General features: G+C 72.3%; 52 protein-coding genes and 1 tRNA gene (2 of these 53 cut by a window edge). 24 read left to right on the top strand and 29 right to left on the bottom strand.

Annotated elements, in window-relative coordinates; all coding sequences use genetic code 11:
- Window positions 1–2314 carry the 3' portion of an ATP-dependent RecD-like DNA helicase gene (locus A3Q37_RS14350; RefSeq protein WP_079137792.1) on the top strand. 98 nt of this gene lie to the left of the window's left edge, so the window shows 2314 of its 2412 coding nt (coding positions 99–2412); the start codon falls outside the window, past its left edge; the stop codon is at window positions 2312–2314.
- A 122-nt stretch (window positions 2315–2436) separates the two neighbouring features.
- Here A3Q37_RS14350 and A3Q37_RS14345 read toward each other — a convergent pair whose 3' ends face one another.
- The gene (locus A3Q37_RS14345; RefSeq protein ID WP_065483711.1) at window positions 2437–3099 is read right to left on the bottom strand and encodes a hypothetical protein; all 663 of its coding nucleotides are present in this window, start codon (window positions 3097–3099) and stop codon (window positions 2437–2439) included.
- Between the two features lie 47 nt (window positions 3100–3146).
- On the opposite strand from A3Q37_RS14345, the gene A3Q37_RS14340 reads away from it, so the two are divergent.
- Window positions 3147–3335, top strand: a complete 189-nt coding sequence (locus A3Q37_RS14340) for a DUF5703 family protein (RefSeq protein WP_006123409.1) — start codon at window positions 3147–3149, stop codon at window positions 3333–3335.
- A 70-nt stretch (window positions 3336–3405) separates the two neighbouring features.
- Here the strand turns inward: A3Q37_RS14340 and A3Q37_RS38220 are convergent, their stop codons facing one another.
- The 3 genes from A3Q37_RS38220 to A3Q37_RS14325 all read right to left on the bottom strand — a co-directional run bounded on the left by A3Q37_RS38220 (window position 3406) and on the right by A3Q37_RS14325 (window position 6121).
- Complete coding sequence (locus tag A3Q37_RS38220) at window positions 3406–4251, bottom strand: chaplin (RefSeq protein ID WP_065483708.1); 846 nt, start codon at window positions 4249–4251, stop codon at window positions 3406–3408.
- Window positions 4252–4391: 140 nt separating this feature from the next.
- Window positions 4392–4625, bottom strand: coding sequence for a chaplin ChpH (gene chpH, locus A3Q37_RS14330; protein WP_006123411.1), 234 nt, complete (start codon window positions 4623–4625; stop codon window positions 4392–4394).
- A gap of 164 nt (window positions 4626–4789) precedes the next feature.
- A complete protein-coding gene (locus A3Q37_RS14325; RefSeq protein WP_065484137.1) occupies window positions 4790–6121 on the bottom strand; it encodes a M20/M25/M40 family metallo-hydrolase in 1332 nt (443 codons plus the stop codon).
- Window positions 6122–6304: 183 nt separating this feature from the next.
- Between A3Q37_RS14325 and A3Q37_RS14320 the strand changes: the two genes are divergently transcribed.
- Both A3Q37_RS14320 and A3Q37_RS14315 read left to right on the top strand, forming a co-directional pair.
- Window positions 6305–6392 (top strand) — tRNA-Leu (locus tag A3Q37_RS14320).
- A 63-nt stretch (window positions 6393–6455) separates the two neighbouring features.
- On the top strand, window positions 6456–7394 hold the full coding sequence (locus tag A3Q37_RS14315) for a pseudouridine synthase (protein WP_065483705.1): 939 nt from the start codon (window positions 6456–6458) through the stop codon (window positions 7392–7394).
- Window positions 7395–7406: 12 nt separating this feature from the next.
- Here the strand turns inward: A3Q37_RS14315 and A3Q37_RS14310 are convergent, their stop codons facing one another.
- From A3Q37_RS14310 to A3Q37_RS14300, 3 genes are all read right to left on the bottom strand, one after another.
- A complete protein-coding gene (locus A3Q37_RS14310) occupies window positions 7407–8036 on the bottom strand; it encodes an MBL fold metallo-hydrolase (protein ID WP_065483702.1) in 630 nt (209 codons plus the stop codon).
- Window positions 8036–9121, bottom strand: coding sequence for an S-(hydroxymethyl)mycothiol dehydrogenase (locus A3Q37_RS14305; RefSeq protein ID WP_065483686.1), 1086 nt, complete (start codon window positions 9119–9121; stop codon window positions 8036–8038). Before A3Q37_RS14305 ends, A3Q37_RS14310 begins: the two co-directional genes overlap by 1 nt.
- Before the next feature lie 70 nt (window positions 9122–9191).
- The gene (locus A3Q37_RS14300; RefSeq protein WP_010057081.1) at window positions 9192–9893 is read right to left on the bottom strand and encodes a FadR/GntR family transcriptional regulator; all 702 of its coding nucleotides are present in this window, start codon (window positions 9891–9893) and stop codon (window positions 9192–9194) included.
- A 150-nt stretch (window positions 9894–10043) separates the two neighbouring features.
- Here A3Q37_RS14300 and A3Q37_RS14295 point away from each other — a divergent pair, with 150 nt between their 5' ends.
- Window positions 10044–10553, top strand: coding sequence for a gluconokinase (locus A3Q37_RS14295; RefSeq protein WP_065484134.1), 510 nt, complete (start codon window positions 10044–10046; stop codon window positions 10551–10553).
- A gap of 11 nt (window positions 10554–10564) precedes the next feature.
- Window positions 10565–11962: a GntP family permease gene (locus A3Q37_RS14290; RefSeq protein WP_065483683.1), complete on the top strand. Its 1398-nt coding sequence runs from the start codon at window positions 10565–10567 to the stop codon at window positions 11960–11962.
- A 109-nt stretch (window positions 11963–12071) separates the two neighbouring features.
- On the opposite strand, the gene A3Q37_RS14285 is transcribed toward A3Q37_RS14290, so the two are convergent.
- Together A3Q37_RS14285 and A3Q37_RS14280 are read right to left on the bottom strand one after the other, a co-directional pair.
- Window positions 12072–13643: an APC family permease gene (locus tag A3Q37_RS14285; RefSeq protein ID WP_065483680.1), complete on the bottom strand. Its 1572-nt coding sequence runs from the start codon at window positions 13641–13643 to the stop codon at window positions 12072–12074.
- A gap of 56 nt (window positions 13644–13699) precedes the next feature.
- Entirely contained in the window at window positions 13700–14671 is a 972-nt protein-coding gene (locus A3Q37_RS14280) for a hypothetical protein (protein WP_065483678.1), read from the bottom strand.
- A 204-nt stretch (window positions 14672–14875) separates the two neighbouring features.
- On the opposite strand from A3Q37_RS14280, the gene A3Q37_RS14275 reads away from it, so the two are divergent.
- Window positions 14876–15301 (top strand): ASCH domain-containing protein, encoded by a 426-nt coding sequence (locus A3Q37_RS14275; RefSeq protein WP_065483674.1) that lies wholly within the window; start codon window positions 14876–14878, stop codon window positions 15299–15301.
- A 187-nt stretch (window positions 15302–15488) separates the two neighbouring features.
- On the opposite strand, the gene A3Q37_RS14270 is transcribed toward A3Q37_RS14275, so the two are convergent.
- Window positions 15489–17150: an FAD-binding dehydrogenase gene (locus tag A3Q37_RS14270; protein ID WP_065483665.1), complete on the bottom strand. Its 1662-nt coding sequence runs from the start codon at window positions 17148–17150 to the stop codon at window positions 15489–15491.
- 111 nt (window positions 17151–17261) lie between these two features.
- Here A3Q37_RS14270 and A3Q37_RS14265 point away from each other — a divergent pair, with 111 nt between their 5' ends.
- From A3Q37_RS14265 to A3Q37_RS14255, 3 genes are read left to right on the top strand one after another with little or no spacing between them, the layout of a single operon-like run.
- A complete protein-coding gene (locus A3Q37_RS14265; RefSeq protein WP_065483661.1) occupies window positions 17262–17777 on the top strand; it encodes an NUDIX domain-containing protein in 516 nt (171 codons plus the stop codon).
- A gap of 9 nt (window positions 17778–17786) precedes the next feature.
- Window positions 17787–18182 carry a YidH family protein gene (locus tag A3Q37_RS14260; RefSeq protein WP_065483658.1) on the top strand — a complete coding sequence of 132 codons (396 nt, stop codon included), beginning with the start codon at window positions 17787–17789 and terminating at the stop codon, window positions 18180–18182.
- Window positions 18179–18493 (top strand): DUF202 domain-containing protein, encoded by a 315-nt coding sequence (locus A3Q37_RS14255; RefSeq protein ID WP_065483655.1) that lies wholly within the window; start codon window positions 18179–18181, stop codon window positions 18491–18493. The genes A3Q37_RS14260 and A3Q37_RS14255 overlap by 4 nt, the downstream gene beginning before the upstream one ends.
- 19 nt (window positions 18494–18512) lie before the next feature.
- Here A3Q37_RS14255 and A3Q37_RS14250 read toward each other — a convergent pair whose 3' ends face one another.
- A complete protein-coding gene (locus A3Q37_RS14250) occupies window positions 18513–19451 on the bottom strand; it encodes an NADP-dependent oxidoreductase (protein ID WP_065483651.1) in 939 nt (312 codons plus the stop codon).
- Between the two features lie 65 nt (window positions 19452–19516).
- Window positions 19517–20809 carry a glucarate dehydratase family protein gene (locus tag A3Q37_RS14245; protein ID WP_065483647.1) on the bottom strand — a complete coding sequence of 431 codons (1293 nt, stop codon included), beginning with the start codon at window positions 20807–20809 and terminating at the stop codon, window positions 19517–19519.
- A gap of 143 nt (window positions 20810–20952) precedes the next feature.
- On the opposite strand from A3Q37_RS14245, the gene A3Q37_RS14240 reads away from it, so the two are divergent.
- Together A3Q37_RS14240 and A3Q37_RS14235 are read left to right on the top strand one after the other, a co-directional pair.
- A complete protein-coding gene (locus tag A3Q37_RS14240) occupies window positions 20953–21975 on the top strand; it encodes a phosphotransferase family protein (RefSeq protein ID WP_065483644.1) in 1023 nt (340 codons plus the stop codon).
- 6 nt (window positions 21976–21981) lie between these two features.
- Entirely contained in the window at window positions 21982–23196 is a 1215-nt protein-coding gene (locus tag A3Q37_RS14235) for an acyl-CoA dehydrogenase family protein (RefSeq protein ID WP_065483639.1), read from the top strand.
- A 67-nt stretch (window positions 23197–23263) separates the two neighbouring features.
- On the opposite strand, the gene A3Q37_RS14230 is transcribed toward A3Q37_RS14235, so the two are convergent.
- The 4 genes from A3Q37_RS14230 to A3Q37_RS14215 form a co-directional block, all read right to left on the bottom strand.
- Complete coding sequence (locus tag A3Q37_RS14230; RefSeq protein WP_065483636.1) at window positions 23264–24598, bottom strand: M28 family metallopeptidase; 1335 nt, start codon at window positions 24596–24598, stop codon at window positions 23264–23266.
- A gap of 480 nt (window positions 24599–25078) precedes the next feature.
- Window positions 25079–25672: a TetR/AcrR family transcriptional regulator gene (locus A3Q37_RS14225; RefSeq protein WP_010057064.1), complete on the bottom strand. Its 594-nt coding sequence runs from the start codon at window positions 25670–25672 to the stop codon at window positions 25079–25081.
- Between the two features lie 49 nt (window positions 25673–25721).
- Window positions 25722–27485 carry a class I adenylate-forming enzyme family protein gene (locus tag A3Q37_RS14220; RefSeq protein WP_176711416.1) on the bottom strand — a complete coding sequence of 588 codons (1764 nt, stop codon included), beginning with the start codon at window positions 27483–27485 and terminating at the stop codon, window positions 25722–25724.
- On the bottom strand, window positions 27482–28255 hold the full coding sequence (locus tag A3Q37_RS14215) for an SDR family oxidoreductase (protein ID WP_176711415.1): 774 nt from the start codon (window positions 28253–28255) through the stop codon (window positions 27482–27484). The genes A3Q37_RS14220 and A3Q37_RS14215 overlap by 4 nt, the downstream gene beginning before the upstream one ends.
- Before the next feature lie 179 nt (window positions 28256–28434).
- Here A3Q37_RS14215 and A3Q37_RS14210 point away from each other — a divergent pair, with 179 nt between their 5' ends.
- Complete coding sequence (locus tag A3Q37_RS14210; RefSeq protein ID WP_065483632.1) at window positions 28435–29718, top strand: exo-beta-N-acetylmuramidase NamZ domain-containing protein; 1284 nt, start codon at window positions 28435–28437, stop codon at window positions 29716–29718.
- A 13-nt stretch (window positions 29719–29731) separates the two neighbouring features.
- Here A3Q37_RS14210 and A3Q37_RS14205 read toward each other — a convergent pair whose 3' ends face one another.
- Window positions 29732–30214, bottom strand: a complete 483-nt coding sequence (locus A3Q37_RS14205) for a GNAT family N-acetyltransferase (RefSeq protein ID WP_065483628.1) — start codon at window positions 30212–30214, stop codon at window positions 29732–29734.
- Between the two features lie 234 nt (window positions 30215–30448).
- Between A3Q37_RS14205 and A3Q37_RS14200 the strand changes: the two genes are divergently transcribed.
- Window positions 30449–31066, top strand: coding sequence for a hypothetical protein (locus A3Q37_RS14200; protein WP_065483625.1), 618 nt, complete (start codon window positions 30449–30451; stop codon window positions 31064–31066).
- Between the two features lie 29 nt (window positions 31067–31095).
- Here A3Q37_RS14200 and soxR read toward each other — a convergent pair whose 3' ends face one another.
- Complete coding sequence (gene soxR, locus A3Q37_RS14195; RefSeq protein WP_065483620.1) at window positions 31096–31575, bottom strand: redox-sensitive transcriptional activator SoxR; 480 nt, start codon at window positions 31573–31575, stop codon at window positions 31096–31098.
- A 113-nt stretch (window positions 31576–31688) separates the two neighbouring features.
- Between soxR and A3Q37_RS14190 the strand changes: the two genes are divergently transcribed.
- Complete coding sequence (locus tag A3Q37_RS14190) at window positions 31689–32150, top strand: MaoC family dehydratase (protein ID WP_065483617.1); 462 nt, start codon at window positions 31689–31691, stop codon at window positions 32148–32150.
- A gap of 10 nt (window positions 32151–32160) precedes the next feature.
- Here A3Q37_RS14190 and A3Q37_RS14185 read toward each other — a convergent pair whose 3' ends face one another.
- The 3 genes from A3Q37_RS14185 to A3Q37_RS14175 all read right to left on the bottom strand — a co-directional run bounded on the left by A3Q37_RS14185 (window position 32161) and on the right by A3Q37_RS14175 (window position 34440).
- The gene (locus A3Q37_RS14185; RefSeq protein WP_065483613.1) at window positions 32161–32799 is read right to left on the bottom strand and encodes a TetR/AcrR family transcriptional regulator; all 639 of its coding nucleotides are present in this window, start codon (window positions 32797–32799) and stop codon (window positions 32161–32163) included.
- An 87-nt stretch (window positions 32800–32886) separates the two neighbouring features.
- Window positions 32887–33177 carry a YiaA/YiaB family inner membrane protein gene (locus A3Q37_RS14180; protein ID WP_065483610.1) on the bottom strand — a complete coding sequence of 97 codons (291 nt, stop codon included), beginning with the start codon at window positions 33175–33177 and terminating at the stop codon, window positions 32887–32889.
- A 111-nt stretch (window positions 33178–33288) separates the two neighbouring features.
- Complete coding sequence (locus A3Q37_RS14175; RefSeq protein WP_065483607.1) at window positions 33289–34440, bottom strand: acyl-CoA dehydrogenase family protein; 1152 nt, start codon at window positions 34438–34440, stop codon at window positions 33289–33291.
- 76 nt (window positions 34441–34516) lie between these two features.
- Here A3Q37_RS14175 and A3Q37_RS14170 point away from each other — a divergent pair, with 76 nt between their 5' ends.
- The 4 genes from A3Q37_RS14170 to ppk2 all read left to right on the top strand — a co-directional run bounded on the left by A3Q37_RS14170 (window position 34517) and on the right by ppk2 (window position 38427).
- Window positions 34517–35206 (top strand): TetR/AcrR family transcriptional regulator, encoded by a 690-nt coding sequence (locus tag A3Q37_RS14170; protein WP_065483604.1) that lies wholly within the window; start codon window positions 34517–34519, stop codon window positions 35204–35206.
- Window positions 35207–35220: 14 nt separating this feature from the next.
- A complete protein-coding gene (locus A3Q37_RS14165) occupies window positions 35221–35952 on the top strand; it encodes a helix-turn-helix transcriptional regulator (protein WP_065483601.1) in 732 nt (243 codons plus the stop codon).
- Window positions 35953–36452: 500 nt separating this feature from the next.
- Window positions 36453–37406, top strand: a complete 954-nt coding sequence (locus A3Q37_RS14160; RefSeq protein WP_065483599.1) for a DMT family transporter — start codon at window positions 36453–36455, stop codon at window positions 37404–37406.
- Window positions 37375–38427, top strand: a complete 1053-nt coding sequence (ppk2, locus tag A3Q37_RS14155) for a polyphosphate kinase 2 (RefSeq protein ID WP_065483595.1) — start codon at window positions 37375–37377, stop codon at window positions 38425–38427. Before A3Q37_RS14160 ends, ppk2 begins: the two co-directional genes overlap by 32 nt.
- A 4-nt stretch (window positions 38428–38431) precedes the next feature.
- Here ppk2 and A3Q37_RS14150 read toward each other — a convergent pair whose 3' ends face one another.
- From A3Q37_RS14150 to A3Q37_RS14125, 6 genes are all read right to left on the bottom strand, one after another.
- Window positions 38432–39514: a Zn-dependent alcohol dehydrogenase gene (locus A3Q37_RS14150; RefSeq protein ID WP_065483592.1), complete on the bottom strand. Its 1083-nt coding sequence runs from the start codon at window positions 39512–39514 to the stop codon at window positions 38432–38434.
- A gap of 43 nt (window positions 39515–39557) precedes the next feature.
- Window positions 39558–40952: an aldehyde dehydrogenase family protein gene (locus A3Q37_RS14145; RefSeq protein ID WP_065483589.1), complete on the bottom strand. Its 1395-nt coding sequence runs from the start codon at window positions 40950–40952 to the stop codon at window positions 39558–39560.
- Window positions 40953–41087: 135 nt separating this feature from the next.
- Window positions 41088–42344 (bottom strand): MFS transporter, encoded by a 1257-nt coding sequence (locus tag A3Q37_RS14140; RefSeq protein ID WP_255311812.1) that lies wholly within the window; start codon window positions 42342–42344, stop codon window positions 41088–41090.
- Window positions 42344–43783: a CitMHS family transporter gene (locus A3Q37_RS14135; protein ID WP_065483584.1), complete on the bottom strand. Its 1440-nt coding sequence runs from the start codon at window positions 43781–43783 to the stop codon at window positions 42344–42346. The genes A3Q37_RS14140 and A3Q37_RS14135 overlap by 1 nt, the downstream gene beginning before the upstream one ends.
- Before the next feature lie 139 nt (window positions 43784–43922).
- Window positions 43923–46127, bottom strand: a complete 2205-nt coding sequence (locus tag A3Q37_RS14130) for a molybdopterin oxidoreductase family protein (protein WP_065483581.1) — start codon at window positions 46125–46127, stop codon at window positions 43923–43925.
- Between the two features lie 154 nt (window positions 46128–46281).
- A complete protein-coding gene (locus A3Q37_RS14125; protein ID WP_176711414.1) occupies window positions 46282–46902 on the bottom strand; it encodes a TetR/AcrR family transcriptional regulator in 621 nt (206 codons plus the stop codon).
- A gap of 375 nt (window positions 46903–47277) precedes the next feature.
- Between A3Q37_RS14125 and hmgA the strand changes: the two genes are divergently transcribed.
- From hmgA to A3Q37_RS14105, 4 genes are all read left to right on the top strand, one after another.
- Window positions 47278–48597, top strand: a complete 1320-nt coding sequence (hmgA, locus tag A3Q37_RS14120; RefSeq protein ID WP_065483575.1) for a homogentisate 1,2-dioxygenase — start codon at window positions 47278–47280, stop codon at window positions 48595–48597.
- 58 nt (window positions 48598–48655) lie between these two features.
- Window positions 48656–49462, top strand: coding sequence for a GntR family transcriptional regulator (locus A3Q37_RS14115; RefSeq protein ID WP_065484116.1), 807 nt, complete (start codon window positions 48656–48658; stop codon window positions 49460–49462).
- Window positions 49463–49561: 99 nt separating this feature from the next.
- Window positions 49562–50860 (top strand): type ISP restriction/modification enzyme, encoded by a 1299-nt coding sequence (locus A3Q37_RS14110; RefSeq protein ID WP_065483573.1) that lies wholly within the window; start codon window positions 49562–49564, stop codon window positions 50858–50860.
- Between the two features lie 68 nt (window positions 50861–50928).
- Window positions 50929–52125 (top strand): CaiB/BaiF CoA-transferase family protein, encoded by a 1197-nt coding sequence (locus A3Q37_RS14105; RefSeq protein WP_065484111.1) that lies wholly within the window; start codon window positions 50929–50931, stop codon window positions 52123–52125.
- 54 nt (window positions 52126–52179) lie between these two features.
- Here A3Q37_RS14105 and A3Q37_RS14100 read toward each other — a convergent pair whose 3' ends face one another.
- Both A3Q37_RS14100 and A3Q37_RS14095 read right to left on the bottom strand, forming a co-directional pair.
- A complete protein-coding gene (locus tag A3Q37_RS14100; protein WP_003970092.1) occupies window positions 52180–52443 on the bottom strand; it encodes a hypothetical protein in 264 nt (87 codons plus the stop codon).
- A 270-nt stretch (window positions 52444–52713) separates the two neighbouring features.
- The gene (locus A3Q37_RS14095) at window positions 52714–53517 is read right to left on the bottom strand and encodes an SGNH/GDSL hydrolase family protein (RefSeq protein WP_065483569.1); all 804 of its coding nucleotides are present in this window, start codon (window positions 53515–53517) and stop codon (window positions 52714–52716) included.
- Between the two features lie 245 nt (window positions 53518–53762).
- Between A3Q37_RS14095 and A3Q37_RS14090 the strand changes: the two genes are divergently transcribed.
- A protein-coding gene (locus tag A3Q37_RS14090) for a DUF5925 domain-containing protein (protein WP_065484108.1) crosses the window boundary here: on the top strand, window positions 53763–54831 show its 5' portion. 26 nt of this gene lie beyond the right edge of the window; only the first 1069 of its 1095 coding nucleotides appear in the window; the start codon lies at window positions 53763–53765; its stop codon lies off the right edge, out of view.

Raw genomic sequence — 54831 nt, 5'->3', positions numbered from 1 at the left:
CGAAGCCCCCGGGGCGGCTGAAACGCCTGAGGGCGCCGAGGCGCCGGACGAGGCCGGGGCCGTCGACGCGTCGTCGGCTGAAGCCGGGGCTGCGAGCGAGGGGGCCGGGGCCGCCGGCCCTGCGAGCGCCGGGGCCGCCGATGAGGCCGAGGCCGGGGCTGCTGGCTCCCCGAGCGCTGGGGCCGAGGCAGCCGAGGCCGACGCCGGGGCTGAGGCCACCGAGGCAAGCGACCCCGCAAGCACCGAGGCTGACGCCGACGCCGCCTCGCCCGCCCCCGAGCTCTCCGAGGCGCAGGCCGAGCTGGCCGCCCAGCGTGAGCTGCGGGAGCGTATCGAGCAGCGCAAGGCGGCCAAGGCCGCGCCCATCGCCGCCGGTGCGGGGCTGAGCGGCACGGCCGCCGATCTACTCGCGGCCGTCCGGGCCGTGGAGAGCGGCGAGAAGGCGGGCTCCGCCTTCTTCGCGTCGTCCGCCACCGCCCAGGCCCCCCGCCGTCCCGCCCCGACACCGCCCCGGGCCCCCGCGCCCGAGGCCATCGCCGCCCCCGCCCCGCAGGCCGCCTCGCCCGAGGCCCTCGACGCGGTGCGCGCGGTGCTCGTGGCGGGCGGCGCCCCCGAGACGCTGACCCGCCCGGCCGTCGGCGCGCTGGGCGAGCAGGCGGCCGAGTTCCTGCGCACCGACCCCTGGCAGCTGCTGGCCCTGCCCGGCGTGCGGCCCGAACAGGCCGACGGCTTCGCCCGGGCCCTGCTGGGCGCCGACTGCGGCCCCGACGACAGCCGTCGGACGGCGGCCCTGGTCGGCTGGGTGCTGGAGCGCGCCGCCCTCCAGGGCCACACGGCTCTGGACGCCGAGACCGTGCGGGCGGCGCTCGCCGAGCGGGCGGTGAGCGACCCGGACGCGGCGGTGCGCGAGGCCGTCGAGGAAGGCGTCGCCCTGCTCTTCCAGGAGGGGGAGGACGAGGAGCCGGCCGAGGAGCTGGAAGAGGCCGAAGCGGATGAGGGCGGCCCCGCGCCGGACGCCGATACGGCCCGCGAGCCCGTCCAGGTCCTGCTGGGCCTCGACCGCTACGCCCTGGCCGAGGAGAGTCTCGCCGACGGCCTGGCCCGGCTGGTCAACGCCTGCGAGAAGGCCGCCGACTGGGCGGAGGCCGCGGCCGCCGCCCCGAGCCCGTCGGCCGCCGAGCTGATCCGTACGACCGCCGCCGCCGGACTGGTCGCGCACAGCGGCGGCGAGGCGGCCCGGACCGAGCCCGCCGCGCTGATCGCCGCGGCACGGGGCCTGGGCCTGCGGGCCGTCGGCGCGACCCACAGCGAGGACGGGCGGCGGCGGCTCGCGGCGGCCACCGGCGATCCGGACACGGCGGTCACGCTGGCCGGCCTGCTGTCCGGCGCCCAGGGCCCCGGCCGGGACGAGGACGGGGCGCTCGCCCTGGACCTGCTGGTCGTGCTGGACGCCCCGCAGCTGGACGTGGAGAGCGCGGCGGTCCTGGTCGAGGCGCTGGCCGACGGCGCCCGGCTGGTGCTGAGCGGTGACCCGGGCGTGCTGGGCTCGGCGGGCGCCGGGCGGGTGTTCGCCGATGTGCTGGCCGCCCGCACCTGCCCGCAGGTCGTCTCCCGCACCCCGGACCCCGGCCCGATCGGCGAGCTGGTCTCCGGCATCGGCATCGGCGAGCTGAACCAGGTCGACGCCCCGGGCAAGGAGGTGGTGATCGTCCCCGTCCGGGACGCGGGCGAGGCCGTCCACCGCACCGTGCAGCTGGTCGCCGACTCGGTGCCCCGGGCGTTCTCCATCCCCGCCGACGAGACCCAGGTGATCACGGTGGGCCACGGCGGGGCCGCCGGTACCAGGGCGCTGAACGAGGCGCTGAAGCAGCGGCTCAACCCGGGACCGGGCCGGTTCGGCGGGTTCGACCCGGGTGACCGCGTGATCCATGTGCCCGCGCCCGGCCGTGCGGTGCCCGGAGCGGTGCGCTCGGCCGACGCCGAGGGCCTGCATCTGGACTGCGGGGGCGTCCCCGTCGTCGTACCGCAGGAGCGGGTGGAGTCGTCGGTGCGGCACGGCTGGGCCCTCAGCGCCCACCAGGCGGCCGGGATGCGCTGGCCCGCCGCGGTGGTCGTGCTGCCGGGCGACGCGGCGCAGGGGCTGAGCCGGCCGTGGGTGTACACCGCGTTCGGCCGGGGCGAGCGGCATCTGTCCGTGGTGCACGGGGTGGACCAGGCGCTCCCCCACGCGGTGGCGCAGGTCCCGGCCCAGGAGCGGACGACCCGGCTGCGCACGCTCCTGGAGGCGCTCCCGACCCCGGACGCGGCTTCTTAAAAAAAGCCCACGGGCCGGACAGCGGTGGGCCCCGGCGCGATGTGCGCCGGGGCCCACCGTCACGTCCGGTGCGGAAAGCAGTCGAGGAAAAGGGAAAGGGCTCAGAGGTCAGGGCTCAGGGGTCAGGCGCCGCCCACCACCGGCCCGGCGAAGTCCTCGTCCGACTCGTCCTCCTCGTCGAAGACCGCGCTGACGTCGAAGCGGCAGACCACCAGTTCCGGGTCGGCGTCCTCGAACGGGGCGCCCAGCCACTCCCCCGGCTCCGGTGCCGCTTCCCCGGCCGAGACCCAGAGGGTGGAGTCGCCCTCCTCCAGGCCGAACTCCTTGTGCCGGGAGGCGATCTCGTCCGGTTCGTACTCGCCGAAGAGCACGCCGAGCGCGGCATGGACGCTGGTGCCGACCACCGGGGTCGTGTCCTCGGCGCCCGGCCCCGCGTCGACGTCGGCGAGGCGCTGGGCCTGCGCGAGAAGACGCTCGGGCTCGGCGACCACGTAGTCGCGCCGGATCAGGACACTGAGCGCGCTGGGCTCCGCGGGACCGGCGTAGGGAGGCAGGGAGTCGTCCGCGCCGGGGATCTCGAAGGGGGTGACTTCGTCGTAGCGTTCGTAGAGGAGTTCGTCGTAGACCTCGGCCGCAGCGGCCAGGGCGTTGAACGCGTCGTATACGGCGGGGTCGTCGTCCCCGGTACGGCGTTCGACCGCGTCGAGGTGACGGTCGATCGCGGCTTTGACCACTTCGGCGGCGGCACGTACCTCGGCAGCGGTGGGCTGCGCAGCATCAGACATAGTGCAGACGCTATCCGTAGCGGGGCTCTGCCCGCACAATAGATGCGATGCCGGAATACGAATTCATCGACGTGTACGTGCCGCGCGGGGTCTCCCGCAAGGATGCGGCCCGACTCCTGACCGACCACGCCGAGTACGGACACTGGGAGCTGGACCGCCTGACGCTCCGCAGGGACGGCAGCCGCAGAGTGCGGCTGCGCCGACGGATCATCCGTCAGCTGCGGGCGACCTGGTGACATGGAGCGGGCCCCGCGGTGGCGGGGCCCGCTCTCTTTCGTGGGTCGTGCCGTGCTGTGCGCGCCCGGATCAGGCGGCGCTGCGCGAGCGGCGGTAGAGCACCGATCCGGCACCGGCGAACAGCAGTCCGGCGCCGGCCGGGATGAGCAGTCCGAGCCCGTCACCACCGGTCTGCGCGAGCTGCTCCCGGGGAACGTTCCGGGTCTCGGGGACGTTCGGCTCGGGCGGCTGGACGACCGGCGGTTCGACCGGGGTCTCCGGCGTGACCGGGGGCTTCTCCGGCTCCTCGGGCGGCGGGGGCGGAACCTCGGCGTCATTGGAGCAGCTGTTGCCGAAGACGGGGTTCAGCAGTCCGCCGATGGTGACGCTGTTCCCGCAGAGGTTCACGGGGATGTCGATCGGTGCCTGGACCGAGTTGCCGGAGAGGATGCCGGGCGAGCCCTTGGCGACCCCTTCGGCCGTGGCGCCGCCGCCGTCCGGGGCCCGGTGACGGCCCGTACCGGGCTCGGAGGTGCGGTCCGAGGCCGTGGTGTCGCCGGCCTGGGCGCCGTTCCCGGAGCCGCCGGGGACGGAGCGGTCCTGGGCGCCGCCGGACCGGTCGGACGCCGATCGGTCGGACGCGGATCGGTCGGACGCGGATCGGTCGGACTGCGCGGACCGGTCGGATCCCGCTGATCCGTTTCCGCAGTCGTTCCCACTGGCGGGGTTGAGCAGTCCGCCGACGCTGACGGAGTTTCCGCAGACGTTGACCGGGATGTCGATCGGGACCTGGACCGAGTTGCCGGACAGCACGCCCGGCGAGCCGGACGCGGTGCTCGCCGCCCCGGAGTCGGCGTGGGCGTATCCACCGCTCAGCGCGAGCACTCCGCCCGCAGCCGCCATGGTGATCAGGCCTTTACGAGTGACCTGTCGCATAGGTTCGTTTCCTGCCTTCTGGCTTCCGAAAAACCCCCGGACATGACCGTGCGGGAGCCGAATGCCGAACGGTCCCGGAGTGCATGGAGTGCACTCCGGGACCGGTCGAGCTCAAACCCTTACGGGTTGACGTTCAACGATCAGGCGTTGACGCAGGTGTTGCCGAAGGCGGGGTTCAGCAGACCGATCACGGAGACCGTGTTGCCGCACACGTTGACCGGCACGTGGACCGGAACCTGGACGACGTTGCCGGAGAGCACGCCGGGGCTGCCGATGGCCGCACCCTGGGCGCCCGCGTCGGCGGAAGCCATGCCCGCACCTGCGAGAACGAGGCCACCGGTGGCAGCCGCAACTGCGACGACCTTCTTGATCATGATTCCTCCTAGTTGGAAAACGCGGTCCCAGCCGCGGACCGCAAACCTTGTAACGAGGAGGAATTCGCGGGGCTACGTGTGAACGGCTCGTTTCACCCGTTCGGACATGTCCGCACAGGTGGCCGAATCAGCGGTGATCCGACGGCGAATCGGTCATGGACCGGTCAGGAATGGTCGATGAACCGGTCGAGCACCCGCACGCCGAACTGGAGCCCGTCGACCGGGACCCGCTCGTCGACGCCGTGGAACATCCCGGCGAAGTCCAGCTCCGGCGGCAGCTTCAGCGGGGCGAAGCCGAAGCCCCGGATGCCCAGGTCGTCGAAGGACTTGGCGTCGGTGCCGGCCGAGAGCATGTACGGCACGGCCCGGGCGATCGGGTCCTCGGCGACCAGCGCGGTCTGCATGGCGTCGACCAGCGCCCCGTCGAACGTGGTCTCCAGCGCCTTGTCCGCGTGCACGTCCTCGCGCCGGACGTTGGGGCCGAGGATCCGGTCCAGGTCGGCGAGGAACTCCTCCTCGTACCCCGGCAGATAGCGGCCGTCGACGTGGGCGGTCGCCTGGCCCGGAATGACGTTGACCTTGTAGCCGGCGCCGAGCTGGGTGGGGTTGGCGGTGTTCTGGAGGGAGGCGCCGATGAGCTTGGCGATGCCGCCGAGCTTGGCGAGCGTCTCGTCCATGTTCTCCGGGTCCAGCTCGGTGCCCAGCGCGTCGGAGAGCTCGTCCAGGAAGTGCCGCAGCGTCTTGGTGACCCGCACCGGGAACTTGTGCCGGCCCAGCCGCCCGACCGCCTCGGACAGCTCGGTGATGGCGTTGTCCTTGTGGATCATCGAGCCGTGTCCGGCGGTGCCGTCCACGGTCAGCTTCATCCAGTGCATGCCCTTCTGGGCCGTCTCCACCAGATACAGCCGCAGGTTCTCGTTGACGGTGAAGGAGAAGCCGCCGACCTCGCTGATCGCCTCGGTGACGCCCTCGAAGAGCCCCGGGTGGTTGTCCACGAGATAGCGGGCCCCGTACGTGCCGCCCGCCTCCTCGTCGGCGAGGAAGGCGAGCACGATGTCGCGCGGGGGCTTGCGGCCGGTGCGCATCCGCTCCCGTACGACCGCGAGGGTCATCGCGTCCATGTCCTTCATGTCGACCGCGCCCCGGCCCCAGACACAGCCGTCCGCGATCTCCCCGGAGAACGGGTCGTGCGTCCAGTCCGCCGCGTTGGCCGGGACGACGTCGGTGTGCCCGTGGATGAGGAGCGCCGGGCGTGAGGGGTCCTCGCCCTCGATCCGGGCGACGGTGGAGGCGCGCCCCTTGTGCGACTCGAAGATCTGCGGCTCCAGGCCGACCTCCGCGAGCTTCTCCGCGACGTACTCGGCGGCGAGCCGCTCGCCGGGGCCCGAGTGGTCGCCGTAGTTGCTGGTGTCGATCCGGATCAGGTCACGACAGAGGTCGACGACCTCCTGCTCGGCCCTGCCGGTGCCGGCCTTGCCCGTGCTGCTCTCGCTCACGCTGGTTCCCTCCACTGTCGCTGTGCTGCTCCTTCTCATCCTCCCGCGCCCACGGCGTACGCCCAAGGCCGCACACCCCCCGTCACGCACCGTTCACAGCCATCGGGGCGTGATCGAGCACCCTCAAATGTTTGCTATGGTTTTCCACGTCGGAACGGGCACGGCCCGCGAGACAGACACCTTGTCCGGGTGGCGGAATGGCAGACGCGCTAGCTTGAGGTGCTAGTGCCCTTTATCGGGCGTGGGGGTTCAAGTCCCCCCTCGGACACCAGCAGGAGCCCCACTTCGGTGGGGCTCTTTTGCGTCACCGGGCGATCACGGAGAGGGGGCGAGGATGCGAGGTCGCAGGAAGCCGCCCGCCGCCCCTCTTCCCCAGCGGGACGGGATCGATGCCGTACGGGTGCGGCTTCCGGAGGATCCCGAAGGGCGCTGGGCCACCGTCGGGGAACATCTGGCCGAGCGGTTCGGCGGGGCGATCGGGACGGACCGGGTGGCCGGGATGCTGGATGCCGGGCGGTTCGTGGGGGCCGACGGGGTCGCCGTGCGGGGCTCGGAGCCGTACGCCGCCGGGCGGTATCTCTGGTTCCACCGGGACTTCGCGGCCGAGGAGCCGGTGCCCTTCCCGGTCGGGGTGGTGTACCGGGACGAGCGGATCGTGGTGGCGGACAAGCCGCACTTCCTGGCGACGATGCCCCGGGGGCGGCACATCACCGAGACCGCGGTGGCCCGGCTGCGGCGGGAGCTGGAGCTGCCCGCCCTCCAGCCCGCGCACCGGCTGGACCGGCTGACGGCGGGGCTGGTGCTGTTCGTGGTGCGGCCGGAGGACCGGGGGGCGTACCAGACGCTGTTCCGGGACCGGCGGGTACGGAAGGAGTACGAGGCTCTGGCCCCGTACGACCCCGGCGTGGCCCTTCCCCGGACCGTACGCAGCCGGATCGTCAAGGAGCGCGGGGTGCTGGCCGCCCGGGAGGAGCCGGGCGAGGCGAACAGTGAGAGTTACGTGGAGCTGGTGGAGCACCGGGGTGCGCTGGGGCGCTATCGGCTGCTGCCCGCCACCGGGCGGACGCATCAGCTGCGGGTCCATATGAACGCCCTGGGGCTGCCGATCGTCCACGATCCGCTGTATCCGGTGGTGCAGTCGGAAGGGGCGGCGGAGGACTGGGGCCGGCCCCTGCAACTGCTGGCGCGGGTGCTGGAGTTCACCGATCCGGTCGGCGGGGAGCCGCGTCGCTTCGCGAGCGGGCTGCGGCTCTCCGCCTGGCCGGAGGGGTGACGTAGGCGGTTCTCAGTGGCCGCGCTTGATCCACTCGTCGAGCTGCGGGGCCTCCGCGCCGATGGTGGTGGGGTCGCCGTGGCCGGTGTGGACGGCGGTGTCGCCGGGGAGGGTGAGCAGCCGGTCCCGGATCGAGTCGATGATCGTGGGGAACGACGAGAAGGACCGGCCGGTGGCGCCGGGGCCGCCCTGGAAGAGGGTGTCGCCGGTGAAGACGGCTCCCAGCTCGGGGGCGTACAGGCAGACCGCGCCGGGGGCGTGGCCCGGGGTGTGCAGGACCGTGAGCGTGGTGCCCGCCACGGTGAGTTCCTGGCCGTCGGCGAGGGTGCCGTCGGGGGCGCGGTCCGGGTGGGTCTGCTGCCAGAGCGGCAGGTCGTCCGGGTGGAGCAGGACCGGGGCGCCGGTGGCGTCCGCGAGGGCAGGGGCGGCGTCGATGTGGTCGTTGTGCGCGTGGGTGCAGACGATGGCGCGCAGCGTACGGCCGGCGAGCGCGGTCTCGATGCCGGCGGCGTCGTGAGCGGCGTCGATGACGATCGCCTCGGTGTCGTCGCCGACGATCCAGACGTTGTTGTCGACGTCCCACTCGCCGCCGTCGAGGGCGAAGGTGCCGGAGGTGACCAGGTGGTCGATGCGGGCGGTCATCAGAAGACCACCACCGAGCGGAGGACGTCGCCGTCGTGCATGCGGGCGAAGGCCTGCTCGATGTCGCCGAGTCCGATGGTCTCGGTGACGAAGGCGGCGAGGTCGAGGCGGCCCTGCTGGTGGAGGTCGACGAGCATCGGGAAGTCGCGGGAGGGCAGGCAGTCGCCGTACCAGGAGGACTTGAGGGAGCCGCCGCGGCCGAAGACGTCCAGGAGCGGCAGTTCGAGCTTCATGTCCGGGGTGGGGACGCCGACGAGGACGACCGTTCCGGCCAGATCGCGGGCGTAGAAGGCCTGTTCGTAGGTCTCCGGGCGGCCGACGGCCTCGATGACGACGTCGGCGCCGTTGCCGTCGGTGAGGGCGCGGATCGCCTCGACGGGGTCGGTGGTGCGGGAGTTGACGGTGTGGGTGGCGCCCATCTTCTTCGCCGTCTCCAGCTTGCGGTCGTCGATGTCGACCGCGATGATCTTCGCCGCTCCGGCCAGCCGGGAGCCCGCGATGGCCGCGTCTCCGACGCCGCCGCAGCCGATGACGGCGACCGAGTCGCCGCGGCCGACCTGGCCGGTGTTGATGGCGGCGCCGATGCCCGCCATGACGCCGCAGCCGAGGAGTCCGGCGACCTCCGGGGCGACCTCGGGGTCGACCTTGGTGCACTGGCCGGAGGCGACAAGGGTCTTTTCGGCGAAGGCGCCGATGCCGAGGGCGGGCGACAGCTCGGTGCCGTCGAGGAGCGTCATCTTCTGCTTGGCGTTGTGGGTGTCGAAGCAGTACCAGGGGCGGCCGCGCAGACAGGCGCGGCACTGACCGCACACGGCACGCCAGTTGAGGATGACGAAGTCGCCGGGGGCGACGTCCGTGACGCCCTCGCCAACCGACTCCACGACTCCGGCGGCCTCGTGGCCGAGGAGGAAGGGGAACTCGTCGTTGATGCCGCCCTGCTTGTAGTGCAGGTCGGTGTGGCAGACGCCGCACGCCTGGATCTTCACGACGGCCTCTCCGGGACCGGGGTCGGGGATGACGATCGTCTCGACCCGCACCGGCTCGTTCTTCCCGGGTGCGATGACCGCTTGCACCTGCTGTGGCATAACCCTGCTCTCCCTGCTCCCGCGCTTCGCGAAGATCGATCGCGGACCACCGTACGCCGTGGGAGACCTCCTACGGAGCGAGCACGTCCAGTTCGTGCAGGGCGCCGACCGCGATCTCCTTGGTGATCCGCTCGGCGGCCTCCGGGTCGCCCTCGCGGACCGCTTCGGCAAGCCGGACGTGCAGGGTGACGGCGGCCGGGTCGGGGTCCTCGAACATCACCTGGTGGTGGGTGCGGCCCGCGAGGACCTCGGCGACGACGTCCCCGAGGCGGGCGAACATCTCGTTGCCGGAGGCGTTGAGGACGATGCGGTGGAAGGCGATGTCGTGTTCGAGGTAGCCCTCCAGCTGCTGGCCGCGCGAGGTGGCGACCATGCCGAGGGCGCGTTCGGTGAGCTCGGCGCACTGCTCGGCGGTGGCGTGGCGGGCGGCGAGTCCTGCGGCGACGGGTTCGATCGCGGAGCGCAGGACCGTGAGGGAGCGCAGCTGGCGGGGGCGGTCGGCGCCGGCCAGCCGCCAGCGGATGACCTGGGGGTCGTACACGTTCCACGTCTCGGTGGGGCGGACCGTCACGCCGACGCGGCGGCGGGACTCGACCAGGTGCATCGACTCCAGGACCCGGATCACTTCGCGGATCACCGTACGGGAGACGTCGAAGCGCTGGGCGAGCTCGTCGGTGCGCAGCACGCTGCCGGGCGGGCACTGGCCGGAGGAGATCTCCAGACCCAGGGTGTCCAGCACATGTGTATGCAGTCCCTGGCTCTGTGTGGTCATGGGTCAAGCCTACGAGGCGGGCCACAGGAATAATAAGTACGACTTTTACGTCACAGCCTCTTGAATAAGTCGTACCTAATAGGTTTCAGTAGCGCGACGGACCGATGTCGAAGAAGACAGCGAGACACCCCCATGAACACCGCACCCCGCATGAGCACCCCCCACGTCGTCGTGGTGATGGGCGTGGCAGGAACCGGCAAGACCACGATCGGTCCCCTGCTCGCCGCCGAACTCGGCGTTCCGTACGCCGAGGGCGACGATTTCCATCCCCCGGCGAACATCGCCAAGATGTCGGCCGGCACCCCCCTGGACGACGACGACCGGTGGCCCTGGCTGGACGCCATCGGCGCGTGGGCGCACGGGCGGGCGGGGGTCGGCGGGGTCGTCTCCAGCTCGGCGCTCAAGCGGGTTTACCGGGACCGGCTGCGGGACGGGGCGCCGGACGCCCTCTTCCTGCATCTGACCGGTGACCGCGCGCTGATCGAGGAGCGGATGGCGGACCGCAAGGGCCACTTCATGCCCACCGCGCTGCTCGACTCGCAGTTCGCGACGCTGCAACCGCTCCAGGCCGACGAGGCCGGGGTGAGCGTCGACGTGTCCGGCACCCCCGAGGAAATCACCCAGCGAGCCGTCGCCGCGCTGCGCCGGCTCGACAGTTAAGGACCATCACCGTGACCAGTCTCAGCGTCGAGATGCTGGCAGCGGACGCCGCCGAAACGATCACCTCGGCAGGCAACGCTCAGTTGGGCATCGCCGTCCTGGCGGGTATCGCCGTCATCGTTCTCCTCATCACCAAGCTCAAGATGCACGCGTTCCTGGCGCTGACCATCGGTTCGCTGGCGCTCGGCTCCTTCGCCGGGGCCGCCCCGGCCGACACGATCGCCAGCTTCACCGCGGGCCTCGGCTCCACCGTCGCGGGCGTGGGCGTCCTGATCGCGCTCGGCGCGATCCTCGGCAAGCTGCTCGCCGACTCCGGCGGGGCCGACCAGGTCGTCGACACCATCCTGGCGAAGGCGAGCGGCCGGGCCATGCCCTGGGCGATGGTCCTCATCGCCTCGATCATCGGGCTGCCGCTCTTCTTCGAGGTCGGGATCGTGCTGATGATCCCGGTCGTGCTGCTCGTCGCCAAGCGCGGCAACTACTCCCTGATGCGGATCGGTATCCCCGCGCTCGCCGGGCTCTCGGTGATGCACGGGCTGATCCCGCCGCACCCCGGCCCGCTGGTCGCGATCGACGCCCTGGACGCCAACCTCGGTGTGACGCTGGCGCTCGGTGTGCTGGTCGCCATCCCGACGGTGATCATCGCCGGTCCGGTCTTCTCCCGTTACGCCGCGCGCTGGGTGGACATCAAGCCGCCGGAGAACATGATCCCGCAGCGTCCCTCCGAGGAGCTGGACCGCCGTCCGAGCTTCGGCGCCACCCTGGCGACGATCCTGCTGCCGGTCGTCCTGATGCTGCTGAACGCGCTCGTCGAGATCGTGGTCGACAACCCGGAGAACGGCCTCCAGAAGGTCACCATGGTCGTCGGTTCGCCGCTGATCGCCCTGCTCGCGGCCGTCCTGGTCGGGATGTTCACGCTCGGCCGGGCCGCCGGGTTCACCAAGGACCGGCTGGCCGGCACGGTGGAGAAGTCCCTCGCCCCGATCGCCGGGATCCTGCTGATCGTCGGCGCGGGCGGCGGCTTCAAGCAGACGCTGATCGACGCCGGGGTGGGCCAGATGATCCTGGACTTCTCCGAGAACTGGTCGATCCCCGCGCTGCTGCTGGGCTGGCTGATCGCCGTCGCGATCCGCCTCGCCACCGGCTCGGCCACGGTCGCCACCATCTCGGCCGCCGGTCTGGTCGCCCCGCTGGCCGCCGACATGTCGACCTCGCACGCGGCGCTGCTGGTGCTGGCCGTCGGCGCCGGTTCGCTCTTCTTCAGCCATGTGAACGACGCCGGGTTCTGGCTGGTGAAGGAGTACTTCGGCATGAACGTCGGGCAGACGGTGAAGACCTGGTCCGTGATGGAGACGATCATCTCCGTGGTGGCCATGGCGTTCATCCTGCTGCTGTCGCTGCTGCTGTAGCCGGTTCCGTACGGCAAGAAGAACGGACGAACGCCCGCCCCGGTACGTCACCGGGGCGGGCGTTTCGTTGTACGTGCTGTCCCGTACGTACGTTTCCCGTACGGGAATGTCAGCGGCGGGACGCCTCGTTCTCGGCCGCCTTCTCCAGCTGGAACGCCTCGTTGCCGAGGCCGATCCGGGCGTGCACCTCGGGCTTGACCGAGCGCAGCACCGCCCCGTACACCAGGCCGCCGACGAGGGCGAGGATGATCACGCCGGGCAGCAGCCAGTTGAGGGCCGAGCCGGGTCCGGAGCCGACGAGGACGTCGAAGTCGCGGACGGTGAAGACGGCGATCGTCAGGAGCGCGAGTCCGGCGAGTGCGGAGGCGGCCAGCCGCGGGGCCTGCGCGCGGCCCGCGCCGCGCTTGACGAAGAAGGCGATGACGGCGAAGGAGGCGGCCGCCATCAGCAGGATGACGCCGAGCGCGCCGACGTTGCCCATCCAGGTGAACAGCCGCAGGACCGGGACGGTGGGGTCGCCGACCGGGTTGTCGTCGGTGAACGCGAACGCCGCGATGATCACGACGGAGACGGCGGACTGGAGCAGCGAACCGGTGCCGGGGGCGCCGCTCGCCCGGTTGGTGCGGCCGAAGCTCGCGGGCAGCAGGCCCTCGCGGCCCATCGCGAACGCGTAGCGGGCCACGACGTTGTGGAAGCTGAGCAGGGCGGCGAACATCCCGGTGACGAAGAGGATGTGCAGGACGTCGGTGAAGGTGGAGCCGAGCCGCTCCTCGGTGAGGCCGAACAGCATGCCGGGGCCCTCCTTGAGGGAGGTGTCGGCGATGGAGCCGGGTCCGGCGGCCACGGTCAGGGCCCAGGAGCTGATGGCCAGGAACAGCGCGGCGTAGCCGACCGCGAGGAACATCACCCGGGAGACCACGATCTGCGGGCGGCTGGTCTCCTCCGCGTACACGGGGGCCTGCTCGAAGCCGACGAACGCGGCGATGCAGAAGCAGAGCGCGGTGCCGAGCCCGGCACCGGTGAGGGTCTCGGGGTTGAAGGCGTGCAGCGACAGGCCCTCGGGGCCCGGCTTGCCCACGGCGGCGATGTCGAAGATCACGACGAGGGCGCACTCGATGACCAGCAGGACGCCGAGCACCTTGGCGTTGAGGTCGATCTTCAGCCAGCCGAGGACGCCGACGACGGCCGCCGAGACCAGGGCCGGTATCCACCACGCCAGTTCGATGTCGAGGTACGTGGCGAAGATGCCGGAGACCTCGAAGCCGAGGATGCCGTAGATGCCGACCTGCATCGCGCTGTACGCCACCAGCGCCACGAGCGACGCCCCGGCGCCGGCGGTCGGGCCGAGGCCCCGGGCGATGTACGCGTAGAACGCCCCGGCGTTGTGGACGTGCCGGCTCATCTCCGCGTATCCGACGCTGAACAGCATCAGGACGATGCCCAGGATGATGTAGAGCAGCGGCTGGCCGACGATGCCCATCACGCCGAAGACCGTGGGCATCACCCCGGCGACCACCATCAGCGGGGCGCTGGCCGCGACCACCGAGAGCAGAAGGCCGGGGGTGCCGAGCCGGTCGGCGCGCAGGGCGCGTTCCTCGCCCTTGTAGGTGTTGATCCCGCCGGTATCGGCCGTCCCCCTGGTGGTGCCGGTCTCGCTGGAAAATGAACTGCCGGTCGACATGGCGGGATGGGTCCCTTTCTCGTGGTTCCTGGTGGTGGGGTGGTGCCCTTCGTGCTTTACGGGGTGCCGAGCGCGTAGGCGCGGGCGGCGGTGAACGCCCCGTGGGGGTCCCGGCCGGAGTACGACCAGGGCGCGGGGGTGGCGTGGGTGCCGATGCGGTGGAAGAGGGCGGCGGCCTCGGCGGGCCGGCCCTCGCAGACCTTGGCGTGGGCCAGGAAGTTCAGGTCGAGGCGGTGGCGCGGGTGGTCGTCGCGCTCCCATTCCAGCCACCAGTCGAAGGCGGCCTTCATCACCTGGCGGGCCCGGCGGCCGGACCAGTGCCCGGAGCGCGCCGGGTCGTCGGGCTCGATACCGGCGGCGACCAGGACGCGGTAGCGCTCGGCGTGGGCGACGACCGGGAGGACGGCCAGCGGGGAGTCGGCGGGGGCCAGTTCGGCGGCCCAGGCGGCGAAGTCGTACACCTCGTGGAGCGGGTCGTGGCCGCCGGCGGGGTCGCTCTCGGCGAGCAGCGCGGTCATCACATGGTGGGCGTGATGGTGGTCGGGGTGGCGGGAACGCACCTCCTCGAAGAGCCTGCCGGTCTCGTCCGCGCCGTCGTCGCGCCCCCGGTCCAGGAGGAGCAGCGCGAGCCAGGGGGTGGGGTCGTCGGGGATGAGGCGGGCGGCGGCCAGACAGGCTTCCCGGGCGCGGGCGGCCTCGTCGGCCCTGGCCTTCGGCCGCAGCGCGCGGACGACCCGGGCGCAGGCCAGGAGGACGGCCGCGTCGGCGCTCTCGGGTTCGACGAGCAGCCAGTCACCGGCCCAGTCCTCGGCGGACGAGGTCTCGGCGAGAGCGAGTACGCGATGTCCGCGGCGGTCCCAGTCCCGCCCGGTGGCCACCAGCAGGGTGCGGGCCTCGGACCATCTGCCCTGGACGAACTGTCCGCGTGCGGCGATGAGTTCGTCGTCGTCGAGGGCCGGGTCGAAGACGTGGTCCGAGCGGCTGCCCCGACGACGGGAGCGACCCAGGGGCGGCGGGGGCGGGGGCATGCCGCGGGCTTCTTTCGATGCGGTGTGCGAGCAGATGATCGCGCACAGCAAAGCGGCAGGCGATGCTCCGCGTCAAGGGGCACCCGTCGGCTACGGCTCCGGCTTCTCGGCCAGTTGGCCGGATCCGGTCGGCCCGTCGGCGGTATCGGCGCAGCGTGCGGGTGGGGCGGGCGGGGCGGGGGTGACGCCTGACACACTGCGTGCATGGAGCCTCGTGAACCCCTCGCCCCCTTCCTTCTCGCCTTTCCCGGGCCGTTGCGCGACCGGTTGGTGGCGGCGGTCCTGTCCGGCGAGAAGGTGTCCACCACCGGCCTGCTGTGCGAGTACGAGCTGGAGCAGGAGGAGCTGCCTCCGGTCGGCGAACGCTCGGCGCTGATCGACTCGGACGGCCGGGAGGTGGCGGTGGTCGAGGTGACCGAGGTGCGGGTGCTGCCGCTGGGGGCCGTCGATCTGCGGCACGCGCTGGACGAGGGTGAGGGGTACGCCTCGGTGGCGGAGTGGCGGGCGGGGCATGAGCGGTTCTGGCACAGCGAGGAGATGCGGGAGGCGTTGGGGGATCCGGCGTTCACGGTGGACGACGGGACGATGATTGTCGCGGAGCGGTTTCGGGTGGTGGAGCGGTTGGGGTGACCGGGGGTTCGGTTCGTCCGCGGGGTGGGGGCGGGCCTTCGGCCGGGTGGACGCCGGGGCTCTGCCCCGGGCCCCGCTCCTCAATCGCCGGAGGGGCTTGAATTTGCGGGCCCGGTCCGCCATGGCCGGAGGGGCTTGAGGTGCGGGCCCGATCCGCGGCGCTCAGGAAGAGCTTGGAACGCCGGGGCTACGAAGCCACTGCTTCTGCCGCCGCCCTGCCCGCCGCCCTGCCCGAGAAGATGCAGCCGCCCAGGAACGTGCCCTCCAGGGAGCGGTAGCCGTGGACTCCGCCGCCGCCGAAGCCCGCCGCCTCGCCCGCCGCGTACAGGCCGGGGAGCGGGGTGCCCTCGGCGGTCAGGACGCGGGAGGACAGGTCCGTCTCCAGGCCGCCCAGGGACTTACGGGTCAGGATGTTGAGGCGTACGGCGATCAGCGGGCCCGCCGCCGGGTCCAGGATCCGGTGCGGTTTCGCCGTACGGATGAGGCGGTCGCCGAGGTAGGCGCGGGCCCCGTGGATCGCGGTGACCTGAAGGTCCTTGGTGAACGGGTTGGCGATCTCGCGGTCCCGGGCGGTGATCTCGCGGCGCAGCTCGGCCGCGTCGATCAGGCCGTCGCCCGTGATCGCGTTCATGCCGCGGACCAGGGCGTCGAGGTCCTTCTCCACGACGAAGTCCGCCCCGTGGTCCATGAACGCCTTCACCGGTGCGGGTACGTCCGCGCGGGCCCGGCCGATCACGTCGCGGACGGACTTGCCGGTCAGGTCCGGGTTCTGCTCGGAGCCGGAGAGCGCGAACTCCTTGCCGATGATGCGCTGGTTGAGCACGAACCAGGTGTAGCCGTGGCCCGAGCCCATGATGTGTTCGAGGGTGCCGAGCGTGTCGAAACCGGGGAAGAGCGGGACCGGCAGCCGCTTGCCGCGCGCGTCCAGCCAGAGGGACGAGGGGCCGGGCAGGATCCGGATGCCGTGCTTGGCCCAGATCGGGTTCCAGTTCTCGATGCCCTCGGTGTAGTGCCACATCCGGTCGCTGTTGATGTGGTGCGCGCCCGCCTTCTCGGCGATGCCCAGCATCAGCCCGTCGACATGGGCGGGGACGCCGGAGAGCATCTTCTCGGGCGGTGTGCCGAGCCGTTCGGGCCACTGGGCGCGGACCAGGTCGTGGTTGCCGCCGATGCCGCCGGAGGTGACGATCACCGCCTGGGCCTTCAGCTCGAAGGGGGCCGTGACCTCACGGCTGCTCGCCGTGCCGCGTTCCGCCCCGCTCGGCTCCAGGATCTCGCCGGTGACCGTGTCGAGCGCCCCGGCCGTGCGGGCGAGGCCGGTGACCCGGTGGCGGAACCGCAGCTGGACGAGCCCCTTGGCGACGCCCTCGCGGACCCGGCGCTCGAAGGGGGCGACGACGCCGGGGCCGGTGCCCCAGGTGATGTGGAAGCGGGGGACGGAGTTGCCGTGGCCGTTGGCGTCGTAACCGCCGCGTTCCGCCCAGCCGACGACCGGGAAGATCCGCAGCCCCTGCTGGTGCAGCCAGGAACGCTTCTCACCGGCGGCGAAGTCGACGTACGCCTCGGCCCATATGCGCGGCCAGCGGTCCTCCTCCTCGCGGTCGAAGCCTGCCGTGCCGAACCAGTCCTGGAGGGCCAGTTCCCGGCTGTCCTTGATTCGCATGCGGCGCTGTTCGGGCGAGTCCACGAGGAAGAGCCCGCCGAAGGACCAGTGCGCCTGGCCGCCGATGGACTGCTCGGGCTCCTGGTCGAGGAGGATCACGGAACGGCCGGCGTCGACCAGTTCGGCGGTGGCCACGAGCCCGGCGAGTCCTGCCCCGATCACGATCACATCAGCGTCGTACGCCATGGGTTCCATCCTGTCGGGGAGGGGGCAGCCGGGCGACAAGTTACCCGTGCGTCAGATCTTGGGTACCCGTCGCTGTCACGTCAACCGTCCGGGTGCTGTTGGATGAAACGCATGACGCCCTCTGACGAGATTCTGGACATCGTCGACGAGAACGACGAGGTCATCGGGCAGGCCCCGCGCGGCGAGGCGACCGCGCGGGGGCTGCGGCACCGCTGCGTGTTCATCGAGGCGCGGGACGCGGAGGGCAGGATCTTCGTCCACCGGCGTACGCCCACGAAGCTGGTCTTCCCCTCGCACTACGACATGTTCGTCGGCGGGGTCGTGGGCGCGGGCGAGTCGTACGACGAGGCGGCGCTGCGCGAGGCGGAGGAGGAGCTGGGGGTCTCGGGGCTCCCGCGGCCGGAACCGTTGTTCCGGTTCCTCTACGCCGACGGCGAGCACACCTGGTGGTCGGCCGTCTACCAGGTCCGGTGCGAGCTGCCGGTCTCCCCGCAGGTGGAGGAGGTCGCCTGGCACGCGTTCCTGGACGACGCCGAGCTGGAGCGGCGGCTCGGCGAGTGGCCCTGGGTGCCGGACGGTCTGGAGGCGCATCGGCGGCTGAAGGAGTTCCGGGCGCGCTCCTCGTAAGGTGCCCGTGTGAACAAGATCGCGCGGAGTGTACGGCTGTGGTTCGCGCCGCAGCGGATCCGGGAGGAGGGGGACACCCCCGACTACCGGTTCTCGCTGGCCAACGAGCGGACCTTCCTCGCCTGGATCCGGACGGCTCTGGCCCTCATCGGCGGGGGTTTCGCCGTCGACCAGTTCCTGCCGGAGCTGGCGTGGGGCGTCCGGGCCGGGCTCGCGCTCGGGCTGCTGGCCGCCGGGGTGCTCTGCGCGCTGCGGGCGGTCAACCACTGGGTGCGGTGTGAACGGGCGATGCGGCGGGGCGAGGACCTGCCGGTGTCCCGGTTCCCGACCCTGCTGAGTCTGGTGGTCGCCGTCGTCGCCGTGGCGATGGTGGTGGTGGTCCTCTTCGGCTGGGAGGGCGTGTGACGGCGGCGACGGACCGGGATCCGGGGCTTCAGCCGGAGCGGACGCGGCTGGCCTGGCGGCGGACGACGCTGACCGCCACGGTGGTCGCGCTCCTCGCGGGGCGGCAGGCGCTGCACAGCGGGGCGACCCCGGCCGCGCTGGTCGCGGTGGCGCTGAGCGCGCTGGCCTGGCTGGGGTTCCTGCTGGTCGCCCACCGCCGGGTGATGGTGCTGGGGGTGGCGCGGCCCGAGCAGCTCGCGCCGCGCGGGGCGCTGACGGCGGCGCTGTGCACGGTGGCGCTGGCGGTGTTCGCGGCGGCGATGCTGTTCTGAAACCGGCCGAACAACACACCTAGGGCGTGCCCCAGTCCACCGTGACCACGATCTTCCCGCGCGTCCGCCCCTCCTGGTTCAGGCGGTACGCCTCGGCGGCCTCCTCCAGCGGGAACACCCGGTCCACATGAACGGTGACGATGCCCCGCTCGGCCAGCTCCGCGACCTGGGCCAGGTCCGCCGCGTCGGGGCGCACGAAGGCGTAACTGCCGCCGTAGGAGAACACCTCGCTGTCCGCGATGGAGGCGAGCCGGCCGCCCGGGGCGAGGGTGTCGGCGGAGGCTTTCAGGGCGTCGCCGCCCACCGTGTCGAAGGAGGCGTCGAAGCCCTCGGGGACCAGCTCCCGCAGCCGTTCGACGAGGCCGTCGCCGTACTCCACGGGCTCCGCGCCCAGGCTGCGCAGGTACTCGTGGTTGCGGGTGCTCGCGGTGCCGACGACCCGGCAGCCGGCGTGCCGGGCGATCTGGACGGCGAGTGACCCGACGCCCCCGGCCGCCGCGTGGACGAGAACGGTGTCGCCCTCGCGGATCTTCAGGTTGCGGTGCAGCACCTGGTACGCGGTCAGCCCGGCCAGCGGCAGGCCCGCCGACTCCTCGAAGCTCAGGCTGAGGGGCTTGCGGGCGAGGGTGCGCACGGGGGCGGCGACGTACTCGGCGAACGTACCGCGCGAGAGGAAGTCCTCGCGGACGTAGCCGATGACCTCGTCGCCCACCGCGAACTCGTCGACGGCGACGCCCGGTTGCACGACGACCCCGGAGACGTCCCAGCCGGGGATCACCGGGAAGACGGCGTCGAGGGCGCCCTGGAGATAGCCCTCGCGGGCCTTCCAGTCGACCGGGTTCACTGCCGCTGCCCGGACCTTGACCAGGACGCTGTCGGGGCCGACCTTGGGGTCGGGCCGCTCGCCGTACTCCATGACGTCGGCGGAACCGTACGCGCTGTAGCTGATCGCCTTCATCCCTCGACCTTCCGCGCAGGTCAGGGTCGCCGCAACTCAGACGGTACGGCCGTGGGTCCCGCCCCTCACCAGCGCGGGACCGCCGGGGTGGTCCAGTCCGGTTCGGCGACGCGCATCGCCGCCGCGTCGTCGCGCTCGCGGTGCGTCCCGTCGTCGTCCAGCCAGCGGCGGTGCAGGGCGGCGAGGCGGTCGCGGTCCAGTTCGACGCCGAGCCCCGGGGCGTCGGAGACCGTGAGTCGTCCGCCGGTGAAGGTGTGGCGCTCGGTGATGACGTCCTCGGTCTGCCAGGGGTAGTGGCTGTCGCAGGCGTACGCGAGGTCCGGCACGGTGGCGGCGACGTGGGTCATCGCGGCGAGGCTGATGCCGAGGTGGGTGTTGGAGTGCATGGAGAGTCCGACGCCGAACGTGCGGCAGACGGCCGCCAGTTCCCGGGTGCGGTGCAGGCCGCCCCAGTAGTGGTGGTCGCTCAGGACGATCTGGACAGCGTCACGGGCGAAGGCCTTGGGGACTTCGGCCAGGGTGGTGACGCACATGTTGGTGGCGAGCGGGACGTCGGTGGAGGCGGCGACGGCGGCCATGCCGTCGGTGCCGCTGGTGGGGTCCTCCAGGTATTCGAGGACGTCCTTCAGCTGGTCGGCGACGTACAGCGAGGTGGGGACGGACCAGGCGCCGTTCGGGTCGAGGCGCAGCGGCCGGCCGGGGAACGCCTCGGCCAGGGCGCGGATCGCGGCGATCTCCCGGTCGGGTTCGAAGACGCCGCCCTTGAGCTTGAAGGAGCCGAAGCCGTAGGTGTCGGCGAAGCGCCGGGCCTGGGCGACCACGCCGGCCGGGTCGAGCGCCGCACCCCAGTCGTCGGCCTCGCCCGCGCCAGGATGGGCGGCCCAGCGGTAGAAGAGGTACGCGCTGTACTCGACGCTGTCGCGGACCTTGCCGCCCAGCAGCGCGTGCACCGGCAGGCCCTGGGCCTTGCCGAGGGCGTCCAGGCAGGCGACCTCGAAGGCGGAGACGACCGAGAGCCGGACCTTCCCGGCGTTCCGGACCCCGCGCAGCCCTCCGGCGTCCACCCGGTCGTCGGCGGTGGCGTGCGATCCGTCGCACACCTCCTCGGCCAGGGCGAACAGCCCGTTCAGATCGGTGACCGCCCGGCCCGGGAGCGCCTGGGCCAGGGAGCGGGCGGGCTCCAGGTAGGCGCCGTCGCCGTAGGTCTCCCCCACTCCGGTGGTTCCGTCCCGGGTGACGACCTCCACGATCAGGCGTGGGGTGTACGGCTGGTGGACGCCCTGCGTGTTCAGCAGGGGCGGATCGGACACGAGGATCGGGGTGAGCCGGACGTCTTCGATCACCAGAGCTGTATTCATACGTGAACTGTATTCAGAGATGCGTTTCACCACCAGAGTCCGGGCGGCTTCCCGAGCGGCAGATCCCGAAGGGCACTGGACGACATACCGACTGGTCGGCATCATGGTTCCGACCAGTCCGCAGTCGCCCGGAGGTACGCACCATGAGCTCAGTCCCCCCACCAGGTCTCGACCCGGAGCTGCTGCGCGGCCATCTCGACCGCGAGCGGCCGGGGCTGGTGAGCGGACCCCTCGAAGCGCGGCTCATCGAGGGCGGCCGCTCGAACCTCACGTACGTCGTCGGGGACGGGACCGGACAGTGGGTGGTGCGCAGGCCTCCGCTCGGCCATGTGCTGGCCACCGCGCACGACATGGCGCGCGAGCACCGCGTGATCAGCGGTCTGCACCCGACGGCCGTCCCGGTGCCGGAGCCGCTGCTGCTCTGCGAGGACGACTCGGTGATCGGCGCGCCGTTCTACGTGATGGAGTACGTCGAGGGCACCCCGTACCGCACCGCCGAGCAGCTCGCCCCGCTGGGCCCCGAGCGCACCCGGGCGGCGGTCCTCGGGCTCGTCGACACCCTGGTCGATCTGCACGCCGTGGACCCGGAGGCGGTCGGGCTCGGGGACTTCGGACGGCCCGAGGGCTTCCTGGACCGGCAGTTGCGGCGCTGGGGCAAGCAGTTGGACGCCTCCCGCAACCGCGACCTGGCGGGCATCGACGAGCTGCACGCCGCGCTCGGCCGGGCCCTGCCCTCCTCCCCCGCGCCCACCGTCGTCCACGGCGACTACCGCCTGGACAACGTGCTGATCGGCTCCGACGACCGGATCAAGGCCGTCCTCGACTGGGAGATGTCCACGCTCGGCGATCCGCTGACGGACCTCGGGCTGCTCGTGATGTACAGCTCGGACCTCGGCCTGCCGAAGTCGCCCGTCTCCACCACCAGCGGGGCGGCCGGGCACCCCACCCCCGCCGAGCTGATCGAGCGGTACGCCGCCCGCTCGGGCCGGGACACCTCCGCCATCTCCTGGTACACCGCGTTCGCCTGGTTCAAGCTCGCCGTGATCCTGGAGGGCATCCACTACCGCTACACCCTCGGCCAGACCGTCGGCGCGGGCTTCGACCGGATCGGCGAGCTGGTCCCCGTCTTCATCGAGCACGGCCTCACCACCCTCCAGGAAGGCTGAACCCCCATGGACTTCGCATTCGACGCCCGTACCGAGGAGCTGCGGAGCAGGCTGCTCGCGTTCATGGACGAGCATGTGTATCCGGCCGAGCAGGTCGCCGAGGAGCAGCGGGCGCGGCTCGCCTCGCCGTGGGACACCCCGGCGGTCGTCGGCGAGCTGAAGGCCGAGGCCAGGCGGCAGGGGCTGTGGAACCTCTTCCTGCCCGACGCGGAGTACGGGGCCGGGCTGACGAACCTCCAGTACGCCCCGCTCGCGGAGATCACCGGACGCTCCCCGCACCTCGCGCCGACCGCGACGAACTGCGCCGCTCCGGACACCGGGAACATGGAGGTGCTGTTCCAGTTCGCCACCGACGAGCAGAAGAAGCAGTGGCTGGAGCCGCTGCTCGCCGGGGAGATCCGCTCCGCGTTCGCGATGACGGAGCCGGACGTGGCGTCATCGGACGCGACGAACATCGAGACGCGGATGATCCGCGATGGCGATGACTACGTCATCAACGGGCGCAAGTGGTACATCTCCGGGGCGATGAACCCGGACTGCGCGGTCTTCATCGTGATGGGCAAGACCGACCCGGACGGCGAGGACATCCGCCGCCAGCAGTCGATGATCCTGGTCCCCCGCGACACCCCGGGCGTGGAGGTGCGGCGCGCGATGCGGGTGTACGGGTACGAGGACCACTCGCACGGCGGCCACGCCGAGGTGGTCTTCCACGATGTCCGGGTGCCCGCGGCGAATCTGATCGGCGAGGAGGGCGGCGGCTTCGCCATCGCTCAGGCGCGGCTGGGTCCGGGCCGGATCCACCACTGCATGCGGCTGATCGGGATCGCGGAGCGGACCATCGAGCTGATGTGCCGGCGAGCCGTGGCGCGTACGGCGTTCGGCAAGCCGCTGGCCGCACAGGGCGTCGTGCAGAACTGGATCGCGGACGCCCGGGTCACGGTGGAGCAGCTGCGGCTGCTGGTGCTGAAGACGGCCTGGCTGATGGACACTGTGGGCAACAAGGGCGCGCACACCGAGATCCAGGCCATCAAGATCGCCACTCCGCGCGCGGTGGTGGACATCCTGGACTCCGCGGTGCAGCTGTACGGCGCGGGCGGGGTGAGCCAGGACTTCCCGCTGGCGGAGCTGTGGGCCTCGGCGCGGACGCTGCGGCTGGCGGACGGGCCGGACGAGGTGCACCAGCGGTCGCTGGCCCGGCGGGAGATCAAGAAGTACCTGTGAGAACGGGTGCGGCCCCCTCCCGAGGTGCTCGTCGGGAGGGGGCCGCAGCCACGTACGTCACCTGTTGTCAGAAGGTGAGCTTCCAGCTGTCGATGTAGCCGGTGTCGGACCGGTAGACGTCCTGGACGCGGAGCTTCCAGGTGCCGTTGGCCGCCTTGGCGGAGGCGTTGACCGTGTACGTCGCGATGACGTTGTCGGCCGAGTCGCCGCTGCTGGAGTTCTTCAGCCGGTACGCGGTGCCGTCCGGGGCGAGCAGGTCCACGACGAGGTCGCCGCGGTAGGTGTGCTTGATGTCGACGCCGACCTGAAGTGCGGCCGGGGCGTTGCCCGTTCGTCCGGTGACCTCGATCGACGAGGTGACCGCCGCTCCGGCGTCCGGGATGGCCACGTCGGTGGTGTTGGTGAACACGCCCTCGCCGGTGGGCGGTTCGCCGGTGCCGGAGGACAGGGTCCAGACGGCGTGGGCGGCGGCGTCGCTGTTGCGGTCCAGGGCGGTGTCGTTGATGTTGCTCAGGTTGTCGCACGACGAGTGGTAGCAGCGGTCGAAGGCCTGGCCCGCGGTCCCGCCCCACTTCTGCGCCTGGGCGGCGGACTTGGTGTAGCCCGCGCCGGTGAAGAGCCCGCCGACGGGGACGCCGGCGTTCTTGAACGGGGCGTGGTCGGAGCGGCCGTCGCCCTCGGTCTCGATCTCGGTCGGGACATTCAGACCCGCGAAGTAGTCCTTGAAGGTCTTCTCGATGACCGGGTCGTCGTCGTAGACGAAGTAACCGGCGTTGGGCGAGCCGATCATGTCGAAGTTGAGATAGCCGGAGAGCTTGGAACGCTCGGCGGACGGCAGGTTGTTGACGTAGTACTTCGAGCCGATCAGGCCCAGCTCCTCCGCGCCCCACCAGGCGAACCGCAGATGCTTGTCGGGCTGGTACCCGGCGCGGGAGACGGCGAGCGCGGTCTCCAGCACGGCGGCCGAGCCGGAGCCGTTGTCGTTGATGCCGGCGCCGGAGGAGACCGAGTCGAGGTGGGCCCCGGCCATCAGGACCTTGTTCGGGTCGCCGCCGGGCCAGTCGGCTATCAGGTTGTAGCCGGTGGCGCCGCTGGAGGTGAACTGCTGGAGCGTGGTGGTGTATCCGGCCGCGTCGAGCTCGGCCTTCACATAGTCGACGGACGCCTTGTAGCCGGGACGGCCGTGGGCGCGGTTGCCGCCGTTGTTCGCGGCGATCGTCGAGAGCTGTGAGAGGTGGGCCTTGACGTTGGCCACGGGGATGTCGGGCGCCGCCGCGACCGCCTCCGGGGTCGGCGCCCCGGCGGCCTGGGCGCTGGGCGCGGCGGTCGCGAGGAGGGCTCCGAGGGCTACGGCGGCGACGGCCGCCGGGGATCTGCGCAGGGTGGAACGGTTCGGTCTCATTCACGGGCTCCGGATTCCGTTGGGGAGTGACGGAACGTGCGGGGGGTCCCCGGCCGCGCGGTGATCCGGCCGGGTCCTGGAGCGTGGGCCCGGACAAGCGGCCCAGAGGTGCGCAATGCGTGACCGATGCTCAAGGAAATGACAGTGCTCCGTCAAGAGCGGAAACCGGACAGGTCCGTTCTATTAACGAACGGATCTCTCCCCGCGAACGCTGGCGCCCCCGGAGGGGGCCGGACATACCTCATACATCCAGACTCGCCCAGCCCGGCGAAGCGGGCCACCGGGTGGCTCCGTGGCGCGGGAGCCGGAGGACGGGCGCTAGGGGGGGTCTTGTCGATCAGGCCGGATCAGGGAGCGGGGTCTGGTGCCGTGCATCGCAAGGCGGAGGAGGGAGTCATGGCGGAGCCATGGCGAGTGACGACAACGCGGCGAGGTGCGGTGCCAGGGCACGCGAGCCCGGCATGATCGGCAAGACACCCCCTACGGGCGCAGGGCCCGCAGCAGCAGGTCCGCGAGGTGGTCGGCGACCTCCTGGCGGCTGAGCGGGCCGTCCGGGCGGTACCAGGTGGAGAGGTGGTGGACGGAACCGAAGTGGTAGTCGACGACCAGGTCGGCGGGGGTGGCGGAGGAGAACACGCCGCTGTTCTGCCCCTCCTCGATCAGCGCCCGGAAGCGCTCGTGGTAGCGGCGGCGCTCGACGCGTACCTGCTTGTTCTTCTCGGGGCTCAGGTGGTGCATGGAGCGGAAGAAGATCGCGGCGTCGTCGAGGTTGTCGATGGTCGTGACCACCACGTCGGCCGCCGCGTCACGGAGCCGCTGCTCGACGGGGGCCTCGGCGTCCGCGAAGGCGTCCAGGCGTTCCTGCTGAAGCCGCAGCACCCGGGCGTAGACCTCCTGGAGCAGGTCCTCCTTGGAGCCGAAGTAGTGGTAGAGCGCCCCCTTGGTGACGCCCGCCGCCTCGACGATCTCCTGGACCGAGGTGCGGTCGTACCCGCGCTCGGCGAAGAGCCGGGTGGCGGCGGCCAGCAGCCTCTGGGGGACGGGAGTGCCGTTCTGGTCCGTCGCCTTGGCCATGAGCCGCCACCTTCCTTTCGTACTGTGCATGTGCTGTTTCGACGCTGTTCTAACGGAGGGAACGCAGTTCCCGCCTGAGGATCTTCCCACTCGCCGTCTTCGGCAGCTCGGTCAGGATCTCCACCTCGCGCGGATACTTGTACGCGGCGAGCCGTTCCTCGCAGTACGCGCCCAGTTCGCCGGGCTCCACGGAGGCGCCCGGGCGCAGGCTCACGTACGCCCGGACGGTCTCCCCCCGGTAGGCGTCGGGCACGCCGACGACGGCCGCCTCCCGCACCGCCGGGTGGGTGTAGAGGACATCCTCCACCTCGCGGGGCCACACCTTGAACCCGGAGGCGTTGATCATGTCCTTCTTGCGGTCCACGACGTACAGCCAGCCCGCCGCGTCCATGAACCCGATGTCGCCGGTGCGCAGCTCGCCGTCCGGGAAGGCGGCGGCGGTGGCCTCGGGGAGGTTCCAGTAGCCGGAGACGACCTGGGGGCCGCGCACCGCGATCTCGCCCTGTTCCCCGAAGGGCACCTCCCGACCCTCCTCGTCGAGGATCCGGACGACGGTGTCGGGCCCGGGGACGCCGACGGAGAGGGTGCCGGAGACCGGGTCGACGGGGGCCTCGTGCTCGGGCGGGACCGAGGCGCAGGGGGCGGTGCACTCGGTGAGCCCGTAGCCGTTGTGGATGTACGGGCCGAAGCCCGCGCGGAACTTCTCCACGAGCGCGGGCGGCAGGGGCGCGCCGCCGGAGGAGATCACCCGGAACGAGGCGAAGTGGTCCGGGGTGACGTCCGGGTGCGCGGCCAGCGCCATGAAGGCGGTGGCCGGGCCGACGGTGTAGGCGGGGCGGTGGGCGGCGAAGGCCTCCAGGACGACGCCCGCCTCGAAGCGGTATGCGAGGACGAGGGTGCCCGCGTTGGCGATGCAGGCGGAGAGCTGGCAGACCATGCCGGTGATGTGGAAGAGCGGGGCGAGCGCGAAGTAGGCGGAGCCCTCGGGGATGGGGTGGCCGGTGCGCTGGCGTTCGGCGTTGACCATGATGTTGCCGTGGGCGTTCATCGCGCCCTTGGGGGTGCCGCTGGTGCCGGAGGTGTAGCTGATCAGGGCGGTGTCGGCGGCGGTGAGTTCGCGGTCCGCCGGGGCCGGGTGCCCGGCGCGGGCGGCGGTCAGCAGGTCGTCCGCGAGGTCGTCGGGGCCGGGGGCCGGGAGCCGTTCGAAGCCGAGGACGCGGGGGTCGTTCACGCTCTGGAGGTCCAGCTCACAGGCGGTCAGCGCGATACGGAGGTCCGGGGCGGCCGCCGCGGTGTCGCGGAGGTACGTCTCCCACGCCCGGTCCGAGCAGATCAGCGCGGTGACCCCGGCGTCCGCGAGGACGTGGCCGACCTCGCCCGCCTTGTACATCGGATTGAGCGGTACGACGGTGGCTCCGGCCTTCCACGCGCCGAGCAGCGCGAGGACGAAGTGCGGGCTGTTCTGGAGCATGATCGCGACCCGGTCGCCGTGGCCGAGCCCCCGGGCGGCGAGGTGCCCGGCCACGGAGTCGGACAGCTCGTCGGTCTCCCGGTAGCTGAGCCGCCCGTCGAAGTAGGCCAGGGCCGGGTGGTCCGGGGCCCGGTCCACGGCGGCCCGCCAGGCGTGGAGGACGGTCGGGGGCGGGGTGACGGGGGCACGCTGGACCTCGCTGAGCAGGGCGAGCCAGGGCTGGGCGGCGTAGATGGAGCCGGCGGGGGCGCCGGGGGCCGGGGCGCCGGGGGGCGTGGCTCCGGAAGGCGCGGCGCCGGTGGGCCGGGCGGTGCCGGAGCCCGGGGCCGTGGGGTCGCTCATGCTTCGCTCCCCTCCTCCCACTGCTGCTGGAGCCGGTTCATCCCGCGCATCCACCGGTCGGGATCGGCGGCGCGGGCCTGGTAGTACCCGGCCACCTCGGGGTGCGGCAGCACCAGGAAGCGGTCGGCGTCCATCGCCTCGAAGAGGGCGTCGGCGACGGCGTCCGGCTCGATGGCGCCGGGGGCGAGGACCAGCTCACCGGCCGAACCGGCGGCGGTCAGCATGTCGGTGCGCACGCCCTGCGGGCAGATCGCGTGGACCTTGATCCCGCGGTGGCGGTAGGTGAGCGACAGCCACTCGGCGAAGGCCACCGCCCCGTGCTTGGTGACGCTGTACGGGGCCGCGCCGATCATCGTCAGCAGCCCGGCGGCGGAGGCGGTGGTGACGAACCGCCCGCTGCCGCGCTCCAGCCAGTCCGGCAGAAGGGCCCTGGCCGCGCGGACGTGGGCCATCACATTGACGTCCCAGGCGGCGGCCCAGACGTCCTCGTCGGCGAACGCGTCACCGGGCGAGGCCAGACCGGCGTTGGCGCAGTAGACGTCGACCGTGCCGTCCAGCGCTTCCCGGGCCGCGTCCACGATCCCCGAGGCGTCCCCGGCGACGGCGATGCCGCCGATCTCCTTGGCGAGCGGTTCGATCCGCGCGAGGTCGAGGTCGTTGACGACGACCCGCGCCCCTCCGGCGGCGAACCTGCGGGCCAGAGCGGCGCCGATGCCGCCTCCGGCCCCCGTGACCACCACGCCGGCGCCCTGCACCGTACCCATCGTCATCCCGCCTCTCCGTTCCGGCTGCACCGGCAGACTAACCGGTCGGTATGTGATCGGGAAGGGTCCGGGAGGAGCGCGCGGGGCGGCTCGGGGAATCGGCGCGGCCCAGGTCGTTCCGCGCGGCCCCGGCCCGCGCTAGCGTGCGTGGCCATGACAGTCGGCGCGATCATGGAGGTAGCGGAATGAGCCTGTCCCGACGTGGTGTGCTGGCCGCGGGAGGCGCGATGGGGGCGCTCGCGGCGACGGCGGCCGGCACGGGTGCCGCATCCGCCGCGTCCGCCGCCTCCGGGCGCGGCCACGGGAAGGGACGCGGCCGGGTGCGTACCGGCTTCGACCGGCTGGCGGCCGACGGCTACCGGCTGCTGCGAGGTCAGAAGGTCGGGGTCGTCACCAACCCGACCGGGATCACCGCCGACGTCCGGCACATCGTCGATGTGATGCACCCGGACGACCGGGTGAACCTGACCGCCGTGTTCGGCCCCGAGCACGGGTTCCGGGGAACGGCGCAGGCGGGCGGCTCCGAGGGGCGTTACGACGATCCGGCGACCGGGCTGCCGGTGTACGACACGTACCTCAAGAGCGGGCAGGACCTCGCGGACATCTTCACGGCGTCGGGCGTGGACACGGTCGTGTTCGACATCCAGGACGCGGGCGCCCGCTTCTACACGTACATCTGGACGCTGTACGACTGCATGGAGGCGGCGGCGCTCGCGGGCAAGCGGCTCGTCGTACTGGACCGGCCGAACCCGGTGACCGGGCGGGAGGCGCTGGGCCCGGTGCTGGACCCGGCGTTCGCGACGTTCGTCGGCCGCCGGGAGATCGCCCAGGCGCACGGGATGACGGTGGCGGAGCTGGCGCTGTTCTTCAACGCGGAGTTCCTGCACGAGAATCCGGTGCGGCTGGACGTGGTGACGATGTCGGGGTGGCGGCGCTCGGACTTCTTCGACGCCACCGGCCTGCCGTGGGTGCCGCCGAGCCCGAACATGCCGACGCCGGAGACGGCGCTCGTCTACTCCGGCACCTGCCTGTTCGAGGGCACGAACCTCTCCGAGGGCCGGGGCACCACGCGCCCCTTCGAACTCCTCGGCGCCGAGGGCATCGACCACCGCTGGGCGGCCGCGGCGAACGCGCTGGAGCTGCCGGGGGTCGCCTTCCGCGAGGCGTACTTCGCGCCGACGTTCTCCAAGTTCCAGGGCAAGACAGTGGGCGGGGTCCAGCTCCACGTCCAGGACCGGGAGACCTTCGACCCGGTCCGCACCGGAATCGCCCTGCTGGTGACGGCGAAGCAGACCTGGAGCGACTTCGCCTGGCGCCCGGACAACTGGATCGACAAACTCACCGGGAACACCCGGGTCCGCACGATGATCGACGCGGGCGCGGACACGGACGCGGTGGTACGGGCATGGCAGCGGGACCTGACGGCGTTCCGGGCGAAGCGGCGGAGGTATCTGCGGTACGGAGGGTAGGGCCTCTGCCGGGTCAGGCTGCCGTGAGGTCCATGTCGCCGAGGTACTCGCCGTCGTCGGTGAGGCCCCGCTTGCGGTAGCCGAGCCCGAGGTAGAACTCCTCGGGACCGCCCTCGCCGGGCTTCCAGGTCACGGTCGACACTGTCCCGCCACGCCGCCGGATCTCCTCGTTGACCGCGCCGACGGCGAACCGCCCGTAGCCCCGGCCCTGCTCACCCGCGGCAACCGCGAGTCGCCAGAGTCCGGAACGGTTCGGGGCGTCCGGCACCTCGGAGTCGAAGTCGAACGGCAGGTCGAAGTACGCCATCACGAAACCGACGGCACGCTCACCGTCACAGATCAGCCGGGGCCAGGCGACAGGATGCACATAGGCCTCGGCCAGGGACTGCGCGACCGGGGAGACGAACTTTCGCTGCTCGGGTGCGACTTCCAGCCGACAGGCGTCGAGCACGTTGTCGGCGGTGATCTTTTCCAGGCGCGGTCGAGCTGTTGTCATGGGGGAACCCAACCTCACGGGCTCGTGCCGGCGCCAGGGGATTTCACCACCGGCGCAAGGACCGCGCGCCCTCGCACCACCCGTCCGTGCGCCGCTCCGCTTCCGCCCGTGGCACCCCGCCCCACATGGGGATTCTCGGCCAATGGGCGGATTTCATCTTTCGATGGAGCCGAAACGGGCAGGCGTACGTCCATTCCATGACGTCCAAGGACGAGCGACGGAGGTGGCGGTGTCATGGCCGGTTTCCGGAGTCTTGCGAGACAGGTCCGAGATCCGCGGGGTGATCTGGCCCTGCGGCGGTATTCGCTGCGGAAGTGTTTGGAGAGGTTCGCCCCGTACGGGCACCGGGCGACCTGGGACCATCTGTGCGCCCGGCACGGGATCGATCCCGAGGACCGGGCGCCCGATCCGGTGCGCCTGATGCGCGCGCTGGACGAGCTGGAGGAGGCGCGGGCCGTCTGGCTCGCGTACGAGGCGGGATTCGCGGAGCGGCGGCGGCGCGAGAAGCACGCGGGGCTGCGGCGGCCCGGCGCGTTCGACGACTGGCACCGGCGCACCTGGGGCGGTCACGGGGTGGCCCGCTGCACCGACCCCGAGGTCCATCCCACGGAGCCGCTCGCGGAGGTCCTGCGCCGGCTGATCGCGGCCCTCGGCGCCGGCCCCGGCTCGGCCTGCCCGGTCTGTGCGGGCACCGGCATCGAGTGGCGGCAGGAGCGCGGCGAGGAGCCGTGGGCAGGGCCGGTGTGCACGGGCTGCGGGATCGCGGTGCCGCAGCCCGCCCTGACCGACCGCACGCTGGCCCGGTCCCGGCTGCCACGGCATCGGAGGCCCGCCGCGGTGGCCGCCGCGTGACGTGACGTGGCCAAGAACCGCGTTCGGTACTAAGCGGGGTCTTCGGTCGGCGGCTTGCGCTCGGGCATCAGACGGGAACCGGTGATCCGCTCACCGCTGATGTCGTCGGGATTGGACAGCACACAGGTCTCCAGCGACAGACAGCCGCACCCGATGCAGTCGGTCAGATGGTCGCGCAGGCGGTGCAACTGCCCGATGCGATCGTCCAGTTCCTTGCGCCAGGCCTCGGAGAGACGGGCCCAGTCCTCGCGGTTCGGCGTGCGCTCGTCGGGCAGTTCGGCGAGGGCGTCCCGGATCGTGGCCAGCGGGATGCCCACACGCTGCGCCGCCCGGACGAAGGCGACCCGGCGCAGCGCGTCACGCGAGTACCGGCGCTGGTTGCCGCTGGTGCGGCTGCTGGTGATCAGGCCCTTGGACTCGTAGAAGTGCAGGGCCGAGACGGCTGCGCCACTGCGCGCCGAGAGCTGGCCGACCGAGAGTTCGTGGAGTGTCTGTGGGATCTGGGGCACCCCTCAAACCTACTGCCATGTCGTTGACAGGAACGTGCCGCCCAACGATGCTGAGCAAGCGCTTAGACATCGCGCCGGATGGTGCGTCGAGCCGGAAGGCAGGGACCGGGAACATGGCAGAGCCGAGGATCTTCACGTCCGCGCAGGAGCTGCGGGACGGAGTGGGCGAGCAGCTGGGACACAGCGACTGGCTGGAGATCGAACAGAAGAGGATCGACCAGTTCGCCGAGGCGACCGGCGACCACCAGTGGATCCACGTGGACCCGGAGCGGGCGAAGGACGGGCCGTTCGGCACGACCATCGCGCACGGCTATCTGACACTTTCGCTGCTGCCCGCGCTGGTACCGCAGGTGATGCGGGTCGACGGCATGAAGATGGGCATCAACTACGGGACCAACAAGGTCCGTTTCCCCTCGACCGTCCCGGTCGGCTCGCGGCTGCGGGCCACGGCGGTGCTCCGGGAGGTCACGGAGGTGGGCGGCGGCGTGCAGGTCACGGCGGTCGTCACCGTCGAGCGCGAGGGCGGCGAGAAGCCGGCCTGCGTCGCGGAGTCGGTGTCCCGCTACTACTTCTGACCTCCAGCGGCTACTTCGGCTCCGGGGCCGTACGCGCCCCGACCATCCGCAGGACGAGGTCGGCGTACAACTCGCCGACCTCGTCGGGCGTACGGCTCCCCTGGGCGTTGAACCAGCGGGCCACGTCGATGCAGAGGGACAGCACCGCGAGCGTGGTCCCGGGGACGTCGGGGACGTCGAACTCGCCGTCGCGCACCCCTTCGCCGATGATCCGGCGCACCACCGCGTCGCTCCTGCGCCGCAGCGCGACGATCTCGGTGCGGTGCTCCTCGCCCAGCGCGTCGAGCTCGTACTGCACGACCCGGGCGGTGGTGTGGCGCTCCGCGTGCCAGCGGACGAAGGAGCGGACGGCTCCGGCGAGCCGTTCGGCGGCCGTGCCGTCCCGGTCCGCCTCGGTGTCGAGGACGTACAGCGCCCGCTCGTGACCGATCTTGCTGATCCGGTGGAGCAGCTCTTCCTTGGTCTTGAAGTGGATGTAGAGCGCGGCCGGGCTCATTCCGGCCCGGCCGGCGATGTCACGGGTGGTCGTCGCGTGGTACCCGCGCTCGGCGAAGGCGTCCACGGCGGCGACGAGGAGCCGCCTGGCCGCCTCGGGAGTGACCTCGCCCCACGGCGTGTCCTCGCCGCTCGTCTCCTCCGCCGCACTCATCGCCCAGGGCCCCTCTCCGTCAGCAGGACGAACACCATACCCCGAACCTGAGCAAGCGCTTAGGGCGTGTCCGGCGGACGGTACGGGTCAGAGCTTCTGGAACGGGTCGTGCTCGGCGAGGATCTTCTCCAGCCGGGCCTGGTCGACCCGGCTGTGGATCTGCCCGGCCTCCTGGCGGTCCCGGATCACCTTGGCGAGCGTGAAACAGGACGTGACCAGATAGAGCACGCCGATCGCGAGGAATCCGCGCACCCAGGCGTCGGCGTCGAGGAAGAAGATACCGAAGGCGACCGCGGCGATCGCCACCATGAAGGAGGCCACGGCCTGGACGTAGAAGGCCGCGGTGCTCTGCTGCTTGACCGGTGTCGTGTCACTCATGGGTTCAGCATCGGCCGAGGTGGCGCGCGCCACATCCGCACCCGTACTCAGGCCGGCCCCCAGGCCCGTACTCAGACACCCGTACGAGCCCCGTGCGAGACCGGGCGCCCGTCAGAAGGCGGAGACGCCCGTCAGCGCCCGGCCGATGATCAGCTTCTGGATCTGGCTGGTGCCCTCGTAGAGCGTCATCACGCGGGCGTCCCGCAGCAGCTTGCCGACCGGGTACTCGTCGATGTAGCCGTAGCCGCCGAAGACCTGGAGGGCGTTGTTGGCGCAGCGGACGGCGGCTTCGGAGGCGTACAGCTTGGCCTTCGAGGCGGCGGTGGCGAAGTCCTGGCCCCGGTCGATCAGGTCGGCGACCCGCCAGGTCAGCAGCCGGGCGGCGTCCACGTCCACGGCGATGTCGCTCAGCAGTTCCTGGACGAGCTGGTGGCGGGCGATGGTCTTGCCGAACTGCTCGCGCTCACCGGCGTAGCGCACGGCCGCGTCCAGGGCGGCCCGGGCGATGCCGACACAGCCCGCCGCGACCGACATGCGCCCCTTGGCGAGGGCGGACATCGCGAGGGAGAAGCCCTTGCCCTCGGGGCCGAGGAGGCAGGACGCCGGTATCCGGACATCCTCGAGAACCAGTTCGGCGGTGGCCTGGCCGCGCAGGCCCAGCTTGCCGTGGATGGTGCGGCGGGTGAGACCGGGGGTGTCGGCGGGGACGAGGAAGGCGGAGACGCCCCGGTGGCCGGGGCTGCCGTCCGTCCGCGCGAAGAGCAGGACGACATCGGCCCAGGTGCCGTTGGTGATGAACATCTTGGTGCCGTTGACGACATAGTCGCCGCCGTCGCGCACGGCCCTGGTGGCGAGGTTCCCGGCGTCCGAGCCGGTGCCGGGCTCGGTGAGGCCGAAGCAGCCGATCGCCTCGCCGGAGGTGAGCCGGGGCAGCCACTGCCGCTTCTGCTCCTCGCTCCCCCAGGACGCGATGGTCTTGGCGACGAGGCCGAGCGATACGGAGACGATGCCGCGCACCGAGGAGTCGCCGCGCCCCAGCTCCTCGGTGACCAGGCAGTAGGACAGGTGGTCGCCGCCGGAGCCGCCGTACTCCTCGGGGACGGTCAGCCCGAGGAAGCCGAGCTCCCCGAGCTTGCCGACGATCGACCTGTCGACATTCTCGGCCCGGTCCCACGCGACGACGTGCGGGGCGACCTCGCGGGCGACGAAGTCCTCGGCCAGCTTCCGGACGGCTTCCTGCTCCTCGCTGAGCGCCAGGTCCATCGTGCGCCACCCCGCTTCCGACGATCGCTTAATTAGCACTGCTAGTTTCCGGCTCGCAGGGCCTACTATGAGCCGCATGGCCCGACCGCGCAAGCCCCTCCTCAGCAGAGACCGCATCGTCGGGGCGGCGAGCGCGCTCGTGGACGCCGAGGGGCTCGACGCCGTCTCCACGCGCCGGCTGGCGGCCGTGCTCGGGGTCAGCGGGCCCTCGCTCTACAACCACTTCCGCAACAAGGAGGAGATCCTCGACGCCGTCGCCGACGCGGTCTCCGTACAGGTCGATCTGTCGATGTTCGAGGAGTCGGACCCGCGCGACTGGCGGGCGGCCCTGCACGACTGGGCGCTGTCCTACCGGGCCGCCCTCGCCGCGCACCCGCACATCGTCCCGGTCCTCGCCCGGGGCCCCGGCCGCCGGCCGGCGGGACTGCGGGTGGCCGACGCGGTGTTCGGGGCGATGGTGGGGGCGGGGTGGCCGCCCGCGCAGGCGACCCGGATCGGGGCGCTGATGCGGTACTTCATCACCGGCTCGGCGCTGGGCTCCTTCGCCGGGGGCTTCGTCGACGACGAGACCGCCTACGACCCCGCCGACTACCCGCACCTCGGCCAGGCCCATCTGCTGGCCGACCACCGGCGCCAGGTCGACGAAGGGGCCTTCGAGACGGGGCTGCGGGCACTGCTGGACGGGCTGGCGATCCAGTACGAGCAGTACGCGCGGCCGGTGGACGGTGACGCGGCGACGGTTCGGCCGGCGCCGAACCGTCCGTGACGGACGCTGGACGTATGGACCGTTCCCGTCGGCCGCGGCCGCACGACTCCACCGCCGTACGCCTCGCCGCGCTGGCCGCCCTCCTCGCGGACGAGACCCGGGCCTCCTTCTGCCTGGCGCTGCTGGACGGGCGCGCCTGGACCGCCGGTGAGCTGGCCCGGTACGCCGGTGTCGCCCCGTCCACCGCCAGTGAGCACCTGGGGCGGCTGGTGGCGGGCGGGCTGCTGGCCGAGGAGCGGCAGGGCCGCCACCGTTATGTCCGGCTGGCCGACGAGCGGGCGGCGCATCTGGTGGAGGAGCTGGTGTCCCGCACGATGCCGGGCGAGCCGGAGCGGCCGCGGTCGCTGCGGGCGGCGAGCATGAGCAGTGCGCTGGCCCGGGGGCGGACCTGTTACGACCATCTCGCCGGGCGGCTGGGCATCCGGATCACGGAGGCGATGACCGTACGGGGGTTGCTGCGGCAGGACACCGGGTTCGCGCTGACCGGGGCGGGCCTGGAGTGGTTCGACGCGCTGGGCGTCCCCCTGGACCGGTCCGGGCGGCGGCCCCTGGCCCGGGGCTGCCTGGACTGGACGGAGCGGCGTCCGCATCTGGCGGGGGCGGCGGGGGCGGCGTTGTGCGCGCATGTGCTGGGGGTGGGGTGGTGCGAGCGGGTGGGGTCGGGGCGGGCGGTCCGGCTGACCCCGTCGGGAGCCCACGCCCTGTCGGCCCACCTGGGCTTGGCCCCCGACCCACTCCCGGACTGACGCCCGGCCACGGACGAGCCCGCGCGACTCCAGCCCGTCCGACGGTTACGGACGAGACCGTGCACATCCAGCCCGTCCGGCGGCTGCGGACGAGGCCGTGCACATCCAGCCCGTCCGGCGTTTGAGGACGGAACCGGTGCTTGGGTTGGGCAGCACCCTTGCTTCCCGGACACGGAGGGGTCGCCCCGTACCACCGCCACGGTTCCGTCCTCAATCGCCGGACGGGCTGGGGATGGCCGGGCTCCAGCCCCAAGCGGGTGCAGGCTGGAGGGGACGGCCGGGCTCCAGCCCCAAGGGGGTGCGGGCTGGAAGGGTGGACGGCCCCAGCCCCAAGGGGGGCACGGGCTGGACGGGTGCAGGGTTCCGTCCTCAAGCGCCGGACGGGCTGGGAGGGTGGACGGGCTTGGGGAGCCCCCAGGGAATGGGGCCGCCGAGGTCACGATTGACGGGGATTGACAATTCGGTGGGGGGCGAAGCGTTTCGGTCTTACGGTCGTGGCCATGACCACGACCACCCACCCCTGGCGCGCCCCCGCCGCCGCCTGCACCACCGTCCTGCTGTGGGCCTCCGCCTTCGTCTCCATCCGCAGCGCGGGCGAGGCCTACTCCCCCGGCGCGCTGGCCCTGGGCCGCCTGCTCGCGGGCACGCTCGTGCTCGGGGCGATCCTGCTCGTCCGCCGGGAAGGGCTCCCGGGGCGCGGCGCCTGGCCCGGGATCATCACCTCGGGGGTGCTGTGGTTCGGGCTGTACATGGTCGCCCTGAACTGGGGCGAGCAGGAGGTCGACGCCGGCACGGCCGCGATGCTCGTGAACATCGGCCCCATCCTGATCGCCCTGCTCGGCGCCCGCATGCTCGGCGAGGGCCTGCCGCGCCGCCTGCTGCTGGGCATGGGCGTCTCGTTCGCCGGCGCGGTCGTGGTCGGGCTCGCGATGTCCGGGCACGGCGGCTCCTCCGTCCTGGGCGTGGCCCTGTGCCTGCTGGCCGCCGTGGCGTACGCGGCGGGCGTGGTGAGCCAGAAGCCGGCCCTCGCGCACGGTTCCTCGCTCCAGATCAACACCTTCGGCTGCCTGATCGGGGCCGTCGCCTGCCTGCCGTTCACCGGGGTGCTGGTCTCCGAGGCCGCCGACGCCCCGCTGTCCGCCACCCTGAACATGGTCTACCTGGGCGTCTTCCCGACCGCGCTGGCCTTCACCACCTGGGGCTACGCCCTGGCCCGGACCACCGCGGGGAAGATGGGCGCGACCACCTACGCGGTCCCGGCGCTCGTCGTGGGCATGGCGTGGGTGCTGCTGGACGAGGTGCCGACCCCGCTCGGCATCGTCGGCGGGGTGCTGTGCCTGGCCGGGGTGGCGGTCTCCCGGAGCCGTCCGCAGACTGGGCCCACACGCGGAAATCCGGCCCGGCCGGTGGAGGGATCCCGTCATGACGAGGAGCGCCAAGCGGAACGGACGTAACGGGGCCAAGGGCAAGGCGGACCGGGACGAGCCCGCCGGGGCCGACACGCCCGCGAACCCCGACGGCTCCGAGGCCACCCGCCGTGCCGCGCGGCACGGCGGGGCCTATCTGGACGGGTTCGGTGTGGTCGACAGCGGAGATGACGATCCCGTCCTCGTCACGCCGGAGGGCCACGCCCGCGACGCCTGGCGCGAGGACTACCCGTACGACCGCAAGCTGCGCCGCCGCGACTACGACAAGGCCAAGCGCGCGCTCCAGATCGAGCTGCTGAAGCTCCAGCACTGGGTGAAGGAGCGCGACGAGCGGCTGGTGATCCTCTTCGAGGGCCGGGACGCGGCGGGCAAGGGCGGCACGATCAAGCGGTTCACCGAGCATCTCAATCCGCGTGGCGCACGCGTGGTGGCGCTGGAGAAGCCCACCGAGCGCGAGCGCACCCAGTGGTACTTCCAGCGGTACGCGGCGCATCTGCCGAGCGCCGGGGAGATCGTCCTGTTCGACCGCTCCTGGTACAACCGGGCAGGCGTGGAACGGGTCATGGGGTTCTGCACGACCCGCGAGTACCTGGAGTTCATGCACCAGGCTCCCGGGTTCGAGCGGATGCTCGCCCGGGACGGCATCCACCTGGTGAAGTTCTGGTTCTCCGTCTCCCGCAACGAGCAGCGCAACCGGTTCATGATCCGGCAGATCGACCCCGTACGGCGGTGGAAGCTGAGCCCCGTCGACCTGGCCTCGCTGGACAAGTGGGACGAGTACACGGAGGCGAAGGAGCTGATGCTCTTCCACACCGACACGGCCGACGCGCCCTGGACGGTGGTGAAGAGCAACGACAAGAAGCGCGCCCGGCTGGAGGCGATGCGGCATGTGCTGGACCGCTTCGACTACCCGGGCAAGGACCCGGAGGCGGTCGGGAAGCCGGACCCGCTGATCGTGGGCCCGGCCTCCCGGCTGTTCGAGGAGGGCGAGATGGATGCCCGGCTGCTGGGGCCGGTCACCTCGACCTCCCGGACGACGGACTACTGACGGACTACTGGAAGACCACCAGCGCCCTGCCGCCCTTGCCCGCGATCATGTTGTCGAAGGCGGCGGGGATGCCGTCCAGGGCGATGCGCTCGGTGACCATCATCGACAGGTCGAAGCGGCCCGCGCGGATGTGGTCGGCGAGGACGGGCAGGTCGCGGGCCGGGTCGCTGTTGCCGTAGACGCAGCCCGTCAGGGACCGGCCCCAGTGGAAGATCTCCAGGGCGTTGAAGGTGACCTCCTGGTCCTTGCCGCCGATCCCGACGACCGTGGTGCGGCCGCCGCGCCGGGTGGACTCCCAGGCGGCCCGGATGGTCGCGGGCCGGCCGACGCACTCCACCGCGACGTCCGCGCCCTGGCCGCCGGTCAGCTTGCGGATCTCGCGCGGGGTGGTGGCGGAGGCGATGGCGTAGTCGGTGGCGCCCGCCTGCCGGGCCAGCTCCTCCTTGGCCGGGGAGACGTCGACCGCGATGATCCTGGACGCGCCCGCGATCCGGGCGGCCTGGAGCACGGCGAGGCCGACGCCACCGATCCCGAACACGACGACGCTCTCGCCCTCGCGGACCCGGGCGCTGTGGTGGACCGCCCCGTAGCCGGTGAGGACCGCGCAGCCGAGGAGGGCGGCGTCGGTGAGGGGGATGCCGTCGGGGGCCGGGAGCACGCAGTTCGCGGCGACGACGGTCTCCTCCGCGAAGGCCGCCACGTTGAGGCCGGGGTGGAGTTCGGTGCCGTCGGCCGTACGGGCGTGGAGGTTGCCGGTCCCCTTCAGCGCGTCGGCGCAGAGCCAGACCTCCCCGATCCCGCAGTGGAAGCAAGCACCGCAGGAGGGGGCCCAGTTGAGGACCACGCCGTCACCGGGTGCGACATGCGTGACGCCCTCGCCGACCGCCAGGACCGTACCCGCGCCCTCGTGGCCGAGGACGGCGGGCACCGGGACGCGCATGGTGCCGTCGGACAGGGACAGGTCGGAGTGGCAGACCCCGGCGGCGGCGAGCGCGATACGCACCTGACCGGGGCCGGGCTCCGGCAGGACGATGTCGGTGATCTCCAGCGGAGCTCCGACGGCGGGCAGTACGGCGGCGCGGACCACGAACAGGCTCCTTACACGGAATGACACAGGAAGGGTTACGGGGTCAGAACTGGAGCGACTTGGTCTGGAGGTACTCCGCCAGACCGTGCGGGCCCAGCTCGCGGCCGACCCCCGACTGCTTGTAACCGCCGAACGGGGCCAGCGGGTTGAACCGTCCGCCGTTGATGTCGACCTGCCCGGTGTCCATCCGGCGGGCGAAGGCCACCGCCTCCTCGTCGTCCGCCGCCCATACGGCACCGGCGAGCCCGTACACGGTGCCGTTGGCGATCCGGAGGGCGTCGTCCACGTCCTCGTACCGCAGGATCGAGACCACCGGGCCGAAGATCTCCTCCTGGGCGATCGTCATGTCCGGGGTGACATCGGCGAAGACGGTCGGGCTGACGTAGTAGCCGGTCTCCAGGGGCGCGTCCGGGCCGCCCGCGATCAGCCGGGCCCCTTCCGCGACACCCTTCTCGATGTAACCGCGCACCCGGGCCTGCTGCTTGGCGTTGACGAGCGGACCGACCCGCTCCCCTGCCACGTACTTGGTGACGGCGTTCGCCGCCAGCTCCACGGCCTCGTCGTACCGCTCGGCGTCCACCAGCATCCGGGTCCAGGCGCTGCACGTCTGACCGGAGTTGGTCATCACGTTGGCGATGCCGACGTTGACCGCCTTGGCGAGGTCCGCGCCGGGCAGGATCACATTGGCGGACTTGCCGCCCAGTTCGAGGGCGACGCGCTTGATCGCGGCTCCGGCGGTGGCGCCGATCTGCTTGCCGACGGCGGTCGATCCGGTGAACGAGACCAGGTCGACGTCCTCGTGGGCGGCGAGCGCCTGGCCGGCGACCGGTCCGAGGCCGGTGACGAGGTTGAAGACCCCCGGCGGCAGCCCGGCGGCCTCGGTGGCCTCGGCGAAGAGCTGGGCGGTGAGCGGGGTGTCCTCGGCGGGCTTGAGGACGACGGTGCAGCCGGCGGCGAGCGCGGGGGCGACCTTGGCGACGATCTGGTGGAGCGGGTAGTTCCAGGGGGTGATCGCACCGACCACGCCGACCGGCTCCAGCAGCACGGTGGAGTTGCCGATCCGCTCCTCGAAGGTGTGGCGGGCGGCCAGTTCGGCGTACGAGGCGGCCACCAGCACGGGCACGCCCGCGTGGACCATCTGTGACAGCGGCAGCGGTGAGCCCAGCTCCGCCGTGATCGTCTCCGCCAGCACGTCCTTGCGGGCGGCCAGCGCGTCGGCCAGCGCGGTGAGCCGGGCGGCACGCTCGGCGGGCGGTGTCGCGGCCCAGGCGGGGAAGGCGGCGCGCGCGGCCCGCACCGCCGCGTCGACGTCCTCCGCCGTCCCCGCCGGTACGTGGGCGATGACCTGCTCGTCCGCCGGGTTCACGACCGCGATCGTGTCCCGGCCGACGGCGGGCCGCCACGCGCCGTCGATGTACATCTGGTCATGGGCCTTCATGGCTGTTTCCTCCCGGACGTGCTGTGCGGAGCGCCGAAGCCGTGCGGCGGGCGCGGGGCACTCGTCGCACCCGCCCAAACTAGCGCCGTTAGTTTTCCGGCGCCAGGGAGCCTTCCGAGACACCGGTCACGCCGGTCACGCCCTCGCCCCCGGAACAGCATGATCCCTTGCCCCGGGGCGGCCGGGGCCGTCGCCCCGCCCCGTACGGCTCTCACCCTCGCCGCGCAGGCCGAGGCCCGCCGCGCCCACCAGCCCCACACCGAGCAGCACGAACGGGGCCGCCACCCCCACCGCGCCCGCGATCAGGCCCGCCGCGGCCGGGGCGGCGACCTGGCCGAGCCGGTTGCCGGTCAGCCGCAGGGCGAGCGCGGTGGAGCGGGCCCCGTCGGGCGCGGCGCGGACGACCGTGGTCATGGACAGCGGCTGGCCGACGCCGAGGCAGAAGCCGAGCACGGCCAGCATCACGGCGAGGACCGGGACGGGGACGGGCAGCGCGACGCCCGCGCAGAGGAGTCCGGCGAGCAGACAGCTGGTGGTCAGCAGGGCCCGGCGGCCCAGCAGTCGCAGCAGCGGTGTCATCACCAGCCGGCAGGCGATCGTGGCGGCGGCCCGCAGGCTCAGCAGGAGTCCGACGGTGGCCGGTGCGATGGAGCGGTGCTCGCCGACGACCGGCAGATAGGCGGTGAGGATGTCGGTGGCGGACAGCACGGCCATGCTGATGAGGATGCCCGCGGGGACGCCCCGCGCGCCGAGGATCGTCCGGACGGGGACCTTGCCGTCGGCCCGCGGCCGGGTGCCGGTCGCCGGGCGGTGCTCGATGCGCCAGAGGGAGGCGAGGGCGACCGCGCAGACCCCGGCCGAGACGAGGAGCGCGAGCGCGCTCGTACGGCCGAGGGCTCCGCCCTGCCCGGAGATAAGCGCGCCCGCCGCGATCGGGCCGATGAGCTGGCCGAGCGAGGCCCCGATGGTGAAGTGCCCGAAGTTGCGGTCCTGTTCGTGAGGTGCCGACTGCCGGGCCACGATCGACTGCGCGCCGATCACGAAGCACAGGTGGCCGAGACCCATCACCCCGCTCCAGGCGGCCATCGCGGGCAGCGAGGAGACCAGGCCGCTGAGCGCGCAGCCGCCGGAGATCAGAAGGACGCCGATGGGCAGCAGGGGCGCGCAGCGGCCGTGGTCGGTGCGGCGGCCGAGCGGTACGGCGACGAACAGCGGGAGCAGGGCGTAGACCCCGGCGATGACACCGACAGCTGTTTCATCCGCACCCAGCGCGAGGGCCCGGTAGGAGACGGCGGGCCGCGCCATCGACACCGCCCCCTGCGCGAAGGCGAAGGCGATGACGAGGCGCAGCAGCCAGCCCCGGCCGGGCCCGGTTCGCGGTCGTTCGGCCATCACATGATGCCGAAGAGGATGCCCGCCGCGAGCACCACGAGAGAGGTGAGGACGGCCCACTTGACGGTGAAGCGGGTGTGGTCGCCGAACTCGACCTTCGCCATGCCGACGAGGACGTACACGGCAGGCACGAGGGGCGAGGACATGTGCAGGGCCTGCCCGGCCAGCGAGGCGCGGGCGATCTCCAGCGGCGAGACCCCGTGGGCCGCGCCCGCCTCGGCGAGGACGGGCAGGACGCCGAAGTAGAAGCCGTCGTTGGACATGAAGTAGGTGAGCGGCAGGCTGAGGAGTCCGGTGACGATGGCCATGTGCGGGCCCATCGCCTCGGGGACCGCGCCGACGACCCAGTCGGCCATGTGCTCGACCATGCCGGTGCCGGTGAGGACCCCGGTGAAGACGGCGGCGGCGAAGACCATGCCGGAGACGTTGAGGACGTTGTCGGCGTGCGCGGCGATCCGGGCCCGCTGGTCGGGCATGTGGGGGAAGTTGACGGTGAGCGCGAGGGCGGCGCCGAGGAGGAAGAGCACCGGGATCGGCATCAGCTCCATGATCATCGCCGTCAGCAGGGCGGCGGTGAGTCCGGCGTTGAACCAGTAGAGCTTGGGGCGGAGCGTGGGCCGGTTCGGGTCGAGGCCCTGGAGCTCGTCGTCGCTTCCGTTCCCGTTCGCGTCCGTGTCCGCGGTGCCACTTCCCGTACCGCTTGCAGAGACGGATGCTGCGGTGCCCTTGCTGAGGTGGTCCTTGCCGCCGGTGCCTCCGGGGCCTGCCGACACGGTCTCCGGTTCCGGCTGCGGCTCGCGGGCGAACGCCTCGTCGAGGGTGAGCATCCCGAGGCGCTTGCGCTCCCGGATGCCGAGCACGTACGCCAGCACGAACACGGCGAGCAGGCCCATGGCCAGCGCCGGGATCATGGGGACGAAGATCTCGGAGGCGTCCAGTTTGAGGGCGGTGGCGGCGCGGGCGGTGGGGCCGCCCCAGGGCAGGGTGTTCATGACGCCGTTGGCGGTGGCCGCGACGCCGGTCATCACGACCAGGCTCATCTTCAGGCGTTTGTAGAGGGGATACATCGCCGAGACGGTGATCATGAAGGTCGTGGAGCCGTCGCCGTCCAGCGAGACGATCGCGGCGAGCACCGCCGTACCGACCACGATGCGCATCGGGTCGGCCTGGCAGAACTTCAGGATGCCCCGGACGATCGGGTCGAACAGGCCGACGTCGATCATCACGCCGAAGTAGACGATGGCGAACATCAGCATGGCGGCGGTGGGGGCGAGATTGCCGACGCCTTCGATCACGTAGTCGCCGAGTTGGGCGCCCTGCCCGACGGCGACACAGAACAGTGCGGGGATCAGTACCAGCGCCGCGATCGGCGACATCTTCTTCGTCATGATCAGGACCAGGAAGGTCGCGATCATGACGAAGCCGAGGATTGTCAGCATGGGGGATACCTAACGTTCATCCTTGAACTCCCACCGGTCTCGGCGGTCGGTCCGGATGACGTTAGGGGCCTCCTCGAAGAGTTAACAAGACGTTGACGCGTGAGCAATACGAGCAAAACCCCAGGTCAACGGGGTAGTGCTAGTGAGCTGGGGTGATGGAGACCGGGATGGCGTTCAGGACCGCCGTGCCGGACAGCGGATCCAGGAGCGTGCCGTCGAGGAGTTGGTTGACGTTCGCCCCGGGGTGGGCGGCGGCGACCGACATCCGGGTGCCGGGGCGGCTGTGGCCCCAGCCGTGCGGGAGGCTCACCACCCCGCTGCGCACGGTGTCGGTGATCTCGGCGGGGGCTTCGATGCCGCCGCCCGAGGACTCGATGCGCGCGGTGTCTCCATCGGCCAGCCCGAGGCGGGCCGCGTCGTCGGGGTGGATCTGGAGGGTGCAGACGTTGGACCCGCCGGTGAGCGAACCGACGTTGTGCATCCAGCTGTTGTTGGAGCGCAGATGGCGGCGGCCGACGAGGACGAGCGGGGCGGGCCGGTCGCCCAGCGCCCGGCGCAGGCGCGGCAGATCGGCGGCGATCGGCTCCGGGAGCAGTTCGACGCGGCCGGAGCGGGTGCGCAGGACCTCGGTGAGGCGGGGTTTCAGCGGGCCGAGGTCGATGCCGTGCGGGTGGGCGAGGAGTTGCTGAAGCGTCAGCCCGTACGGGCCCAGGCGCAGCATCAGGTCCAGCCGCCGTTCGGGGCCGTTCTCGCCGGTGAGTTCGGCGGCCAGCTCCTTTGCTGCCCCGGCCCGGGTGAGGGCGGTGTCGACGGCCAGGTCGTCGACGGCGGAGGGCGGCGCGCCGTGCATGCCGCTCACCGCGAGGATCAGCCGGGCGTGGATCTCGCTCTCGTCCATCCGCCCGTCCTCCAGGGGCACGGCGGCGCGGGTGTAGCGGACCTGGTTGTGGACGGCGAAACTGTTGAACGCGAAGTCGAAGTGGGCGCTCTGCGAGGGCGGCGGCGGGGGCAGCACGACATCGGCGCGGCGCGAGGTCTCGTTGAGGTACGGGTCGACGCTGACCATGAAGTCGAGCCCGTCGGCGAGGGCCGCGTCGAGCCGGTCGCCGTCGGGCGCGGAGAGTACGGGGTTGGCCGCGATGACCACCAGGGCGCGGATACGGTCCTGGCCCGGGGTGTCGATCTCCTCGGCGAGGGCGGCGATGGGCAGTTCACCCTTGGCCTCGGGGTGCCCGGAGACCCGGCTCGACCAACGGCCGAGCGCGAAGCCCTTGCCGGGGGCGGCGTTACGTGTCCCGGGGGCGGTGGGACGGGGAGCGCGGGCGGTGGCGGAGAGCGGGAAGAGCGCGCCGCCGGGCCGGTCCAGGTTTCCGGTGAGGATGTTGAGGACGTCCACCAGCCAGCTGGCCAGGGTGCCGTGCTCGACGGTGCAGCTGCCGATGCGCCCGTAGACGGCGGCGGTGGGGGCGGCGGCGAGTTCGCGGGCGGTGGCGGTGATGGTGTCCGCGTCCACGTCGCAGGCGGCGGCGACCGCGTCCGGCGTGAAGTCCGCCAGGGCGGCGGCGAGTTCGTCGAGGCCTTCCAGATGCTCGGTGAGTGGTCCGGGGTCGGCGAGCTTCTCGTCGATCAGGGTGTGCGCGAGTGCGGCCAGCAGCAGGGCGTCCGCACCCGGCCGGATCGCGACGTGCCGGTCGGCGAGCCGGGCGGTACGGGTGCGGCGCGGGTCGATGACGGTGAGCGTGCCACCGCGCCGGCGCAGGGCCTTGAGCCGGCCGGGGAAGTCAGGGGCGGTGCAGAGGCTGCCGTTGGACTCCAGCGGGTTGGCGCCGATCAGGAGGAGATGGCCGGTGCGGTCGAGATCCGGTACGGGGATGGCGTGCGCGTCACCGAAGAGCAGGCCGCTGGAGACGTGCTTGGGCATCTGGTCCAGGGTGCTGGCGGTGAAGACGTTACGGGTGCGCAGGGCGGCAAGCAGCAGGGGCGGGTAGAGGGAGCCCGCCATCGTGTGCACGTTGGGGTTGCCGAGCACCACGCCGACGGCCTGCGGGCCATGGGCTTTCACCAGGTCCGGTATCCGCGCGGCGATCAGGTCGAACGCCTCGCCCCAGGCCGCCTCGCGCAGCTCCCCGTCCTCGCCGCGCACGAGGGGGACGCGCAGCCGGTCGGGGTCGGCGTCGAGCCCTCCGAAGGAGGCTCCCTTGGGGCAGATGAAGCCCCGGCTGAAGATGTCGTCGCGGTCGCCGCGCGCACCGGTGACGGTGGTCCCCTCGATGGTGAGGGTGAGGCCGCAGGTGGCCTCGCAGAGGGGGCAGATGCGCGGTGCGGTGCGGGAGTCGTGGGACATGGGCCCTCCCCGGGGCGGCTGCGACGACGGCACGCGGACATGGGCCGGGCGGGGGGCGTGGGAGCCCCGCTGCCCCGGCACGGCGAGCATACCGACCGGTACGCACGGTGGGGAGGTGTCGTGGGCCCCAGGAAAGGGGCCCGACGCGTCCGCCTCAGTCCAGCGTCTGGGCCAGATAGGACCTGACCAGCGTCCGGGTCTCGGCGATGATCGCCGCGTCCCCCGAGGGTTCCGTACGGAAGGCGAGTTGCAGCAGCGCGTCGGCCGCCTCCACGCTCACCAGGATCGCCCGGGACAGCCCCTCGTCGGGCCAGCGGCCGAGGTGCCCGGCGAGCAGGGCGGCGAGGCGGTCCGCCAGCCGCCGGTTGGCGTCGTCCGCCGGGCCCTCGGCGGGGAACGGCGGCCCGAAGTCGACGAGCGCGAACCCGGGGACGCTCCGCTTCATCGCCAGGTACTCGTCGAGCACCGCGTCGATGGCGGCGCGCCAGTCGGCGGCGGGGAGGTCCGCGAGCCGGGCGGTGATGCGGTCGGCGTAGGTGTCCAGGTTGCGCAGCGCGAGGGCGTCGACGAGGGCGCGCTTGTTGGAGAAGAACCGGTAGACGGAGCCGATCGGCACCTCCGCGCGCTCGGCGACCGCCCGGGTGGTGAGCTGCTCGTATCCGGTCTCGTCGAGGAGCCCGGCGCAGGAGTCGAGTATCCGGGCCAGCCGGTCGGCGCTGCGCTGCTGCACGGGGGCGCGGCGGAGGTTCGGGTTGACATGGGGCTGAGGAGGCACGGGCCCATGATGCCGTGCCCGGCGCTCGGGCCCGACAGCGGAGGCAGCCCGGCGGGCAGCGGAGGCGGGCCGACGGGCAGCGGAGGCAGCCCGGCGGAGACCAGGGGCGCGGGCCGGACAGCGGGGGCAGCCCTGCGGAGACCCGAGGCGGCAGGCCCGGACACCAAAGGCAGACCACCGAAGACCCGAGGCGGCAGGCCCGGACACCAAAGGCAGACCACCGGGCACCAAAGGCAGTCCGGCGGGACAGCGGAGGCACACGCACCGAATGGCCCGATGTGTGCCGTTGACGCGCCCCGCTCCTATTCCTACGGTGGTACATAGGATTCGTCGTCCGGCGGATCCGAGGGCTTTCTTGGGCACCGGGAGTGCGGGATGAGCGCGATCGACCAGGCGAGGAAGACGGCCGAAGGGCTGACCTATTCCTCCGGCTTCGGCAACGAGCACAGCTCGGAGGCGGTGCCGGGGGCGCTCCCGCACGGCCGCAACTCCCCCCAGCGCGCCCCCCTCGGGCTGTACGCGGAGCAGCTGAGCGGCTCCGCCTTCACCGAGCCGCGCGCGGACAACCGCCGTTCCTGGCTCTACCGGATCCGCCCCTCGGCCGCCCACCCGGCGTTCACCCGCATCGACAACGGTGCCCTGCGCTCGGCCCCGTTCACCGAGACCGTGCCGGACCCGAACCGGCTCCGCTGGAACCCGCTGCCCGACCCCGCGCCCGGCACGGACTTCCTGACCGGCCTGTGGACGCTCGGCGGCAACGGCGACGCCGCCCAGCGCGCCGGGATGGCCATCCACCTCTACCACGCCAACTCCTCGATGACGGACCGGGTGTTCAGCGACTCCGACGGCGAGCTGCTGATCGTCCCGGAGCGCGGCGGGCTGCTGCTCCGCACCGAGCTGGGCCTGCTGCACGCCGAACCGGGCCATGTCGCGCTGATCCCGCGCGGGGTCCGCTTCCGGGTGGAGCTGCTGGAGGAGACCGCGCGCGGTTACGTCTGCGAGAACTACGGCCGCCCGTTCGCGCTGCCCGACCTCGGCCCGATCGGCGCCAACGGCCTGGCGAACGCCCGGGATTTCCTGGCCCCCGTCGCCGCGTACGAGGACCGCGAGGGCCCGGTGGAGGTGGTCAACAAGTTCTGCGGGAACCTCTGGTCGGCGACGTACGACCACTCGCCGCTCGATGTGGTGGCCTGGCACGGCAACCACACCCCGTACGTCTACGACCTACGCCGGTTCAACGTGATCGGCACGATCAGCTACGACCACCCCGACCCGTCGATCTTCACGGTGCTGACCTCGCCGTCCGACACCCCGGGGCTGGCCGGGGTGGACTTCGTCGTCTTCGCCCCGCGCTGGCTGGTCGGCGAGGACACCTTCCGCCCGCCGTACTTCCACCGCAATGTGATGAGCGAGTACATGGGCCTGATCGACGGGGCGTACGACGCGAAGGCCGACGGCTTCGTCCCCGGCGGCGGCTCCCTGCACAACATGATGTCGGCGCACGGCCCGGACCGGGAGACCTTCGACCGGGCGAGCGCGGCGGAGCTGAAGCCGCAGAAGATCGACGACGGTCTGGCGTTCATGTTCGAGACCCGTTGGCCGGTCACGGCGACGGAGCAGGCGGCCTCCGCCGGCCATCTCCAGCGCGGTTACGACGACGTGTGGCAGGGTCTGAGCCGCAACTTCCGGCCGTAGCCGACGGGCGCGGGAGGTCCGGAGGGGCGGAATGGGACGGGACGGGGACGGGGACGACATGACCGAGAGCCATGAGCAGGCCGGGACGGACAGCGGGGCGGACCAGCCGCGCCAGCCGGCCGCCTTCGCCCCCGACTCCCTCGTCCTGAACCGGAAGCTGCCTCTCTGGTACCAGGTGTCCCAGTCGCTGCGGGCCTCCATACTGGGCCGCCCGCAGGACGCCTCCGCCCGGCTGCCCACCGAGGAACAGCTCGCCGCGCACTACGGGGTCAGCGTCCTCACGATGCGCCAGGCGCTCAAGGAGCTGGAGACGGAGGGGCTGATCAGCCGGCACCGGCGGCGCGGCACGTTCATCGAGCCGCGCGCCCGGCGGGTCTCCCCGGTCCGGCTGCTGGGTTCGGTCGACGCGATCGTGGCCCAGCAGTCCGGCGAGGCGACGACCGTGCTCGGCCACGGCCCGGTGCCGCTGCCCGGCGATCTCGCGGAGTTCTTCCCGGACTGCGCCGAGGTGACCCGCTACCGGCGGCTGCGCCGCGACGGCGAGAGCGACGAGCCCACCAACTGGGCGGAGAACGCGGTGCGCCCCGACATCGCCGCCCGGATCGACGTGGCCGACCTCGAACGCTGGCCGATGACGAAGGTCCTGCGCGACGTCGTCGGGGTGAGGATCTCCCGGATCACCGACACGGTGGAGGCCCGCCTCGCCGACCCCGTCACCGCCGAGCTGCTCCAGGTCCCGCTGCTCAGCCCGATCCTGCACTACACGGGCGTGACATACGACGAGGAGGGGCGCGTGGTGGACGTGGCCCGGATCCGCTACCGGGGCGACCGGTTCTCCTTCTCCGTGACGGTCGAGGCCCACTGACCTCACGCCATGCGGACTCCGCCCGCAGTTACGATGCGAAGGGCCACGGCCGACAGGTCACCGCGGCCAGGTCACGGCGGACAGGGGAGGGACGGCTCGGTGGCAGCGTGCAGGACGGCGGCGGCCGGATCCGGCGGGGACACGGAGTCCTCGCCGCTCGACGCGTTCATCCCGCTGGACGAGCTGATGCCGTGGTCGGTACGGCCGCTGCGGACCGGCCGCGCCTGGGTGAGTGGCCCCGACCCCGTGGCGCTCCGGGCCCGCTGGGAACGCCTGGCCGGTGCCGAAACGGCCGAGCAGGAGCGGCTTTTCGCCGCCACCCGTTCCCGTACGCCGCACACCTCGGTCGCCGCCCTGCCCGGCCAGTCGACCGGCACGGCCCGCTTCGCCCGGGATCCCGGCCCCTGCCCCGACCCCGTACGCATCCTGCACGGCCCCTACGACGAACAGTGGCTGCTCCCCGACCACCGGCTGATCGACGCGGCCCGGCCGGAGCTGTGGCGGGTCGCCGACGGGCAGCAGCTCTTCGCGGTCGAACACAGCGCCGCCCCCGAGGACGCCGGGCCCGCCCTGTCCGTGACCGCGCTGCTGCCCGACGGGCACTCCCCCGCCGGGCGGCCCGGCCGGATCAGGCCGCTCCACCGCAGGCCCGGGGGCACGGAGCCCAACCTCGCGCCGGGGCTCCTGGACCTGCTGTGCGGGCGGCTCGGCGGCAGCGGTCGCGGGGAGCCGGACGTGTTCACCCCGGAAGCGGTGCTGGCCTGGATCCTGGCTGCCGCCCGGCCCGCCGCCACCGGCCCCCTGATCCCGCTGCCGGCCGACGGGGCGGTGTGGTCGTCGGGGGTGGCGCTCGGCCGGGAGCTGCTGCGGCTCCAGTCGCGCGGGGCCCGGGGCGGGGAGCGGCCCCGGCTGCCGGGCGGACGCAGGCCCTATGTGCGGGCGGCGCTCCCCGCCCGCCCCACCGAGCTGTCCTACGACGCCGAGGAGGAGGCGCTCACCGTCGGCGACGGCCGGATCTCGCCGGTGCCCGCGGCGGCCTGGGAGTTCACGGTGGGCGGGGTGCGGGTGCTGGAGCTCTGGTTCGGCCGCCGTGCGGCGGCAGCGGCGGGCCGGGGGCCGGACGGCGCGGCCGCGGACGGCCTCGACGCGGTCGGGGCGCGCGGCTGGCCCCGGGAGTGGACCTCGGAGCTGCTCGAACTCATCACCGTACTGGCTCTGCTGGACGGCACGGCGGGTGCCCGGAAGGAGCTGCGGGCGGCGCTGGAGACGGGCCCGCTGATCGGCCCGGCCGAGCTGCGGGCGGCGGGCGTGCTGCCCGTCCCGCCCTCGGCCCGGCGCCCCGCATCGGTGCTCGGCCACCAGGAGGAGGGCCCGGAGGGGCAGTTCGCGCTGCTGTAGCGGAGGGCCCGGGGGCTCCTGGCGGCGGAGAGTGGCGAAAGCGCCGGTCAGCGGGTATGCACGGGGTCATGAACACATTGCCCCTCCCCCTCGACGGCATCACGGTGGTGGCCGTCGAGCAGGCGGTCGCCGCCCCCTTCGCCACCCGGCAGCTCGCCGACCTCGGAGCCAGGGTCATCAAGGTGGAGCGCCCGGACGGCGGCGACTTCGCGCGCGGCTACGACACGGCGGCGCGCGGACTCGCCTCGCACTTCGTCTGGTGCAACCGCGGCAAGAAGTCCCTCGCCGTCGATCTGAAGGACCCGCGCGGCCTCGCGGTGGTCCGTGAACTCGTCGCCGGGGCCGATGTGTTCGTCCAGAATCTGGCGCAGGGGGCGGCGGCCCGGCTCGGGCTCGACGCCGCCTCGCTCTGCGCCGCGCACCCGCGGCTCGTGGCCGTCGACATCTCCGGTTACGGGGCGGGCGGGCCGTACGCGCACAAGCGGGCCTACGACATGCTCGTGCAGTGCGAGGCCGGACTCGTCTCGGTGACGGGAACGGCGGAGCAGCCGGTGAAGGCGGGTGTTCCGGCGGCCGACATCGCGGCGGCGATGTACGCGTTCTCCGGGGTGCTCGCGGCGCTGCTGCGGCGGGCGTCCACCGGGCGGGGCGGCCCGGTGGAGGTCTCCATGCTGGACGCGCTGACCGAGTGGATGGGCCACCCGCTGCACCAGGGCATGCACGGGGCCACGCCCCCGCCGCGTACGGGACTCGCGCACTCGGTGATCGCCCCGTACGACGCCTTCGCCACGGCCGACGGCGAGCAGGTGCTGCTCTCCGTGCAGAACGACCGGGAGTGGCGGCGACTGGCGGAACGGGTTCTGGGGCGGCCCGAGTTGGCCGATGACCCGGACTTCGCGACGAACGCCGCGCGGACCGCGAACCGGGAGCGGACCGACGAAGCGGTGGGCCGGGCGCTGGCGGGCCTCACGGGCGAGGAGGCGCTGGCCGGCCTTGAGGCGGCGGGAATCGCCTGTGCCCGGCTGAACACGGTGGCCGATGTGGCGGCGCATCCGCAGCTCGCGGCGCGGGACCGGTGGCGGGAAGTGGGTTCACCGGTGGGGCCGTTGCGGGCACTGCTGCCGCCGATCACGCTGCCGGGCGGCCCGGATCCACGGATGGGTGCCGTACCGGCGCTGGGCGAGCACACCGATGCGCTGCTGCGAGCCCTGGGGATGACGGACGAGCAGACATCGGTGCTGCGCCGGGACGGGGTGATCGCCTGACCTGGTCCGTCCCGAGCGGTGGGGCGGTCCGGTCCGGGCGAGCCGGGCCGTGGGTCAGCGGCGGCTGCCGAAGAGCGAGCGCCGCAGTCGCCGCAGCGGCGCGAAGAGCGACACGCGGGCGCTCCTGCTCCGGCGGGTGTGCGCGGCATCACGCGAGGTCAGCTCACGCATGAGCAGCGTCGCTTCGGCCGACTCGCGCTGCGGGACGACGGGTCCGCCGAGCACCGCGAGATGGCGGTCGAGGCGCGTACTGGTCGCACCGCTCCCGCATGTGATGGCAGGCACACGCGGCCTGCTTCGCACCGTTATCTGTTCCATGTCACTCCCCACCCGTACGAGGGCACCCGGTCCGGGCAGGTTAACCCTATCGTCCCGCGGTGACACCCGTGTATCCCGGCCACGCGATTGCGCACACATATACGGAGGTTGACGGGCCGTTACCGAATCCGCGCGATTCCAGGGCGACTTGGGGCAGTTCGACAGGTTTGCCCCTTAGGTGCCCGCTGTTCGGCCCCGAAGCGGGAGCCCTCGGCCGACGAGGACTCCCGCAGACTTCCGCACTAGGCGGCCATCAGAGGAACGCGCCGGTCAGAGAGCGGACTTGAAGACCGGAAGATAGCCTCCCGACTGTCCGGCGGCCGTGGGGTGGTAGGACTCGCCGATGTTGAGCCAGTTCACGCTGTGCAGCCAGGCGTTGCCGGAGCAGATCTCGTGCCCGGTGAAGGTCGTCCTGACGTCGCCGAAGGTGAAGCCGTGGTCCGCCGCCCGCTTGGCGGTGGCCGTGTTGAGGTGGTCGGACGCCCCGTTGATGGCAGAGCGCTCCTTCTCGCTGAGACCGGCTATGCAGCTGCCGCCGAGCTGGTAGAAGCGGGGGTAGCCGAGGACGACGACCCGGGCGGAGGGAGCCTTGGCGCGGATCGCCGAGTACACGGAGTCGAGCCGGCCGGGGAGGGTGGAGTCGACGTAGGCGCGGGCGGTGGCGATCCGGCTGAGGCAGGTGGCCTCGGACTGGAGGACACAGGTCGTCATGACGTCGGCGAATCCGGCGTCGTTGCCGCCGATGGAGATCGAGACGAGGTCGGTCGAGGCGTTCAGCTTGCCGAGCTGACTGCTCGTGACGTCGTTGGTCCTGGCTCCGGAGCAGGCGGCGAAGTCGAAGGTGGTGGGGGAGTTGGCGGCCGCCCAGAGGGCGGGGTAGGCGCGGCTGCTGCGCTTGCAGCTGGAGCCGTCGTAGCTGCCGGCTCCGACGCCGGAGGAGTACGAGTCGCCGAGGGCGACATAGTCGACGGCGGCGGCGGACGAGTCGGCGTTCGCGACTCCCGCACCGGTCAGGGCGAGGGCGGCACCGAGCAGGAGCGAGGCCGAGAACGCCACGAGTCTGGACATTTTCATGGAACCTCCTTGAGCAGGGGGTATCTGCCTACTCCGTAGTAGCAGCGCTCCCGCCCGACCGGAAGTGTTCATGCCAAAAATGAGAGTGGAGTGCTTCCGTCCGCCCCCGGCGGTTCAACAGGCGCTCATCTAGGCCTCGCTGTCGCCCCGTCGGCTGCCACTCCGTCGGTCGCCCCAGCTCGCGTGGGCGGCACGCGCCGGGAAACCGGGTGCGCGGGGTGCCCCTGTGCCGGATCATGAGCGCCATGCCCGACTCCCCCGAATCCGCTCTGCCGATCCGGCTCACCCTCGACGACAGCGACGCGCCGTCCGATGTCATCGACGCGCTCTTCCTCGGCCGCTTCGCGACGGGCGAGCAGCCGTACTCCCACAGCTCCTCCCTCGACCGGATCAAGGCCGGGGCGACGCTGCTGCCGCCGGACGCCCGGGTGTTGCGGACCGCCCGCGACGACAACCGCAGCTCGACGCTGGCGGAGGGCGAGGGCTGGACCCTACTGGCCTCCCGGTGGAACCGGGGCGCGGACGTCACCGTGACGGCGACCAGCGCGGAGCTGGCGGAGAAGGTCCTCGGGCAGGCGACGGACGGGGCGCGGGACGAGCCGGAGCCCCAGCCCGACAACGTGACCATGGGCTTCTGGTACGTCTCGCCGAGCCGCGGCCCTCACCGCACGACCCGCCGGATCGCCGCGGGGAGCTGGGACGAGGTCCGCCCCAACTACACCGCGCCGGTGGCCGACGCCATGGGCCGGCTGATGAAGGTGACGCCGGACGACATCGCGGGCCGGCTGCTCCTGCTGCACGGCCCGCCCGGCACCGGCAAGACGTCCGCGCTGCGCACCCTGGCCCGTTCCTGGCGCGAGTGGTGCCAGGTCGACTGTGTGCTGGACCCCGAGCGGCTCTTCAGCGACGTCGGCTATCTGATGGACATCGCGATCGGCGAGGACGACGGTACGGAGAAGGGCCGGTGGCGGCTGCTGCTCCTGGAGGACTGCGACGAGCTGATCCGCGGCGAGGCCAAGCACACGGCGGGCCAGGCCCTGTCCCGGCTGCTGAACCTGACGGACGGTCTGCTGGGCCAGGGCCGCAACGTGCTGGTGGGGGTCACCACCAACGAGGACCTGGAGCGGCTGCACCCGGCGGTCGTCCGGCCCGGCCGCTGCCTGGCCAGGATCGAGGTCGGTCCGCTGACCCGCCGGGAGTCGGTGGCCTGGCTGGGCACGGACGAGGGGGTGGGCCGGGAGGGCAACTCCCTGGCGGAGCTGTACGCGCTGCGCAGGGGCATCGGCCCGGCGTCGGTGCCGAAGCAGGACACGG

Source organism: Streptomyces sp. PTY087I2, from assembly GCF_001687325.1.
In the GTDB taxonomy this organism is placed as follows: domain Bacteria; phylum Actinomycetota; class Actinomycetes; order Streptomycetales; family Streptomycetaceae; genus Streptomyces.
This window is presented reverse-complemented; position numbering and strand designations above follow the sequence as displayed.

What these genes read in the sequence shown, in the direction of transcription:
- A3Q37_RS14345 (WP_065483711.1), bottom strand. Translation starts at nt 3,099, where the DNA reads ATGTCTGATGCTGCGCAGCCCACCGCTGCCGAGGTACGTGCCGCCGCC.
- A3Q37_RS14340 (WP_006123409.1), top strand. Translation starts at nt 3,147, where the DNA reads ATGCCGGAATACGAATTCATCGACGTGTACGTGCCGCGCGGGGTCTCC.
- A3Q37_RS38220 (WP_065483708.1), bottom strand. Translation starts at nt 4,251, where the DNA reads ATGCGACAGGTCACTCGTAAAGGCCTGATCACCATGGCGGCTGCGGGC.
- chpH (WP_006123411.1), bottom strand. Translation starts at nt 4,625, where the DNA reads ATGATCAAGAAGGTCGTCGCAGTTGCGGCTGCCACCGGTGGCCTCGTT.
- A3Q37_RS14315 (WP_065483705.1), top strand. Translation starts at nt 6,456, where the DNA reads ATGCGAGGTCGCAGGAAGCCGCCCGCCGCCCCTCTTCCCCAGCGGGAC.
- A3Q37_RS14310 (WP_065483702.1), bottom strand. Translation starts at nt 8,036, where the DNA reads ATGACCGCCCGCATCGACCACCTGGTCACCTCCGGCACCTTCGCCCTC.
- A3Q37_RS14305 (WP_065483686.1), bottom strand. Translation starts at nt 9,121, where the DNA reads ATGCCACAGCAGGTGCAAGCGGTCATCGCACCCGGGAAGAACGAGCCG.
- A3Q37_RS14300 (WP_010057081.1), bottom strand. Translation starts at nt 9,893, where the DNA reads ATGACCACACAGAGCCAGGGACTGCATACACATGTGCTGGACACCCTG.
- A3Q37_RS14295 (WP_065484134.1), top strand. Translation starts at nt 10,044, where the DNA reads ATGAGCACCCCCCACGTCGTCGTGGTGATGGGCGTGGCAGGAACCGGC.
- A3Q37_RS14285 (WP_065483680.1), bottom strand. Translation starts at nt 13,643, where the DNA reads ATGTCGACCGGCAGTTCATTTTCCAGCGAGACCGGCACCACCAGGGGG.
- A3Q37_RS14280 (WP_065483678.1), bottom strand. Translation starts at nt 14,671, where the DNA reads ATGCCCCCGCCCCCGCCGCCCCTGGGTCGCTCCCGTCGTCGGGGCAGC.
- A3Q37_RS14275 (WP_065483674.1), top strand. Translation starts at nt 14,876, where the DNA reads ATGGAGCCTCGTGAACCCCTCGCCCCCTTCCTTCTCGCCTTTCCCGGG.
- A3Q37_RS14270 (WP_065483665.1), bottom strand. Translation starts at nt 17,150, where the DNA reads ATGGCGTACGACGCTGATGTGATCGTGATCGGGGCAGGACTCGCCGGG.
- A3Q37_RS14265 (WP_065483661.1), top strand. Translation starts at nt 17,262, where the DNA reads ATGACGCCCTCTGACGAGATTCTGGACATCGTCGACGAGAACGACGAG.
- A3Q37_RS14250 (WP_065483651.1), bottom strand. Translation starts at nt 19,451, where the DNA reads ATGAAGGCGATCAGCTACAGCGCGTACGGTTCCGCCGACGTCATGGAG.
- A3Q37_RS14245 (WP_065483647.1), bottom strand. Translation starts at nt 20,809, where the DNA reads ATGAATACAGCTCTGGTGATCGAAGACGTCCGGCTCACCCCGATCCTC.
- A3Q37_RS14240 (WP_065483644.1), top strand. Translation starts at nt 20,953, where the DNA reads ATGAGCTCAGTCCCCCCACCAGGTCTCGACCCGGAGCTGCTGCGCGGC.
- A3Q37_RS14235 (WP_065483639.1), top strand. Translation starts at nt 21,982, where the DNA reads ATGGACTTCGCATTCGACGCCCGTACCGAGGAGCTGCGGAGCAGGCTG.
- A3Q37_RS14230 (WP_065483636.1), bottom strand. Translation starts at nt 24,598, where the DNA reads ATGAGACCGAACCGTTCCACCCTGCGCAGATCCCCGGCGGCCGTCGCC.
- A3Q37_RS14225 (WP_010057064.1), bottom strand. Translation starts at nt 25,672, where the DNA reads ATGGCCAAGGCGACGGACCAGAACGGCACTCCCGTCCCCCAGAGGCTG.
- A3Q37_RS14220 (WP_176711416.1), bottom strand. Translation starts at nt 27,485, where the DNA reads ATGAGCGACCCCACGGCCCCGGGCTCCGGCACCGCCCGGCCCACCGGC.
- A3Q37_RS14215 (WP_176711415.1), bottom strand. Translation starts at nt 28,255, where the DNA reads ATGACGATGGGTACGGTGCAGGGCGCCGGCGTGGTGGTCACGGGGGCC.
- A3Q37_RS14210 (WP_065483632.1), top strand. Translation starts at nt 28,435, where the DNA reads ATGAGCCTGTCCCGACGTGGTGTGCTGGCCGCGGGAGGCGCGATGGGG.
- A3Q37_RS14205 (WP_065483628.1), bottom strand. Translation starts at nt 30,214, where the DNA reads ATGACAACAGCTCGACCGCGCCTGGAAAAGATCACCGCCGACAACGTG.
- A3Q37_RS14200 (WP_065483625.1), top strand. Translation starts at nt 30,449, where the DNA reads ATGGCCGGTTTCCGGAGTCTTGCGAGACAGGTCCGAGATCCGCGGGGT.
- A3Q37_RS14190 (WP_065483617.1), top strand. Translation starts at nt 31,689, where the DNA reads ATGGCAGAGCCGAGGATCTTCACGTCCGCGCAGGAGCTGCGGGACGGA.
- A3Q37_RS14185 (WP_065483613.1), bottom strand. Translation starts at nt 32,799, where the DNA reads ATGAGTGCGGCGGAGGAGACGAGCGGCGAGGACACGCCGTGGGGCGAG.
- A3Q37_RS14180 (WP_065483610.1), bottom strand. Translation starts at nt 33,177, where the DNA reads ATGAGTGACACGACACCGGTCAAGCAGCAGAGCACCGCGGCCTTCTAC.
- A3Q37_RS14175 (WP_065483607.1), bottom strand. Translation starts at nt 34,440, where the DNA reads ATGGACCTGGCGCTCAGCGAGGAGCAGGAAGCCGTCCGGAAGCTGGCC.
- A3Q37_RS14170 (WP_065483604.1), top strand. Translation starts at nt 34,517, where the DNA reads ATGGCCCGACCGCGCAAGCCCCTCCTCAGCAGAGACCGCATCGTCGGG.
- A3Q37_RS14165 (WP_065483601.1), top strand. Translation starts at nt 35,221, where the DNA reads ATGGACCGTTCCCGTCGGCCGCGGCCGCACGACTCCACCGCCGTACGC.
- A3Q37_RS14160 (WP_065483599.1), top strand. Translation starts at nt 36,453, where the DNA reads ATGACCACGACCACCCACCCCTGGCGCGCCCCCGCCGCCGCCTGCACC.
- ppk2 (WP_065483595.1), top strand. Translation starts at nt 37,375, where the DNA reads ATGACGAGGAGCGCCAAGCGGAACGGACGTAACGGGGCCAAGGGCAAG.
- A3Q37_RS14145 (WP_065483589.1), bottom strand. Translation starts at nt 40,952, where the DNA reads ATGAAGGCCCATGACCAGATGTACATCGACGGCGCGTGGCGGCCCGCC.
- A3Q37_RS14140 (WP_255311812.1), bottom strand. Translation starts at nt 42,344, where the DNA reads ATGGCCGAACGACCGCGAACCGGGCCCGGCCGGGGCTGGCTGCTGCGC.
- A3Q37_RS14135 (WP_065483584.1), bottom strand. Translation starts at nt 43,783, where the DNA reads ATGCTGACAATCCTCGGCTTCGTCATGATCGCGACCTTCCTGGTCCTG.
- A3Q37_RS14130 (WP_065483581.1), bottom strand. Translation starts at nt 46,127, where the DNA reads ATGTCCCACGACTCCCGCACCGCACCGCGCATCTGCCCCCTCTGCGAG.
- hmgA (WP_065483575.1), top strand. Translation starts at nt 47,278, where the DNA reads ATGAGCGCGATCGACCAGGCGAGGAAGACGGCCGAAGGGCTGACCTAT.
- A3Q37_RS14115 (WP_065484116.1), top strand. Translation starts at nt 48,656, where the DNA reads ATGACCGAGAGCCATGAGCAGGCCGGGACGGACAGCGGGGCGGACCAG.
- A3Q37_RS14105 (WP_065484111.1), top strand. Translation starts at nt 50,929, where the DNA reads ATGAACACATTGCCCCTCCCCCTCGACGGCATCACGGTGGTGGCCGTC.
- A3Q37_RS14100 (WP_003970092.1), bottom strand. Translation starts at nt 52,443, where the DNA reads ATGGAACAGATAACGGTGCGAAGCAGGCCGCGTGTGCCTGCCATCACA.
- A3Q37_RS14095 (WP_065483569.1), bottom strand. Translation starts at nt 53,517, where the DNA reads ATGAAAATGTCCAGACTCGTGGCGTTCTCGGCCTCGCTCCTGCTCGGT.